Here is a 57,671-nt window from a genome sequence, read left to right on the forward strand (position 1 = left end):
GGCACGAGGCCCTTCACGACGCGGGCACCGGCCCGCTCCTCCATGGCCTGGATCTGACCACGGCGGGAGTTGATGTCGCCGATGACCTCACCCATGTAGTCCTCGGGCGTGGTGACCTCGACGGCCATCATCGGCTCAAGGAGCACGGGGGACGCCTTGCGCGCGGCCTCCTTGAAGGCCTGCGAACCGGCGATCTTGAACGCGAGCTCGGAGGAGTCGACCTCGTGGTAGCCACCGTCGATGAGCGTGACGCGGACGCCCGTCATCTCGTAGCCCGCGAGGATGCCGAACTGCATGGCCTCCTGCGCACCGGCGTCCACCGAAGGGATGTACTCCTTCGGGATACGGCCACCGGTGACCTTGTTCACGAACTCGTACGAGGCGTCGCCGCCCTCGATCGGCTCGATCGCGATCTGCACCTTGGCGAACTGGCCGGTACCACCAGTCTGCTTCTTGTGCGTGTAGTCGACGCGCTCGACGGTCTTGCGGATCGTCTCACGGTAGGCGACCTGCGGCTTGCCGACGTTGGCCTCGACCTTGAACTCACGGCGCATACGGTCGACCAGCACCTCGAGGTGCAGCTCGCCCATACCACCGATGATGGTCTGGCCGGTCTCCTCGTCCGAGTGGACCTGGAAGGACGGGTCCTCCTCGGCCAGGCGCTGGATGGCGACACCCAGCTTCTCCTGGTCGCCCTTGGACTTGGGCTCGATGGCGACCTGGATGACCGGCGCCGGGAAGTCCATGGACTCCAGGATCACCGGGTTCTTGTCGTCGGACAGCGTCTCACCGGTGGTGGTCTGCTTCAGGCCCATGACGGCGACGATGTCGCCGGCGCCCACCGAGTCGATCTCCTCACGCTTGTTCGCGTGCATGCGGTAGATCTTGCCGATGCGCTCCTTCTTGCCCTTGACGGAGTTCAGCACGGCGGTGCCGGACTCCAGGCGGCCCGAGTAGACCCGGACGAAGGTGAGCTTGCCGAGGTGCGGGTCGCTCATGATCTTGAACGCGAGCGCGGCGAGGGGCTCGTCCTCCGACGGCTTGCGCGCGATGACCTGCTCCGGGTCCTTGACGTCGTGGCCCTCGATGGCCTCGACGTCGAGCGGGGTGGGCAGGTAGCGCACGACCGCGTCGAGCAGGGGCTGAACGCCCTTGTTCTTGAACGCGGTGCCGCAGAACACGGGGGTGACGGTGGTGCCGTCGCCCTTGCCGGACGCGATCGTGATACGGCGGATCGCGGCGTAGAGCTGCTCCACGGTGGGCTCGGTGCCCTCCAGGTACAGCTCCATCAGCTCTTCGTCGTTCTCGGCGACGGCCTCGAGCAGCTTGCCGCGGTACTCCTCGGCAGCCTCGGTGTGGGTGTCCGGGATGTCGACGGTGTCGTACATCTCGCCCTTGGTCGCCTCGGCCGACCAGACCAGGGCCTTCATCGTCACGAGGTCGATGACGCCCTTGAAGTCCGCCTCGGCACCGATCGGCAGCTGCATGATCAGCGGCTGGGCGCCCAGGCGGTCCGAGATCATGTCCACGCAGCGGTGGAACTCGGCGCCGGTACGGTCCAGCTTGTTGACGAAGCAGATACGCGGCACGCCGTAACGGTCGGCCTGACGCCACACCGTCTCGGACTGCGGCTCGACACCGGCGACACCGTCGAACACCGTCACGGCACCGTCGAGCACGCGCAGGGAGCGCTCCACCTCGACGGTGAAGTCGACGTGACCCGGGGTGTCGATGATGTTGATGGTGTAGTCGTTGTCCTCGAGCGGCCAGTGACAGGTGGTCGCAGCAGACGTGATCGTGATGCCACGCTCCTGCTCCTGCTCCATCCAGTCCATGGTGGCAGCGCCGTCGTGGACCTCACCGATCTTGTACGACACGCCGGTGTAGAACAGGATCCGCTCGGTGGTGGTCGTCTTGCCCGCGTCGATGTGGGCCATGATCCCGATGTTGCGGACCTTGGCCAGGTCAAGTGAAGTGGTAGCCATAAGGCTTCAGTCTTCTCTCGGTCTCGATGTGGGTAGCGACTACCAGCGGTAGTGCGCGAAGGCCTTGTTGGACTCGGCCATCTTGTGGGTGTCCTCGCGCTTCTTCACAGCGGCACCGAGGCCGTTGGAGGCGTCGAGAAGTTCGTTGAGCAGACGCTCGGTCATGGTCTTCTCGCGACGGGCGCGGGAGTAACCGACCAGCCAGCGCAGCGCGAGCGTGTTGGCGCGACCGGGCTTGACCTCGATCGGAACCTGGTACGTCGCACCACCGACACGGCGGGACTTGACCTCGAGGGTCGGCTTGATGTTCTCCAGCGCGCGCTTCAGCGTGATGATCGGGTCGTTGCCCGTCTTCTCACGCAGACCCTCCATGGCGCCGTAGACGATGCGCTCGGCGGTGGAGCGCTTGCCGTTCAGCAGCACCTTGTTGATGAGCGACGTGACCAGAGGAGAACCGTAGACCGGGTCGATGATGACCGGGCGCTTCGGGGCGGGGCCCTTACGAGGCATTCTTACTTCTCCTTCTTGGCGCCGTAGCGGGAACGGGCCTGCTTGCGGTTCTTGACACCCTGGGTGTCGAGGGAGCCACGGATGATCTTGTAGCGAACACCCGGCAGGTCCTTCACACGGCCGCCGCGCACGAGCACGATGGAGTGCTCCTGCAGGTTGTGTCCCTCACCCGGAATGTAAGCGGTGACCTCGATCCCGCTGGTCAGACGCACACGCGCGACCTTACGCAGGGCCGAGTTCGGCTTCTTCGGGGTGGTCGTGAACACACGCGTGCAGACGCCCCGGCGCTGAGGGGAACCCTCGAGTGCGGGCGTCTTGTTCTTCTCGACCTTGTCCTGCCGGCCCTTGCGGACCAGCTGCTGGATCGTAGGCACTACTTCTCCGGTTTCTGTGTGCCGAATGGTGAAGCTAACCTGGAACATCTCCGACCCACGCGGTCGGGTGTGTCGAATCCCGCGGACTCCCGCCGCCAGGCAGAAATAAGCGCAGATTGCGATGGCCGGTGTCAGCTCGCCGTGTGGTTCATGGCACACACGCAAGCCAGGGCACACCCCAGGCACAAGGTCTGAGCGTACCTACCGCATTCGCTGCGGTCAAAACAAATGGGCACCGCCCGCATCGCCATGCGGGACATGTCAAGCCCCCGAGCCGTTGTCGATCTTCAATTCGGCGGCGAGTGTCCGATATGCATACGTTCACGATGCTACGACGGACACCACCGTGAGCAACACCAGAACGAGTGCCCAGCCTGCCGTGGACAACCACCCGAGCACCAGTCCGGTCAGCGCGAGCCCGTCCCCCAGCTCTCCCCGGCTGCGGATCTCGGCCCGGGCCACATGCCCCAGCACGACGGCCGGGATCCCGGTCAGCCCCATGGTCGGCACGCACAGCAGTCCGCACACCCCGGCCGCGACGGCCTTCCCGTTGGTCCGCGGCCGCGGCACGGGCAGGAACGTCGGCGGCACGGGCACGACCGGGGCCGACTGCGACAGCGGCCCCTGCGGCAGATCCGCGACGAGCAGCGCCAGCTCCCCCACGGTCCGCGCCGCGTACGCCCGCCCCACCCGCTCCTCGAACTCGCCCTGCTCCATCCGCCCCTCGCCGTACCCGGCTCTGAGGACATCCACGGCCCGCTCCCGATCGGCGTGCGACGCGAGCATCGACGGGGCCCCGGAGCCCTGCCAGGGCTGCCAGGACGGATAGGGCGGCTGCGACACGGAGCACCTCCCCCGGGGGGCCTGAGTCCTTCCATGATGCGCCGAAGCGGGGGTTCCGGCACAGAGGTACGGCCACGGAAGGGCACCGCGTGTCGGCCGGACGGCCGGCAGCAGCCACCGCGCCCGGGGGCGGAGATCCGCCCCCGGAACGCCGAAGGGCGGCCACCCCCGTGAGGGTGGCCGCCCTTCGGCTCAAGCGACTCGCTTACTGGTTGTACGGACCGTAGTCGTAGTCCTCCAGCGGAACGGCCTGGCCGGAGCCCGTGCCGAACGGCGAGTAGTCGATGTCGTCGTAGCCGACGGCCGAGTACATCGCGGCCTTGGCCTCCTCGGTCGGCTCGACCCGGATGTTGCGGTAGCGGGACAGACCCGTACCGGCCGGGATGAGCTTACCGATGATGACGTTCTCCTTGAGGCCGATGAGGCTGTCGGACTTGGCGTTGATCGCCGCGTCCGTCAGGACTCGGGTCGTCTCCTGGAAGGAGGCGGCCGACAGCCAGGATTCCGTCGCCAGCGAGGCCTTGGTGATACCCATGAGCTGCGGACGACCCGAGGCCGGGTGACCGCCCTCCTGGACCACACGACGGTTCTCGTGCTCGAACTTCGAGCGCTCGACCAGCTCGCCGGGCAGCAGCTCGGCGTCGCCGGACTCGATGATCGTCACGCGGCGCAGCATCTGCCGGATGATGATCTCGATGTGCTTGTCGTGGATCGACACACCCTGCGAGTTGTAGACCTTCTGGACCTCGCCGACCAGGTGGACCTGGACGGCACGCTGACCCAGGATGCGCAGCACGTCGTGCGGGTTGGTGGCACCCACGGTGAGCTTCTGGCCCACGTCGACGTGCTCGCCCTCGCTGACCAGGAGCCGGGCACGCTTCGAGATCGGGAACGCCGTCTCGTCGCTGCCGTCGTCCGGGGTGACGACGATCTTCTTGGTCTTCTCGGTCTCCTCGATCCGCACCCGGCCCTGGGCCTCGGAGATCGGGGCGACACCCTTCGGGGTACGGGCCTCGAAGAGCTCGACGACACGCGGCAGACCCTGGGTGATGTCGTCACCGGCCACACCACCGGTGTGGAAGGTACGCATCGTCAGCTGGGTACCGGGCTCACCGATGGACTGGGCGGCGATGATGCCGACCGCCTCACCGATGTCGACCAGCTTGCCGGTGGCCAGCGAACGGCCGTAGCACATCGCGCAGGTGCCGACGGCGGACTCGCAGGTCAGGACCGAGCGGGTCTTGACCTCCTCGACGCCGCGCTTGACGAGCTCCTCGATGAGGACGTCGCCCAGGTCGGTACCGGCCGGGGCCAGCACCTGCCCCTCGACCACGATGTCCTCGGCGAGGCAGCGCGCGTACACGGACGTCTCGACGTCCTCCGTCTTGATCAGCGCGCCCTCGGCGTTGCGGTCGGCGATCTTCAGACGCAGACCGCGCTCGGTGCCGCAGTCCTCCTCGCGAATGATGACGTCCTGGGAGACGTCGACCAGACGACGCGTGAGGTAACCCGAGTCGGCGGTACGCAGAGCGGTGTCCGCCAGACCCTTACGGGCACCGTGCGTGGAGATGAAGTACTCCAGCACGGACAGGCCCTCACGGAAGGAGGCCTTGATGGGACGCGGGATCGTCTCGTTCTTCGCGTTCGACACCAGACCACGCATACCGGCGATCTGACGCATCTGCATCATGTTGCCTCGTGCACCCGAGTTCACCATCATGAAGATCGGGTTGGTCTTCGGGAAGTTGTCGTTCATCGCCTCGGCGACCTCGTTGGTCGCCTTGGTCCAGATCGCGATGAGCTCCTGCGTGCGCTCGTCCTTGGTGATCAGACCGCGCTCGTACTGCTTCTGGACCTTCTCGTCCTGCGCCTCGTAACCCTTGACGATCTCCTTCTTCGCCTCGGGAACGACGACGTCGGAGATGGCCACGGTGACGCCGGAGCGGGTCGCCCAGAAGAAGCCGGCCGCCTTCAGGTTGTCGAGCGTCGCCGCCACGATGACCTTCGGGTAGCGCTCGGCGAGGTCGTTGACGATCTCGGAGAGCTGCTTCTTGCCGACCTCGTAGTCGACGAACGGGTAGTCCTCGGGCAGCAGCTCGTTGAAGAGCGCGCGGCCCAGGGTGGTGTTCAGCCGGAAGGTGTCACCCTGCTGCCACTCGGGCTCGCCCTCCTCACGCGCCGGCGGGGTCCAGCCACGCGGCGGGATGGTGCCGACCGGGAAGCGGACGTCGATCTTCGACTGGAGCGAGAGCTCGCCCGCGTCGAAGGCCATGATCGCCTCGGCGACCGAGGCGAAGGAACGGCCCTCGCCCTTGAGGTCGCGCATCTCGCCGTCGGTGGTGAGGAAGAACAGACCGAGGACCATGTCCTGGGTCGGCATCGTCACCGGGCGGCCGTCGGCCGGCTTGAGGATGTTGTTCGAGGACAGCATCAGGATGCGGGCCTCGGCCTGCGCCTCCGCGGACAGCGGCAGGTGCACGGCCATCTGGTCACCGTCGAAGTCCGCGTTGAACGCGGTGCAGACGAGCGGGTGGATCTGGATGGCCTTGCCCTCGACCAGCTGCGGCTCGAAGGCCTGGATGCCGAGGCGGTGCAGCGTGGGCGCACGGTTCAGCAGAACCGGGTGCTCCGCGATGACCTCTTCCAGCACGTCGTACACGACCGTGCGGCCGCGCTCGACCATGCGCTTGGCGCTCTTGATGTTCTGCGCGTGGTTCAGGTCGACCAGGCGCTTCATCACGAACGGCTTGAAGAGCTCCAGCGCCATCGCCTTGGGCAGACCGCACTGGTGCAGCTTCAGCTGCGGACCGACGACGATCACGGAACGCGCGGAGTAGTCGACGCGCTTACCGAGCAGGTTCTGACGGAAGCGGCCCTGCTTGCCCTTCAGCATGTCGCTGAGGGACTTCAGCGGGCGGTTACCGGGACCGGTGACCGGACGGCCACGGCGGCCGTTGTCGAACAGCGCGTCGACGGCCTCCTGGAGCATGCGCTTCTCGTTGTTCACGATGATCTCGGGCGCACCGAGGTCGAGAAGGCGCTTCAGGCGGTTGTTCCGGTTGATCACACGGCGGTACAGGTCGTTCAGGTCGGAGGTCGCGAAGCGGCCACCGTCCAGCTGCACCATCGGACGCAGGTCCGGCGGGATGACCGGCACGCAGTCGAGCACCATGCCCTTGGGGCTGTTGCTGGTCTGCAGGAACGCGGAGACGACCTTCAGGCGCTTGAGCGCACGGGTCTTCTTCTGGCCCTTGCCGGTACGGATGATCTCGCGGAGGCGCTCGGCCTCCTCGTCGAGGTCGAAGGACTCCAGGCGCTTCTGCAGCGCCGCGGCACCCATCGAGCCGTCGAAGTACGTGCCGAAGCGGTCACGCAGCTCGCGGTAGAGCAGCTCGTCGCCCTCGAGGTCCTGGACCTTGAGGTTCTTGAACCGGCTCCACACCTCGTCGAGACGGTCGATCTCGCGCTGCGCACGGTCGCGCAGCTGCTTCATCTCGCGCTCGGCACCCTCGCGCACCTTGCGGCGCACGTCGGCCTTGGCGCCCTCGGCCTCGAGCTCGGCCAGGTCGGTCTCGAGCTTCTTGGCGCGGGCCTCCAGGTCGGCGTCGCGGCGCTGCTCGATCTGCTGGCGCTCGACGGAGACGTGGGCCTCCAGCGAGGGCAGGTCGCGCGTACGGCGCTCCTCGTCGACGTACGTGATCATGTACGCCGCGAAGTAGATGACCTTCTCGAGGTCCTTGGGAGCCAGGTCGAGCAGGTAGCCCAGCCGGCTCGGGACACCCTTGAAGTACCAGATGTGCGTGACGGGCGCGGCGAGCTCGATGTGGCCCATCCGCTCACGACGCACCTTGGCGCGGGTGACCTCGACGCCACACCGCTCACAGATGATGCCCTTGAAGCGGACACGCTTGTACTTGCCGCAGTAGCACTCCCAGTCCCGGGTCGGACCGAAGATCTTCTCGCAGAAGAGTCCGTCCTTTTCGGGCTTGAGCGTGCGGTAGTTGATCGTCTCGGGCTTCTTGACCTCGCCGTGGCTCCACTGACGGATGTCGTCAGCGGTGGCCAGACCGATCCGGAGCTCGTCGAAGAAGTTGACGTCGAGCACTATGCGTCAATCCCTCTCAGGGTTGTAAGTCATGGGGTCTGATACGGGGGTCCTGGGGCCGGAGGCCTTCATGGTGAAGGCCTCCGGACTCCCGTCAGACCTCTTCGACGCTGCTCGGCTCACGCCGGGACAGGTCGATGCCAAGCTCCTCCGCAGCGCGGAAGACGTCCTCGTCGGTGTCGCGCATCTCGATGGACATGCCGTCCGAGGACAGCACCTCCACGTTGAGGCACAGGGACTGCATCTCCTTGATGAGCACCTTGAAGGACTCGGGGATGCCGGGCTCGGGAATGTTCTCGCCCTTGACGATGGCCTCGTAGACCTTCACGCGGCCGGTGACGTCGTCGGACTTGATGGTCAGCAGCTCCTGGAGGGCGTACGCGGCGCCGTAAGCCTCCAGCGCCCACACCTCCATCTCACCGAAGCGCTGGCCACCGAACTGGGCCTTACCACCCAGCGGCTGCTGGGTGATCATCGAGTACGGACCGGTCGACCGGGCGTGCAGCTTGTCGTCGACCAGGTGGTGGAGCTTCAGGATGTACATGTAGCCGACGGAGATCGGCTCCGGGAACGGCTCGCCGGAGCGGCCGTCGAACAGCGGCGCCTTACCGGTCGGGAGCACCATGCGCTCGCCGTCGCGGTTCGGGATGGTGTGGTTCAGCAGACCGGCCAGCTCGTCCTCACGCGCACCGTCGAAGACGGGGGTGGCGACGTTCGTGCCGGGGGCGACCTGGTCGGCCTCGATGGCCTGCAGGCGCTGCGCCCAGTCGTCCGCGAGGCCGGAGACGTCCCAGCCGCGGCTGGCGAGCCAGCCGAGGTGGATCTCCAGGACCTGTCCCGGGTTCATTCGGGACGGGACACCCAGCGGGTTGAGGATGATGTCGACCGGGGTGCCGTCCTCCAGGAACGGCATGTCCTCGATCGGCAGGATCTTCGAGATGACGCCCTTGTTGCCGTGACGGCCGGCGAGCTTGTCACCGTCGGTGATCTTGCGCTTCTGCGCCACGTACACGCGCACCAGCTGGTTCACACCGGGGGGAAGCTCGTCGCCCTCCTCGCGGTCGAAGACGCGGACGCCGATGACCTTGCCGATCTCGCCGTGCGGCACCTTCAGCGAGGTGTCGCGCACCTCGCGCGCCTTCTCACCGAAGATCGCGCGGAGCAGGCGCTCCTCGGGGGTCAGCTCGGTCTCACCCTTGGGCGTGACCTTGCCGACGAGGATGTCGCCGGCGACGACCTCGGCACCGATACGGATGATGCCGCGCTCGTCGAGGTCGGCGAGGACCTCCTCGGAGACGTTCGGGATGTCCCGGGTGATCTCCTCCGGGCCGAGCTTGGTGTCACGGGCGTCGACCTCGTGCTCCTCGATGTGGATCGAGGAGAGGACGTCGTCCTGCACGAGGCGCTGCGACAGGATGATCGCGTCCTCGTAGTTGTGACCCTCCCACGGCATGAACGCCACGAGCAGGTTCTTGCCCAGCGCCATCTCGCCGTTCTGGGTGGCCGGACCGTCGGCGAGGATCTGGCCCTCGATGATCCGGTCGCCCTCGTTGACGATGACCTTCTGGTTGACCGAGGTGCCCTGGTTGGAGCGGGCGAACTTGGCCAGGCGGTACGTGATGTACGTGCCGTCGTCGTTGGCGGTGGTGATGTAGTCCGCGGAGACCTCCTGGACCACACCGGGCTTCTCGGCCTTGACCACGTCGCCGGCGTCGGCCGCGGAGCGGTACTCCATGCCGGTGCCGACGAGCGGGGACTCGGACTTAATCAGCGGCACGGCCTGACGCATCATGTTCGCGCCCATGAGGGCACGGTTGGCGTCGTCGTGCTCGAGGAAGGGGATCATGGCGGTCGCGACGGACACCATCTGGCGCGGCGAGACGTCCATGTAGTCCACGTCCTCGCCACCGACGTAGTCGACCTCGCCGCCCTTGCGGCGGACCAGCACGCGGGCCTCGGCGAAGCGGAGTTCGTCGGTGAGCGGCGCGTTGGCCTGCGCGATGACGAAGCGGTCTTCCTCGTCGGCCGTGAGGTAGTCGACCTGGTCGGTGACCTGGCCCTCGAAGACCTTGCGGTACGGGGTCTCGACGAAACCGAACGCGTTGACCCGGCCGTAGGTGGCGAGCGAGCCGATCAGACCGATGTTCGGGCCTTCGGGCGTCTCGATCGGGCACATGCGGCCGTAGTGCGACGGGTGCACGTCACGGACCTCGAAGCCGGCCCGCTCACGGGACAGACCACCCGGGCCGAGCGCGGAGAGACGCCGCTTGTGCGTCAGACCCGACAGCGGGTTGTTCTGGTCCATGAACTGGGACAGCTGGCTGGTGCCGAAGAACTCCTTGATGGAGGCGACGACCGGCCGGATGTTGATCAGGGTCTGCGGCGTGATCGCCTCGACGTCCTGGGTCGTCATCCGCTCGCGGACGACACGCTCCATACGCGCCAGACCCGTACGGACCTGGTTCTGGATGAGCTCGCCGACGCTGCGCAGACGGCGGTTGCCGAAGTGGTCGATGTCGTCGGTCTCGACGACGATGTTCGTACCGCTGTCGCCGACCGTCTCGGTCTCGCCCGCGTGCAGCTTCACCAGGTACTTGATCGTCGAGATGATGTCCTCGACGGTCAGGATGCCCGCGTCCAGCGGAGCGTCCGCACCCAGCTTCTTGTTGACCTTGTAGCGGCCGACCTTGGCCAGGTCGTAGCGCTTGGGGTTGAAGTAGAGGTTCTCGAGCAGCGTCTGCGCGGCCTCACGCGTGGGGGGCTCGCCCGGACGCAGCTTGCGGTAGATGTCGAGCAGCGCGTCGTCCTGACCCTGAGTGTGGTCCTTCTCCAGGGTGGCGCGCATGGACTCGTACTCGCCGAACTCCTCGAGGATCTGCTCGGTGGTCCAGCCGAGCGCCTTGAGCAGGACGGTGACGGACTGCTTGCGCTTGCGGTCGATGCGGACACCGACCATGTCGCGCTTGTCGATCTCCATCTCCAGCCAGGCACCCCGGGACGGGATGATCTTCGCGGAGAAGATGTCCTTGTCGGACGTCTTGTCGATGGAGGAGTCGAAGTAGACACCGGGCGAACGGACGAGCTGCGACACCACGACACGCTCGGTGCCGTTGATGACGAAGGTGCCCTTGTTCGTCATGAGCGGGAAGTCGCCCATGAAGACCGTCTGGGACTTGATCTCCCCGGTCTCGTTGTTCGTGAACTCGGCGGTGACGAAGAGCGGGGCCGCGTACGTGAAGTCGCGCTCCTTGCACTCGTCGATGGAGTTCTTCGGCGGCTCGAAGCGGTGGTCGCGGAAGGTCAGCGACATCGACCCGCTGAAGTCCTCGATCGGGGAGATCTCCTCGAAGATCTCCTCGAGCCCGGACTTGGTGGGGACGTCCTGACCGTTCTCGAGAGCCTCCTCGACCCGACTCTGCCAGGCGGTGTTGCCGAGCAGCCAGTCGAAGCTCTCGGTCTGCAGCGCGAGCAGGTTCGGAACCTCGAGAGGCTCCTTGATCTTTGCAAAAGAGATGCGCAGCGGGGCAGTGCTGGCGGCGTTGTTCGTATTCGCGGTCGAGGCGTTGCGCGAGGCGGCCAAGAGGGGGTCCTTCCGAGGGCTCGGACTCACTACGCGCGTACCGGCCCCTCTCCCGTACACAGAGACAAGCTGTGTCCCTCCGGCCTTAAGGCCAGGTCAGACAGATCTTGTCGTCGATGCTCGGGCGAGGGCAGACCCCTGGTGACGGGCAGGGGACAGCTAACAGGCAGCGCAAAGGGTCAGTGTAGCCACTTGGCACACTGATGTCCAGTGCGGGTCGTGAAACCCGTGTTCACCCTCGTTGTTCCACTCCTGCGACAAGGCGCTGCCCTCAACGCACGTTAGTACTGCCCTCTTCGTCGCCGATCCATGCCTCGGATTCGGATCCTGTGACGACGCGTCCTGAGAATTGCGCGCTGCGTGCGGTTCGTCAAGGGCCCCCTGCCCGATCCGGGGCCGCCCGGAGACACGACGAAGATCACCATACCCCCCGTCACCGGGGCTTCAAGGCAACCGTGGCCGGCCCCCGAGAACGCCGAAGAGCGACCACCCGGATGGATGATCGCTCCTCGGCGCTTGCGCGTTACACGTCCAGCCGGACGTGTCGTGGATCCTGGCGGATCCGAGAGGTGTTACTTGACCTCGACGGAGGCGCCGGCGCCCTTGAGGGACTCGGCGGCCTTCTCGGCGGCGTCCTTGGCGACCTTCTCGAGAACGGGCTTCGGGGCGCCGTCCACGAGGTCCTTGGCCTCCTTCAGACCCAGGGAGGTCAGCTCACGCACGACCTTGATGACCTGGATCTTCTTGTCGCCGGCACCCGTGAGGATGACGTCGAACTCGTCCTGCTCCTCAGCGGCCTCGGCGGCGGCGCCACCAGCGGCACCACCGGCGACGACGACCGGCGCGGCAGCGGCGGCGGTGACGTCGAACTTCTCCTCGAACGCCTTCACGAACTCGGAGAGCTCGATGAGGGTCATCTCCTCGAACTGCGCGAGCAGGTCTTCCTGGCTGAGCTTCGCCATGATTGGCGGTCCTTCCACTAAATCGGCAGGTGCCGGATGTACATGTGAGGCGGGCGTACTACTGGCCCGCTACGGTCGCCGCGTTCAGGCAGCGGCGGCCGGGATGCGAGCCGAGTTACTCGGCACCGCCCTGCTCGTCCTGCTTGGCACGGAGCGCGTCCACGGTGCGGACGAGCTTCGACGGCAGCGCCTGGAAGACAGAGGCAGCCTGGGACTGCTTGCCCTTCATGGCACCGGCCAGCTTGGAGAGCAGAACCTCGCGGGACTCGAGGTCCGCAAGCTTCTTGATCTCATCGGCGGACAACACCTTGCCGTCAAGGACGCCGCCCTTGATGACGAGGTTGGGGTTGTCCTTGGCGAAGTCACGGAGACCCTTCGCCGCCTCGACCGGGTCACCGGTCACGAAGGCGACGGCCGACGAACCCGTGAAGAGGTCGTCCAGCGTCGTGATCCCGGCCTCGTTGGCCGCAATCTTGGTCAGCGTGTTCTTCGCCACACGGTACTGAGCGTTCTCACCGAGTGAACGACGCAGCTTCTGGAGCTGCGCGACGGTGAGACCGGTGTACGCGGTAACGACAGCAGCGTTGGAGTTGCGGAACTTGTCCCGCATCTCCTCGACGGCATCGACCTTGTCAGGCCTCGCCATGAGCCTCGGCCTCCTTCCGGGTGATTCGGACCGCGCGGACCCGAAGGAGGACTGGGGAAAACGAAACGCCCCGGCGCAAGCGCACGGGGCGTAGCTCGACCGGCTTCACGCACGCACGAGGCGGCGGGCTCCGGGAGCTTCTCCAGTGTCACCTGCGCGGGTCGTCCGCCGTTCAGCGGATCCTTCGGCCACCACGCCCTCTGATGAGCGCGCGGTAACGACCAGCGGTCTTTGGCTTCTGTAGGAGAGTACGGGAACGGATCGCCGTCAAGCAAATCCGCCCGTACGGCTGATCAGCGGTGGCGGCTCAGCCCTGCTCCAGCTCCTTGAACATCTCGCGACGGCCGTCGCGGGCGGCATCTCCGGCGACGGGCCCTCAGGGCGTACCGGTCTTCTTCCGCATCAGGTCCTCGAAGTCCCCGGTGTCGGACTGCGGGGGCCGCTCGGCGCGGACTGCCACGCCGTAGTCGGCGTAGTGCGCGGTCTGCGTCATCAGGCCTGTGGTCATCCGCGCCTTCTCGACCTTCTTGACCAGCAGGTTCCGCCGGTCGATCCAGATGTCGACGGTCTCGGTGGTGACACCGGCCTCGGTGAGCTGCTTCCTCAGACCGGCGTCGGCGACGTCGGCCGCCGCCACGGTGCCGGACCAGTGCGTGGCGGTCCGGCCTCGGACGGTCTCCGCACCGACCTTCCTGACGTCGCCGGAGGACAGCAGGAGCTTCACGGACTGGTTGGGCGTGGTACTGCGCATCTGGTCGCCGAGGTGGCCGCCGGAGCCGCCGCCGAGGGCTTTCAGATCGTCGTAGTCGTACCGGATCCAGTGTCTGCCGCCGGCCTGCTCGGCGAACTTCTCGCCCATGCGCGCGTAGTAGGCGTCGGGCAGGTAGCGGGCCTCCATGGAGGTGCTGCCGAGTCGGCGCATGGTGTCGGCGATGGTGCCGCCGGTGTACGTGATGGTGAGGGTGCCGGTGATGCCGTCGCTCCAGCCGAGGGCGCCGTCGGCGGTCATGGACATCAGTGAGCCCATGGTCGTCGTGGACTCGACCCGGGCGGACGCGGCGTGCTCGGTGGCGCGCTCGGCGGAGCGCAGGGCCGCGAGGGACCGGCCGCGCGCGGCGCGGTCCTCCTGGCCGGGGCCGTCGGAGGAGTCCTGGGACGTGCAGGCGGCCACCCCCGTCAGCGCGCTCGCCACCGCGAGCACCAGGCCCACGCGACGCACGGTCGTGCCCTGCATACGTCCCCCGTTCGTATCCGGTTCCCGCACGTTAACCCAGGCCACCGGCGTACGTACCGGAAAAGGGAACGGGCCCCGCACCTGTAAGAGGTGCGGGGCCCGTGACCGGTCGGGTGAGCCGTCAGGCTCAGACCGCGGCCGGGTCCTCCTCGACGAGGAGGTTGCGGGTGCGGTTCGGGTCGACCGGAATGCCGGGGCCCATCGTGGTGCTGATGGCGGCCTTCTTGATGTAGCGGCCCTTGGCGGCGGACGGCTTCAGACGGAGGATCTCCTCCAGCGCGGCGCCGTAGTTCTCCACCAGCTTGGTGTCGTCGAAGGACGACTTGCCGATGATGAAGTGCAGGTTCGCGTGCTTGTCGACACGGAACTCGATCTTGCCGCCCTTGATCTCGGTGACGGCCTTGGCGACGTCGGGGGTGACGGTGCCGGTCTTCGGGTTCGGCATCAGGCCACGCGGACCGAGCACGCGGCCGAGGCGGCCGACCTTGCCCATGAGGTCCGGGGTGGCGACGACGGCGTCGAAGTCCAGGCGGCCCTTCGAGACCTCGTCGATCAGTTCGTCGGAGCCGACGATGTCGGCGCCCGCGGCCTCCGCGGCCGCAGCACGGTCACCGGTCGCGAAGACCAGGACCCGGGCGGTCTTGCCGGTGCCGTGCGGAAGGTTCACGGTGCCACGGACCATCTGGTCGGCCTTGCGCGGGTCGACACCCAGGCGGAAGGCGACCTCGACGGTGCCGTCGAACTTGGTCGTGGAGGTGTCCTTGGCGAGACGGACGGCCTCGAGCGGGGCGTAGAGCTTCTCCCGGTCGACCTTGGCGTCCGCAGCGCGAAGGGACTTGCTGCGCTTGCTCACTACTGCTCCTGTGGATTCTTAGGAGTCGTGGTCCGGGCCGAGCAGGCCCCGCCACTTCTGCTGATGGAGGTTGGGGCTCAGCCCTCGACCGTGACGCCCATGGAACGGGCGGTGCCGGCGATGATCTTCTCGGCGGCGTCCAGGTCGTTGGCGTTGAGGTCGGGCATCTTCGTGGTGGCGATCTCGCGGACCTGGTCACGCGTGATCTTCGCGACCTTGGTCTTGTGCGGCTCGCCGGAGCCCTTCTCGATGCCCGCGGCCTTCAGGATCATCTTCGCGGCCGGCGGCGTCTTGGTGATGAAGGTGAAGGAACGGTCCTCGTAGACCGTGATCTCCACCGGGATCACCCAGCCACGCTGCGACTCGGTCGCGGCGTTGTAGGCCTTGCAGAACTCCATGATGTTCACGCCGTGCTGACCCAGCGCGGGGCCGACCGGCGGGGCCGGGTTGGCGGCACCGGCCTGGATCTGGAGCTTGATGAGCCCCGTGACCTTCTTCTTCTTGGGAGGCATAGCTCTCCGGGTCCTTTCGATTCGGGTCCTGCCTGCGTACGGGGACCACCCGGACGCAGGCATACCGCACAACGATAACGGGTATAGATGCGCGGCCAAAAACCGCGCAGGTCAGGCGGACGCTCGAGCGATCGCCTGACCTGCGCGGAAGCGGTGAGTCCGGAAGTCAGTTCTTCTGGATCTGGTCGAAGGAGAGCTCGACCGGCGTCTCGCGACCGAAGATCTCGACGAGGCCCTTGACCTTCTTCGAGTCGGGGTTGATCTCGTTGATGGTCGCCTGCAGCGTGGCGAACGGGCCGTCGGTGACGGTGACCGAGTCGCCGACCTCGAAGTCCAGCACCTGGACCTCGACCTTGCGCTGCGGAGTCGGCTTGCCCTCGGCCTCGGCGGCCTCGCGGGCGGCCTTCTCCTCGGCCTCCGGGGCGAGCATCTTGACGATCTCGTCCAGGGTCAGCGGGTACGGGTCGTAGGCGTTGCCCACGAAGCCGGTGACGCCGGGGGTGTTGCGGACGACGCCCCAGGACTCGTTCGTCAGGTCCATGCGGACGAGGACGTAGCCCGGGAGCTTGTTCTGCTTGATCGTCTTGCGGTCGCCGTTCTTGATCTGGACGACCTCTTCCTGCGGCACCTCGGCCTGGAAGATGTAGTCCTCGACGTTCAGCGAGACGGCGCGCTGCTCCAGGTTGGTCTTCACGCGGTTCTCGTAGCCGGCGTAGGTGTGGATGACGTACCACTCGCCGGGCAGGACCCGCAGTTCCTCGCGGAGCTTCTCGATCGGGTCGCGGTCGTCCTCGGGCTCTTCCTCGAGTTCTTCCGCGGCCCCTTCGGCGTCCTCGGTCTCCGCCTCGGCGGCGTCGTCCGCGACGGCGTCGGCAGCCTCGACCTCGGCGGAGGCCTCGGTGTCCTCGCTGTCCGCGCCCTCGACGGTGTCGAGCTCGTCCTCGACGGACTCGACAGGCTCGATGGCGTCGTTCACGTTCGGGTCAGACACGGTGGCTGCTTCTTCCTGGATACATAGGGGTGGAACATGCGAAAGGAGCGCCGGGTACCTCGGCGCTCTTCGCGGACTGCTCAGCCGAACACGTACTTGGCGGCGTTGCTGAGCCCATAGTCAATCACGGTGACCAGGCCGATCATGATGACCACGAAGATGATCACCACGGTCGTGTAGGTCGTCAGCTGGTTGCGGGTCGGCCAGACGACCTTGCGCAGCTCCGCCACGATCTGGCGGTAGAAGAGGGCAAGGCGCTTCAGCGGGCCCTTCTTGCCGCGCTTGCCGCCCTTGCGGGCCTTCTTGGACTCCGGCGCCTCGTCCTGGGCATCAGGCATGTCGATGGAGCCCACGGCGTCCGTCACTCGTCCTCACCTGATTCCGGGTCGTGGCCGTGCCGCGCCCGGTCTGAGCCGCACGGCGGTGCATTGCTGTACGTACATGCGCACACATCCTGGCGAAGGTGTGTGTAGCAGGGCCGGAGGGACTTGAACCCCCAACCGCTGGTTTTGGAGACCAGTGCTCTACCAATTGAGCTACGACCCTTTGTGTGTCCCCCAACGTACCGCATCCGTCCGGATGCTTGGTGTGCACCGGCCGGGCGCGGCCTGCTGAAGGCCAACGAGGTGAGAGTGTACGTGCTCTGCGGCCGGTCGTCGAACAGAAAGGGCCCACGGGAGGGCTCGTTGGCGGAAGATCGCCTCGGGAACGGGGGGCGGACTGACGTGAATCCGCTGAAGATCGCCCAGGCCGCGTGGGCGGTTCGCACTGTTGTTCAAGGGTTTGCCCGACGTTGTTCACTCTGTGAAACCCCCGTGCCGCGCGCGTTTCCGGTCTGAAACGATGGGGCCCATGAGCGCTGCAACCCCTCCCACCGAGCGCCGGGTCTCCGCCCGAGTCGGCGCGATCTCCGAGTCCGCCACCCTCGCCGTGGACGCCAAGGCCAAGGCCCTCAAGGCCGCAGGGCGGCCGGTGATCGGCTTCGGCGCCGGTGAGCCCGACTTCCCGACCCCGGACTACATCGTCGAGGCCGCGATCGAGGCCTGCAAGAACCCGAAGTTCCACCGCTACACGCCGGCCGGCGGGCTGCCCGAGCTGAAGGCCGCGATCGCCGCGAAGACGCTGCGCGACTCGGGCTACGAGGTCGACGTGTCGCAGATCCTCGTCACCAACGGTGGCAAGCAGGCCATCTACGAGGCCTTCGCCGCGATCCTCGACCCGGGCGACGAGGTCATCGTGCCCGCGCCGTACTGGACGACGTACCCCGAGTCGATCCGTCTGGCCGGGGGTGTCCCGGTGGAGGTCGTCGCGGACGAGACGACCGGCTACCGGGTGACCGTCCAGCAGCTGGAGGCCGCCCGTACGGAGAAGACGAAGGTCGTCCTCTTCGTCTCGCCGTCGAACCCGACCGGCGCGGTCTACAGCGAGCAGGAGACCGAGGCGATCGGCCACTGGGCCGTCGAGCACGGCCTGTGGGTGATGACCGACGAGATCTACGAGCACCTCGTCTACGGCGACGCCTCCGCCGTGTCGCTGCCGGCGGTGCTGCCCGAGCTGCGCGACAAGTGCGTCGTGGTCAACGGTGTCGCGAAGACGTACGCGATGACCGGCTGGCGCGTCGGGTGGATCATCGGCCCGCAGGACGTCGTGAAGGCCGCGACGAACCTGCAGTCGCACGCCACGTCCAACGTGTCCAACGTCGCCCAGGCCGCCGCGCTGGCCGCCGTCTCCGGCGACCTGGACGCCGTCGCGACGATGCGCGAGGCGTTCGACCGGCGCCGCAAGACCATCGTGCGGATGCTGAACGAGATCGACGGCGTGGTGTGCCCGGAGCCGGAGGGCGCGTTCTACGCGTACCCGTCGGTGAAGGCCCTGGTCGGCAAGGAGATCCGGGGGCGCCGGCCCAGGGACACGGTCGAGCTGGCCGCGCTGATCCTGGAGGAGGCCGAGGTCGCGGTGGTGCCGGGTGAGGCGTTCGGCACGCCCGGGTACCTGCGGCTGTCGTACGCGCTGGGTGACGAGGATCTGGTCGAGGGTGTGAGCCGGATCCAGAAGCTGCTGGCGGAGGCGCGGGACTGACGTCCGCATCGCCGGTCTCCGGCCATGGGGCACATACCGAGTTCGGTATGTGCCCCATTTGTTTGTGCGAGCAAGACCACGAAAGGGGAAACGGCTACCGGGAGGGCTGGGACGTACGGCAGGATCCTGGGATGGAGCGTGTACGTGATGTCTCTGAGCTGCCGAAAGCCCATCTGCACCTGCACTTCACCGGGTCCATGCGGCCCTCGACCGTGCTGGAGCTGGCCGACAAGCACGGGGTCCGGTTGCCCGACGCGCTGACCGAGGCGCTCGTCGGCGGGGAACCGCCGAGACTGCGGGCGACGGACGAACGGGGCTGGTTCCGCTTCCAGCGGCTGTACGACGCGGCGCGCTCGTGTCTGCGGGAGCCGGAGGACATCCAGCGGCTGGTGCGGGAGGCCGCGGAGGAGGATGTGCGGGACGGGTCGGGGTGGCTGGAGATCCAGGTCGACCCGACGTCGTACGCGCCGCGGCTCGGCGGGCTGATTCCGGCGCTGGAGATCATCCTGGACGCGGTGGAGACGACGTCGCGGGAGACCGGGCTCGGGATGCGGGTGCTGGTCGCGGCGAACCGGATGAAGCACCCTCTGGACGCGCGGACGCTGGCGCGACTGGCGGCGCGGTACGCGGACCGGGGCGTGGTCGGGTTCGGGCTGTCGAACGACGAGCGGCGGGGGATGGCGCGGGACTTCGACCGGGCGTTCGGGATCGCGCGTGAGGCCGGATTGCTGTCCGCGCCACACGGGGGTGAGCTGGCGGGGCCGTCGTCGGTGCGGGACTGTCTGGACGACCTGGGGGCGAACCGGGTGGGGCACGGGGTGCGGGCGGCTGAGGATCCGCGGCTGATGAAGCGGCTGGCGGACCGGCAGGTGACGTGCGAGGTGTGCCCGGCGTCGAACGTGGCGCTGGGGGTGTACGAGAAACCGGAGGACGTGCCGCTGCGGACGCTGTTCGAGGCGGGGGTGCCGTTGGCGCTGGGCGCGGACGATCCGTTGCTGTTCGGGTCCCGGCTGGCGGCGCAGTACGAGATCGCGCGGCGGCATCACGGGTTCACGGACGCGGAACTGGCGGAGGTGGCCCGTCAGTCGGTGCGGGGGTCGGCGGCGCCGGAGGGCGTGAAGACGAAGCTGCTGGCGGGGGTGGACGACTGGCTGGCGTCTTAGCGCCCCATCGCCGTCGAGGTCGGGGACGCGTCGGGGGGTGTCCGTCCTCGGAACGGCGCAATGGGGCCGAACGCCGGCTGACTGTCCGTTGACGCGCCACCCCCTGCGGGCGGACGCCCCCCGACACGTCCCCTTGCGTCGTGCGGCGGCTGCCGGCGCGTGGGGGCGGGCCCCCGCTTCCGCTGGGCTGCGGGCGATCGTGCCGCCAAGGGCGGCACGGGTGGGCGCAGCGGCACCCCGTTCCGCCGGGTGGCGGACCCACCCGGCCCCAGCACCGAGGCACGGTGCCTACAGGCTGACCCCGACCGTGACCGGCTCGTTGACCAGGGTGACCCCGAAGGCCTCGCGGACTCCGGCCACGACCTCACGGGCCAGCGCGAGGAGGTCCTCGGTGGTCGCACTCCCCCGGTTCGTCAGCGCCAGCGTGTGCTTCGTGGAGATGCGGGCGGGGCCGTCGCCGTACCCCTTGGTGAAGCCCGCCTTGTCGATCAGCCAGGCCGCGGAGGTCTTGGTGTGGCCGTCGGCGGCCGGGTAGGCGGGAGGCTCCACCCCGTCGCCGAGCCGCTCACGCACGCGTGCGCGGAACGTCGCGAAGTCCGTGTCCGTGAGGATGGGGTTGGTGAAGAAGGAGCCGGCCGACCAGGTGTCGTGGTCCTCGGGGTCCAGGACCATGCCCTTGCCGGCGCGCAGCTTGAGCACCGTCTCGCGGGCCTGCGCGAGGGGGACGCGATCGCCCGCTTCCACGCCGAGGGCGCGGGCCGTCTCGGCGTACCGGAGAGGGGCGGAGAGGCCGTCGGCGTCCTCCAGGGAGAAGCGGACGCGCAGGACCACGTAGCGCTCGGGGTCGGACTTGAAGCGGCTGTGGCGGTAGGAGAAGGCACAGTCCTCGTTGGCCAGAGTGACCGTTTCGCCGGTGCGGCGGTCGTGGGCCACGACCTCGGTGATCGTGGAGGAGACCTCCTGGCCGTAGGCCCCGACGTTCTGGATGGGGGTCGCGCCCGCCGAGCCGGGGATGCCGGCGAGGCATTCGATGCCGGCCAGACCCGCCTCGACCGTGCGGGCGACGGCGTCGGTCCAGACCTCGCCGGCGGCCAGCTCCAGCGTGGTGCCGTCGAGTGAGAAGCCCTTGGTGGCGATCACCAGGGCGGTGCCTTCGAAGCCCTTGTCGCCGATCACCAGGTTCGAGCCGCCGCCGATGAGCAGCAGCGGGGTGCCCGCCTCGTCGGCCTCGCGGACGGCGGCGATCACCTCGTCGTCCGTCGTGGCGGTGATCAGCCGGGTCGCGGGGCCGCCCAGCCGGAAAGTCGTCAGCGGGGCGAGGGGGGCGTCGTGGAGTTCCTGCACGGGCTCAAGAGTACGAGACGGCACTGACGGCGCCGGGCACGTGTGGGTGCGGCCCCTTTCCCGGGGAAAGGGGCCGCACGCGCGCGTGGTGGCTGTCAGGGCAGCCGGCGCAGCGCCTCGGACCAGGGCAGCGGGAGTTCGTCGCTGCTCACCTGCCATGTGGTGAAGGCCGAGTCCCTCATCTGCGGGGCGAGGCCCCGTGCGGCCGGGCCGTGGGCTCCCGCGCGCACGAAGGCGTGGAGCGCGTCCTTGGACTCCCAGGCCGACAGGGTCCAGAAGGTCCGTTTGAGGGGCTTCGCCCTCAGGGTCGCTCCGTAGGCGCCGGGGCTCCGGCGCACCTGCCGCCAGACGGCGGGCGTCCCGGCGAGGAACTTCAGGGCTCCCCACAGCGTGCGGGTCTCGAAGCGGGAGGCGAAGACGTACACCTCGGTGTCGCGGGGCGGGGTGGGCGGAGTGTTCGGGACGGTCCAGGGAAGGGTGGGCATGCCGCTTCTCCTTGTCGAGTTGCTGCGGGGTCAGTGGGCGGCCGTCTCCAGAACCGGCGGCGGTTCGGCCGGGGCCGCCTGTCGCTCGGTGTGCCGCCGGGTCGGTATCAGTAGGGCGGCGATGCCTGCGAGGGCCACCACAGCGGAGCCCGTCACCAGGGCCGGCCGCATGCCGTCGACGAAGGTCTGGCCGGTCTCGTAGCCGCCCTGGGCCGCGAAGATCGACCCCATGACGGCGATGCCGAGCGCTCCGCCCACCTCGCGCAGGGCGTTGTTCGCGCCGGAGGCGATGCCCTGCTCGTGGCGCCGGACGCTGGACATCACCAGGTGTGCGGCGGGGGCGAAGAACAGGGCCATGCCGGTGCCGCTGATGATCAGGGCGGGCAGCTGGGCGCTGTAGGAGGCGTCCGCCGTGGCCACGACCGCCATGTAGCCGAGGCCCAGTGCCTGCAGGAAGAGGCCCGCCGCGACGACCGGGCGGCCGCCGACGCGGTCGGCCAGGATGCCGGCGATCGGGGCGACCAGCATCGGCATGCCCGTCCAGGGCAGCATCCTGAGTCCCGCCTCGGTGGGCGAGTAGCCGAGGACGCCCTGCATGTACTGGCTGAGCAGGAAGATCGAGCCGAACATGCCGAGGAACATCAGCAGGCTCGCCGCGTTGATGCCGGCGAAGGCACGGGAGCGGAAGAGCCGCATCGGGAGCATGGGGTTCTTGGCGCGGGTGCTGTAGAGGATGAAGCCGGCGAGCAGCGCGGAGCCCGCGAACAGGCCCGTCAGGACGAATGGGCCGGTCCAGCCGTCGGCCGGGCCGCGTACCAGGCCGTAGACGATGCCGAAGAGGCCGCCGCTGGCGAGCAGGGTGCCCGGGATGTCGAGCGGGGCTCCGGTGCCGTGGGACTCGGCGAGGCGGAGGCGGGCGAGGGGCAGGAGGGCCAGGCCCAGCGGGACGTTCAGCCAGAAGATCCACTGCCAGGAGATGTGTTCGGTGAGGGTGCCGCCGACGAGCGGTCCGGAGGCGACGGCGAGTCCGTTGACGGCGCCCCAGATGCCGTACGCCATGCCGCGCTTGGCGGCGGGCACGGCGGCGGTCAGCAGGGTGAGCGTCAGCGGCATCATCACGGCAGCGCCGACGCCCTGGACGGCGCGGGCGGCGATGAGGGAGTCGATGCCGGGCGCCAGGGCCGCGGCGGCGGAGGCGCCGGTGAAGACGGACAACCCGGCGATGAACAGCCGGCGCCGGCCGAAGCGGTCGCCGAGGGCCGCGCCGAACATCAGCAGGACGGCGAAGGTGAGCGTGTAGGCGCTCACGGTCCATTCCAGGTCGTGGAGTTCTCCGCCGAGATCCTCGCGGATGGAGGGCAGGGCGGTGGTGACGACGAGGTTGTCGAGGGCCGCCATGAATCCGGCGACGCTGGTGATGACGAGGGCCCAGGCGGCTCCCCCGCGACGTGCGGTCTGCTGTGACATCGCTCCCCCAAGGAGAGAATCAAATCTGCGATGATCGATTAGTTATTGATTACTAACTTTCGCGGTCATGAAGACGCGCGGAAAACCGCACCCTTCCCCGTCAGTGCTCCAGCCGGCCGTCGCTGCGCGCCGAGGGGTACATCCCCTCCCAGACACGGTGCCCGGGCGGGAAACCCATGGCCGTCAGGCAGTTGATGAGCATCCCGTACGCCATGAAGGTCGTCGTCTCCTTGGCGTCGGCCCCGAGCGGCAGGTGGACGGTGTCCCACAACCGCATCCATCCGCTGCGCACCGACTCACCGAACTCGTGGTCGCCCTCCTCCTCGGCGGCCTTCACGGCCACGTACATCTGCATCTGCATCATGAGCCGCTCGGGCCGCTCTTCGATGACCTCGGTGTACGCGTTGCCCATGGCATGCAGGGCCTCTTCCCCGTGGAGCCCTTCGGAGGCCTCCGCGAAGGTGCGGATACTGTCCTCCACGCAGCGCTCGGCCGCGGCCAGGAAGATGGCTTTCTTGCTCGGGAAGAGCCGGAAGAGGTACGGCTGCGAGACACCGACCCGGCGGGCGATCGCCTCGGTCGAGGTGCCGTGGTAGCCACCGCGGGCGAACTCCGTCGTCGCCGCGCGGATGACGCTCTCACGCCGCTCTTCCGCACTCATCCTGACCATGCATGCGAAGTTAGTGCTCAATCACTAACCATGTCAACCGGTGGTCTGCACGCACCCATGTGTAAGGGGCGCGCCCCAGTGGAGAGCGCCCCTTACGTCGTGTCGCGGCCGTCTCAGGCCAGGCGTACAACCGCCCTCGACATGCCCAGCACCTTCTGCCCGGCGCTGGTCGCCGTCAGGTCCACGCGGACCGTGTTGCCGTCGAGCTTGGCGGCGACCTTGCCGGCCACCTCGATCACGGCACCCTGGTCGTCGTTCGGGACGACGACGGGCTTGGTGAAGCGGACGCCGTACTCGAGGACCGCGCCCGGATCGCCGGCCCAGTCGGTGACCACGCGGATCGCCTCGGCCATGGTGAACATGCCGTGCGCGATGACGTCCGGCAGGCCGACCTCCTGGGCGAACTTCTCGTTCCAGTGGATCGGGTTGAAGTCGCCGGAGGCGCCCGCGTACCGGACGAGGGTCTCGCGGGTCACGGGGAAGGTCTGCGCCGGCAGTTCGGTGCCGACCTCGACGTCGGAGTAGGAGATCTTCGCGGTCATGGGGTCGCTCACGCCTCCTCGGCCGCGCGGGCCACGAGCTTGGTCCAGGCGGTCACGACGTGCTCGCCCGCCTCGTCGTGCACCTCGCCTCGGATGTCCACGATGTCGTTGCCCGCGAGGGACTTGACGGCCTCGATGGTGGAGGTGACCGTGAGCCGGTCGCCGGCGCGGACCGGGCGGCGGTAGGCGAACTTCTGGTCGCCGTGCACCACGCGGCTGTAGTCCAGGCCGAGCTGCGGGTCCTGCACGACCTGGCCGGCAGCCTTGAAGGTGATCGCGAAGACGAAGGTCGGCGGGGCGATCACGTCGGAGTGCCCGAGCGCCTTGGCGGCCTCCGCGTCCGTGTACGCCGGATTGGCGTCCCCGACCGCCTCGGCGAACTCACGGATCTTCTCCCGGCCCACCTCGTAGGGCGCGGTGGGCGGGTACGTCCGCCCCACGAAGGACTGGTCGAGCGCCATGGCTCGGTACCTCCTGGTAGCTCTACTGACCGGTACGGGTCCCTCAACGACGCGAGGCCGCCCCCGATCACTCGGGAACGGCCTCGTGTACGAGCCTGTTTTTATCGCGTTTCGCGGTGCGCGGTGTGCGCATTGCAACGCGGGCAGTGCTTCTTCATCTCAAGACGATCCGGGTTGTTACGCCGGTTCTTCTTGGTGATGTAGTTCCGCTCCTTGCACTCCACGCAGGCCAGCGTGATCTTCGGGCGGACGTCGGTGGCAGCCACGTGAGTGCTCCTAAGACGAACGGATGGACATTTAACGCAAGAAGAGTAGCCGATCGAAGGACCGACCCCGCAATCGGCTACTGAGAGTAGCGGTGACCGGACTTGAACCGGTGACACAGCGATTATGAGCCGCTTGCTCTACCGACTGAGCTACACCGCTTTGATGTGATCCGGTCCCGCCTCGCGACGGAACCAGTCACACCAGAGCCCCAAAACGGAATCGAACCGTTGACCTTCTCCTTACCATGGAGACGCTCTGCCGACTGAGCTATTGGGGCGAGCGATGAAGACATTACACGCTCGGCAGCCGTTCACCCAAATCCGTTTCGAGGCACCCGGCCCGGGCACCGGGACCGTCCTCCCGGCTGCCTCGTGGGTGCCTCCCGTGCCATGAGCGGACCACGCCGGTACGACTATTGCGCTCCTCCCCGCCGCGGGCCAACGGCCGTCCTAGGCTCGTCTCACTCTGCGTGATCATGCGTCCTCCGAGCACAGCCCGAGCCCCTGGAGTGCGATGCCCGACAGCCGGCCGCAGCCACCACCGCCCCCGTCGTCCTCCCCGGGTCCGGCCGACCCGTCGTCGCTGCTGCTGTGCGGGGCACGGCTCACGGACGGCCGGACCGTGGACGTACGGCTGGACGGCGGGCGCATCGAGGCGGTCGGCACGGCCGGGAGTCTGCGGGCCGGCGGCACCCGCGCGTGCGGGGCGCGCGTGGACCTCAGCGGCTATCTCCTGCTACCCGCCCCGGCCGAGCCGCACGCCCACGCCGACACGGCCCTGTCGGCCGACGCCGAGGGCCCGGTCCCGTACGAGCCGCAGGACGTGCAGCGGCGGGCGACGGAGGCCGCGCTGCTCCAGCTCGGGCACGGGGCGACCGCACTGCGCGCGCACGTACGCGTGGGGGACGTCCAGGGGCTGGGCGCGCTGGCGGCCGTGCTGCAGGCGCGGCGGGCGCTGCGCGGGCTGGCGGAGCTGACGACGGTGGCGATGCCCCGGGTGCTGACCGGGGTGGCCGGCGCGGACGGGCTGGCGATGCTGCGGGACGCGGTGAAGATGGGCGCCTCGGTCGTGGGTGGCCGGCCGGACCTCGACCCTGATCCGACGGGGTACGTGGAGGCGGTCCTGGAGATGGCCTCCGAGCACGGCTGCCCCGTCGACCTGCACACGGACGCCGGGGACCCGGCCCGGCTGGCCCGGCTCGCGGCGATGGCCGGCGGACTGCGCCCCGGGGTGACCCTCAGCCCGTGCGGGGACCTCGGCCGACTGCCCTCCGAGGTGGCCTCGCGGACCGCCGACCAACTCGCGGCGGCCGGGGTGGCGGTGGTGTGCCTGCCGCAGGGCGGGTGCGGCGGTGTCGACCGGCGCGGGGCGGCCCCCGTACGGCTGTTGCGCGCGGCCGGGGTCCGAGTGGCCGCCGGGAGCGGGGCGCTGCGGGACGTGTCCAACCCGGTGGGGCGTGGCGACCCGCTGGAGGCGGCCTTCCTGCTGGCCTCGCGCTACGGAGTGTCGCCCGAGGAGGCGTACGACGCGGTGAGCTCCTCGGCGCGGGCGGTGCTGGGGCTGCCCGAGGTGCGCGTGGAGGCGGGATTCCCTGCCGAGCTGCTCGCGGTGCGCGGGGACCGGCTCGCGGCGGTGCTGTCACTGGCGTACAGCCGGATCGTCGTGCATCAGGGGCGCGTGGTGGCGCGGACCAGCGCGGTGCGGGAGTACTGCAGTTCGGCGGCCTCGGTGGAACTGGGGCTGCCGCGTCAGGGTCGGGGCGAAGCGCCGTAAGGCCTGCGGCGGGGTGTGGCCGGAGTCGTGCGGCGGGGTGGGGCCGTAGTGCGGCAGGGTGTGGCCGTAGTCGTGCGGCAGAGGGGCCCGAGTCGTACGGCAGGCTGGAGTCCGAGTCGTGCGGCAGGCTGGGCCCGAGTCGTACGGCAGGCTGGGCCCGAGTCGTGCGGCGAACGGTGCTGGCCAGGCGTACGGTCGAAGGCATGCGCATTGTCATCGCTGGTGGTCATGGTCAGATCGCGTTGCGGCTGGAGCGGCTGCTCGCCGCGCGCGGGGACGAGGTGGCGGGACTCATCCGCAAGGCCGAACAGGCCGACGATCTGCGGCAGGCCGGCGCCGAACCGGTCGTGCTCGACCTGGAGTCGGCGTCCGTGGACGAGGTCGCGGAGCGGCTCAGGGGTGCCGACGCCGCGATCTTCGCGGCGGGCGCGGGCCCGGGCAGCGGGGTGGCCCGCAAGGACACGGTGGACAAGGCCGCGGCGGTCCTCTTCGCGGACGCGGCGGTCAAGGCGGGCGTACGGCGCTTCGTCATCGTGTCGTCCATGGGCGCCGACCCGCGCCACCAGGGCGACGAGATCTTCGACGTGTACCTGCGTGCCAAGGGCGAGGCGGACGCGTACGTGCGCCGACTGGACGGCCTGGACTGGACGATCCTGCGCCCCGGCCAGCTCACCGACGACGCGGGCACCGGTCTCGTACGCCTGGAGGCGCACACGGGCCGCGGCCCGATCCCCCGCGACGACGTGGCCGCCGTGCTGGCGGAGCTGGTGGACACCTCCGCGACGGCCGGTCTCACCCTGGAGCTGATCAGCGGGCCGGCTCCGGTGTCGGTGGCGGTGAAGTCGGTGGCGGGGAACTGAGGTTCGACGCCGACCGCATGGCGGAGCCGCTCAGAACAGGGGCAGCTGGCCGGGGAATTCCGGGACCGTGTAGCCGTCCAGGGACGGTTGCTCCGGACCCGGCCGGGCCTGGCGGCGAGAGCCCGGGCAGGAGGTGAGTTCGCCGTGCTCGCGGGCGCCGGGTGGATCGTGGCGCGCGTACCGCCCTGCGACGACGGCGATCTCTCGGCGGCACTCGGGGCAGACTCTGCGGCGGGAGGACATGGGGTCAGTGTGCCGCCCGGCGCACAGGGGCGGGGCACGGTACGCGGAGGGTGCGCGCCGCCCAGCGGCGCGCGGGTCGCGCTGGTGGACATGGCGGGCAACGTGGCCGCCACGACGCGGACCGGCCTCGACTGGGCGTACGCCTCCTCCGACCTGGACACCGGCGCGCACACGGTCATCGCGACCGGTGACCCGCCCCGGGCGGCACCGCTGCGCCGGCGGCCCCGGGCGCCGGCGCGGACGACCACGGCATCGAACTCGCCGACGCCGGCGCCGAGCAGGGCGCCGAGGGGGTGGGGCATGCCGGTCGAGCGCGCCCACATGCCCCACCCCCGGCCCCACGAGCGCGCCCGGCATCCCCCACCCCCCGACCCACACCAAGCACTCTCAGCCGGATGCCGCTCCGAACCACCTCGGCAGTCGGTCGAGCAGTTCCCGTTGGTCCTCGCCGGCCCAGACCACGTGGCCGTCCGGTCGTAGCAGCACCGCAGGAACGTCGAGTTCCGCGCTGACGTCCACGACGTGGTCGACCCGGTCCGACCAGCCCGCCACCGACAGCCGGCCGCCGGTCTGGTCGAGCAGCAGACCGCGCCCGCCGCGCATCTGCTCGTAGAGGCGGCCTCGCTTCAACCGCACGTCCCGCAGCCGCCGGCCGAGCAGTTCATGGCCCTCGCCGAGGTCGTAGCGGACGGCGATCGCGGTGATCTTCTCGATCAGGTACCGGTTCACCTCCTCGAAGTCCATCAGCTCCGCCAGCAGCCGGCGCACGGCCTGCGCCCCCGGCTCGGGTGCCAGGAGGTGCATCTGCGCACGGGTGTTGTCCAGCACGGCGGCGGCCACCGGGTGGCGTTCGGTGTGGTAGCTGTCCAGCAGCCCCTCCGGTGCCCAGCCGCGCAGTTCGGCGGCCAGCTTCCAGCCGAGGTTGAACGCGTCCTGGAGGCCGAGGTTGAGCCCCTGCCCGCCGGTCGGCGGGTGGATGTGCGCGGCGTCGCCGGCCAGCAGGACCCGGTCGACGCGATAGCGCTCGGCCTGCCGGGTCGCATCGCCGAAACGGGAGAGCCAACGTGGCGCGTGCACACCGAAGTCGGTGCCGGCGAACTTCCGCAGCTGCTGCTTGAACTCCTCGAAGCTCGGCGGGACCGTACGCTCCTCGGCGACCCCCTCGGCGGGCACGATGACGCGGTGCACCCCGTCCTTCATCGGCATGGCGCCGAACCGGAAGTGCGTCTTGCGGACCTCGGCCGTCACAGCCGCCAGTTCCTCCGGCGACGCGGCCACTTCCATCTCGCCCAGCAGCGTTTCGACCCTGGAGGGCTCACCGGGAAACCCGACGCCGAGCAGCTTGCGGACCGTGCTGCGGCCACCGTCGCAGCCGACCAGGTAGCGGGAGCGCAGCCGCCTGCCGTCGGCCAGCTCAACGGTCACGCCGTCACTGTCCTGGCTCAGCCCGACCAGTTCACAGCCACGCCGGATCTCGGCGCCGAGCTCGGCGGCGTGCTCGGCCAGGAGACGGTCGGTGAGGGGCTGCGGGATGCCGAGGACATACCCGTGTGCGGTGTCCAGCCGGTCAGGCGACGAACCGGCGAGGCCGGCGAAGAAGCCGCCGACCGGGTGCTTCCTGCCCTCGGCGAGAAAACGCTCCAGCAGACCGCGCTGGTCCAGCACCTCGATGCTGCGCACGTGCAGACCGAGCGCACGCACGTACGGGGTCGGCTTCGCCTCCCTCTCCAGCACGAGCACCTGCACGCCGTGCAGCCGCAGTTCCCCGGCCAGCATCATTCCGGTCGGGCCACCGCCGGCAATGATCACCTCAAGCAAGGCAGACCCCCATTTTCGCCCGTTCCTGGCTTCAGGTCGAAGATTCTGCGACGTAAGGGGGGCCTTGCCGCAAGGCCCCCCTTACGCTATATGTTGAGAGTGGCGAGGAGCGGATGACTCCTTGCCTTTCTTTTTGCACTCCTGCCCCCTATGGCTTTTCTTCATGGAGTGAGCGGACGGCAGCGGTATGCGATGTACCGGGGAAAGGGCGCATCCGGCTCAGTGGCCGGTGGCCAGGTCCAGCGTCCACCAGGGTCCCCCGTCGCCGGTCGCGACGCCGACCCCCGCATGGGTGTAACGGCAGGTCAGGACGATGGCCCGGTGCTCGGGGCTGTCGATCCAGGTACGGACGGCGGAGGCGGGTGTGCCAGGACCGGCGGCGATGTTCTCAGCGATGTGGCCGGGGTGGTAGCCGGCGTCCCGCATTCGCGTGGCCGGGCTGCTGCCGTCGCTTCCTGTGTGGCTGAGACGCTGCCTGCGGGCCATGTCGGCGCTGTGCCTCTGGGCGGCGCGGCTGAGGGAGGCCCGCAGCCGCACGGATCTGCAACCGGCCTGGGCGCGCTGCCGGTTGACGGCGCCGACGACCCCGGCCGCCACATCGTCACGGACCTGGCCCATGTGAGCGTGGGCGGCACTGTCCCGGGGCTGGACCGGCCCGGGCACCGGCAGGGATCACAAAGGCGCCTCGTGATACGGCGGCGGCATCGGCGCGGGCGGCCCTGCCCCGGCCCCGGCCCCGGCCCCGGCCCCGGCCCCGGCCCCGGCGAAAAGGGTGGCTCCCAGGGCAAGCGTGGTCCTGCGCATCCCGGTCATCTTCTCCCTCTTCTTTTTCTGCGTCCGGCATTCCGTGTTTCGCATTTCGCGTTGCACGTTCCATGTGCCGTGTCCGTGTCCGTGTCCGTGTTCCGTGTTCCGTGTTCCGTGTTCCGTGTTCCGTGTTCCGCGAATCGCACTGAACACCGTAGCGATATCCATATCCGCTGCAGAGCCCAGCCGTTCATTCGAGGGAACGAGGTATTACGCGCACCGGTCCGAAGCGTTCCGTTCCCTTCCGTCGGGCCTCGGGCCTCGGAGGATCCCCTGGCCGCTCGGGGTTCGCCGGGCATGTCAGGAGGTGAGCGTCATCTGCGCCCCGGCCGTAGTGGTGGCCTCCGGCCGGTGCGCTGACGTAGACACCCAGGGGCTGCGTCTATGGGTGAGACACCTCACGCTGCCCGCGGCAGGGCCCAACGACCCCCAGAAACGAAAGACCCCCTCTCATCCACGTCTCCGCGGATGAGAGGGGGTCTTCCCCAGTGTGGCGGCGCCAGGATTCGAACCTGGGAAGGCTGAGCCGGCAGATTTACAGTCTGCGCGACGCAACCAGCTTGAGCTGGGCCTTTCCCTCTCTCGGGGGCACCAACCCCACATCGGCCCCACCGCCACTTAGGTGCGGTCTCCAAACCAGTTCAGGATCCCTCGGGCGTCCGTGATCACGTTCGTGGACGCCCCGCTCTGCCCATCGTCGTCCTGATACTCGTAGTCCTGGCGGATGCCGACGTCGTCGGTGAACGTGTCGGTGAACGTCTCGCGACGTGTGTATTTCCCGTCGGAGCTCCAGCCGACACGGCTCGTGGTGCGGGTCTCCGTGCGACCCTTGTAGGTCGCGTCGTACTCGTCGAGGAAGTCGCTGAGGAACCTCGCCTCGTCGTCCGTCAAGCGCGTCCTGGAGACGTCCAGATGCTCGCCGATGTAGTCGCGGAGCCGCTTCTTCTCGTGTCGATCCACGCGTCCCTCCCTGTTCCCGTCCGGTGGTCCGGAGGGCTATCCAGAACGATGTTGATCAAGCCGGGCTCCAGGTCAGGTAGAGCTCGAGTTGGGTGACATTCTCCAAGCTCTCGGGGAGGACCGTCAGCGGTCCGCGGTAGCGGACGCTGAGAATCTTCCAGACGAGCACCAGGTCCGCCGCTTCACCTTGTGGTCACGCTGGGTCACCTCGCCCACGCCTTCCTCGCGGTCGTCCGTGCCGACGAGCACACCCGCCGTCCCGCCCCAGTCGGGCCGATCGCACTCACCTGCAACGAGATCCAGCGCCTGTTCACGACAGCCGAGGTCCGGCCCATGCGTGATGCGGCCCTTCGGCTCGCCTACCACCGCTCCCTGTGCGGCAGGGACCAGGGATAACCGCGCGCCCCGCACCCCCTCCGGACGGCCAACAGGCGGTAGCGCAGCAGCTTTACAGACCGCGGGCACTACAGCGCCTGACCATGGCTTACTTCTGGACCACCGCCCGGTACACCACAAGTGCCCCGCGGGAAGCAGTCCCTGTGGCACGTGCGGCCTCCCCCATCCGAGGCAAGAACACTCGCCGCGAGGGCGGCGGGTGGGGCGCCGCGCTGCACCTCGCTGACACGCCCCCTCCCGCCGGCTCGATCATCGGCAGCAGACGCGATTCGCCAGTAATGGAGAGAGATGCTTCGGGCCGTCGCAACTTAACGGGTGGTCCAGTAGCGCCGCCCCTGGTTCAAGGGTGGCGAATGTTGGCGAACAGACGCGTCTACTGCCGAACTTTTGACGCCCCGGACGCAGAGCAGGCAGCCAACCCGCGCGCCTTCCCAAGTAGAATGCTGCGCCGAACGTTGCCGCACAATGCGCCAGCGCTTGACGATGGGTGCGCCGGATGCAAAGATCTTCGTATCCGGCGCCTCGCAAGGGGGCACCGGCAGGGGAGGAATGAATAAATTGACCACCGCTGTACGCAGGACGTCCCTGGTGAAGGTCGCCGAGTTCGTGGCTTCCAAGGGGGTGGGCGGCAAGTTCAGCAAGCTGGAGCTGTTCGAGGCAGTCCCGGACGTCTCACAGGCCGACCGCCGCATGCGGGACCTCCGGCCGATGGGCTGGAAGATCGACAACTACAAGGTCAACCCGAACCTCAAGCCGGACGAGTACCTGGTCCGCGAGATGGGAACGCGGGTCGACCTCGGCGAAACGCCGCCGAAGACCATCCGCAAGAACATCACCGGACCCAAGCGCCGGCGCATCCTGGAGCGCGACGGCCACATGTGCCAGGTCTGCGGAATCCGCGCCGGACAGGAGTTCCCGGACGCCCCCGGCCGCACCGCTGTCATGACCATCGGCCACATTGTCCCGGTCAACCGCGGTGGCCAGAACGTCGATGACAACCTCCGCGCCGAGTGCCAGCGCTGTGGCGACGAGTCCCGCGACATCACCGTGGACCCGCCCACGGGCCAGCAGGTCCTTGCCCACGCCACCCGCGGAAGCCTGAAGGACAAGCGCACCCTCTACGGCTGGATGCAGGCCGGACGGCGTACCCCCTCTGACATCGAGAAGGTGTTCCAGGAGTGGTCCCGGCTGCCCGGAGCCGAACGCGTGCAGGTCATGACCGCACTGGCCGAGCAGGTCATCAAGGAACTCGAAAGCTAATAGCCGCCCCGCCTGGCAGGCAGTTGAGCAGTACGGCCGCCTGCCAGGCGGGGCCGCAAGGCGCAGTCACTCCGGCCCGCGGGAGCCTGCCCCGAGAAGCAGGCGGTCTTGTCAGTCCCCTGCGGCACACTGGCCATATGCGTGCACCCAGAGCCCAATGTCCTATATGCGGCCGCTCAGTGGCCCTCATGCCGACACGACGGCCCGGATACGGGACCATTCATGATCACAAGAAAGACCGCCGCTCACTCATTCTGTGCGCAGGCAGCATGCAGCACATGGCCCTGTCCGAGGCGCTTGTCTGGCAAGACGCCCTGCCCGGGACCAGCGAGGAACACGAACCGGCCCCAACACTCTTCTGACGGCACACAGGACGGCTACTGCTGTGGACGCTCTGTCTGTCCACCCCCCGGCAGGGGATAGCGGTAGGCGGTAGCCACAAGCTCCTCACGTCTCGGCATCCAGTCCGCCCACATGCGCCAACGCCCGCCATGACAGCGGTGGTTGTCGTCGAGATCGATCTGATCTATCACTATGAGATGGGTGCTGACACCTTCGGCGTGACGGACCTCGCCTTCGGTGAGGTCAATTGCCTCGCGGCTGGTGGTACTGCCCTTCACCTCTATGTGCGTCTCCGTTCCGCCTCTTCGGACGGTGATGTCCCATGGCGAGCGATCACCCACGTCCTCGACCTCGTAGCCCAGCGAGCGATAGTGATCGAGCACCAGATCCATCGCGTACCGTTCCACGGCCCGTCGCCGCCGGGCGTCTTGCTGGCGGCCGTACCCGGTGGATCCCGCCGGCTTGGGCCGGGAAGCGGATGGACGGTCAGGTACTTCCGGTTCGTGGGGTTCAGAGATCGCGGTCTGGCGCAGTTCCAGAAGCTCAGGAAGGTGTTCCACCAAGGCCCGGGGAAGTTTGGTGAGGTAGCCCTGTGCTGCCCGAAGGGGCCGAGTCTCAGACAGGGCGAAGGGGAAGTAGACCGGGCCGTCGACTGACTCTGCGAGGTGGTCCCGCAGGGACCGGATGCGCGATTCGATCTCACGCAGACGTGCCTGTGTGACCGGCTGCTTCAACTGCCGGTACCCGCCGAGCGGTGCCTGCCAGGCTGCCTCTGGTCCTGACGCATTCCGTTGCCGGCCATAGGTGCCCCGGCTCTGCCAGGTGATGGTGGATGCGAAAGGCTCGCCCAGCACGTGGGAGTAGCCAACCACGCCCGGCCCATGGTTCTTGTCCCAGTGCAGGACGAGGTCACCTGGCCGCACCTCACGGACGAGGGCGTACGACCAGTACTCCACGCCCTGGTCGTTGACCTGCGGTGCAAGCAGATTGGTGCCGATGTCGTCGCGGTTTGTGATCTCCAGCCAATAGCGTTCGCTCGGATCTCGTCTCCACCACCGATTTACAGGCATGCCCCCACCCTGGTTAACGACTCGGCTCATTGCCGATCATGCCAGGCACAACCGATGCCGCGAAGCCGAACGCAGCCGCGGATGCGGCTGAACGCCGCCTTCCTGCCCGGAAGACTGCGCCTACACGACGCTTCCGTACGGGTCGGCCTCACGGTCTCGTCGCGATGGTTGTTCCCCTTGCGGATGCGGCGGGATCAGGCAGCTCATAGATCTACAGACGCGCGACAGTCAGCGCGTGAGCTGGTTTTCGGCTACTTGATGTGCCGGTGCCCCACAGAAGCCCCAGGGGGCACCGACTGCAATCCCTTGGCTGGCGCCGTACCCGAACTGGCGACGGCCCGCCCGCCCTTACCCATTAAGCCCGATGCTGGGCACCCGCAGTGCGGCCACGGCGACCAACACCAGCGTCACGGCCGACAGCATTGAGCGACCTTGTGCACACCAACAGTTCAGGATGTGCGCAGGCGCTCGATAATCTGCATGGGGCTCTTCTCCAATGTGAACCAATCCGCGACGATGACCCGCCCCGCGTCCTGGGTGTGCTTCAAGGCGGCATCCAATGATGACTGCAGATCTGCGCTGACCAGGTCTTGTTCGCAAGCATGCAGAGGGTGCTTGGCTACGACAGCATGAGGCCGCCCCCTGACGTTGAAGGTCAGCCCGGGCATGTCTGCATCCAGGTAGTCGCCTTTGTACAGACTCTTGAGTGTTGTCAGAGATCTGCGAGCACGGCCTGTAGAGGGGGCGAAGCGTTCACCGGACAGGACAGTGAGCAGGTCCCCTGCGAGACGCCAGTCGAGCAGAGGGTGGTAGGCCATATTCGAGTAGTCGCGCAGACAGCGCGGGCACGAAGAGGTACAGACGCCTGCATGTTCCTCTTCCTGCAATTTCTTCAAATATGTGCCGACAGTCCCCATGTAGTCGTCGACGATTCTCGGGTCCCCGAGGTGCGTGCTGAACCCGGCACCATTCTCCAGCGCGTCGGCGAGAAAGGCGTACACGACGTGGCCGTCGGGATGTGCTCCAGGGTGGATGCCGGCGAGGAGCTCCTGGCGGCCGACGTCGAGGTAGACGGCCGCTGAACTGCGGAGAAGGAAGGCTAGTGAATACCAGGCCGCCCTGCGGCCCTCGCTGATGTCGGCCCCATAGGCAGGGGCACTGCTGGTGAGATTCAGGCGGTAGCGGTTCCGCTGGTCAATGCTCGCGGCAGGACCTAGAAAGAGGAAATCAGTGGGTAGTACAGCTCCGAGGGCGACGTGGAGTGGGTCGCCGTAGCTGCCGCCCGAGGCGCCTGCGGCCAGGTACCCGCCCCATGAGCCTGAGGCCCTGCGGAGGGAGAACAGCTCTCCGTTGTTGTCATTGACGACGTACCGCTTTCCAGGGCCCGCAAGCACATGGGCACCCTTCCATGGCGTGAAACCAAGGGCGGAGAGGTTGGTGGCTGCCCGTGAGGAAATGGTGTAGGGCGACCAAGCGAACACTCCGTCAAAGTCCCGGGATTCGCTGGAGCGGAATCCTGCCGGCTCGCGCAGGTCGACGACGCTGTATTCCGCAGCACGGCATACCGGGCAGGGGCCCTGGGGTGAGGGGTGCTCCTCGACGTGATTGCAGACTCGGCACAGTCCCACTGTGCGCGGATTCTCCAGTGGTTCTGCAACTGGCCTAGGGCCGCGGGGCAAGGGCTCGAACTCTGTAACCCCGGTGACGGTGAACACTTGGCCGTCCTTGACGATCTCGCCACCGAGCGCAAACTGCGAGACCGCCATAGCGATATCACGGTCAATCGCCGCGTCGGGCGGCCACGGGTAGCGGTTCTCCGGAACCTCTAGGTAGAGCTGCCGGACTCTGGTTGGGAATCCGAACATGGGCAGGATTCCTGCATGTGCCAACCGCTCTGCCAGCTGTTGGGCTCCAGTCGGAGATGCCGCGACTTCTGTGACGCTCTGGAGTACCTCCTCCATCCATGAGCTGTCGAGAATTTCGTCCGGTTGCAGCGGTGTGTAGGCGGTGAGGGCTTGTGCGGTCCGGGTCAGAACCTTGGTTTCCTGGCCGATCCATCCACGGACATCGGCGAGAGCGGCAGCCCAGTCCTGGGCCAGGCCGAACTCTCCGTGCACGCTTCCTGTCCCCCCATGGTGTTCGAGGTCCCGGAAGGCAAGCCTCAGGATCTCGGCGGCCATAGCTCGTTTCAGGATTTCTGGACGCTTGAGGGCAAGGTATGGCGCGGGTGTGGGGTCGTTCGTGATGGCTGACGGGTTGGCGAAGTAGTGCTCGTCATGGCTTCGCCCACGGCAGACGGTCAGTGCAACCGCAACCGGTGAGGAACGTCGTCCGGCTCGTCCAACACGTTGCTGGTAGTTGAATCGACTGGGAGGCATGTTGGCCATGAGGACAGCGGAGAGCGGTCCGATATCGACTCCGGCCTCCATGGTGGTGGTAACCGACAGTAGGTCGATCTCGTGCACGAGGGGAATTTCGGGTGGATCACTGAGGAAGACATGCTGGAAGCGTGCTTGGCGGGACTGGGCTTCGATCCGGCCGGTCTGCCCTGTGAGTTCGGCACAGTTCAGACGGAATGCTGACCGGTTGCCAGCGGCCTTCCAAGCGTAGTAGTCGCTATCTTCCGGAGTGCCGTTCTGCGACGGTTGTGCGGGCAGCTCGCTGCGGCACCGGGTGCAAGTTCCGGCGCTTTTTGTGAGGTGTCGGCGTCCGCAGGTGGGGCAAAGCCAGACCTGCCCAGTTGCAGCCCGTACGGCTACCTTGCGAGGGTCAATGAGAAATGAAGATGAGACGGCGTCGCCCCACGCGGATTCGGCCTCTCGTTGGACGTCGTCGTAGTCCACACCCCAGTGTGTGGCTACGCTCCGCCAGAATTCCTTAAGTCGGGGCGGCGGTGTGACCCGGTCGTCGTTTCGGAGGTAGAAGAATCGGCGTAGCTCGGCGAGTATTCTCATACTCGCCTGTCCGATTCCTTGAGGATCCAGTGCGGGCTTTGCCGGAACGATTGCACCCATTCCGAGGGATTCTACGTCGCGGCCAGCACCAGAGAAGAGAGCCTCGATTGTATTTTCGAGGAGTTCATCTTCTGAAGAGAGTGCTGCCTGTTGGGCGGCTGATGTGCCAGCTTTGAGGACAGGGGGAGTTTGAGCCCAGTCAAAAAGATCGTGCCATTGAAGTGTGCCGGCGGTCTGCACGCTCGGTTTTGTGCCAGCGGGATTGACACCCAGGGAGAGCAGCCGTGCGTTCACGTGCACTTTTGCGAGGGACTCCAGGGTTGGTGGTGATGATAGACGCTCGACGACAGCATTTGCGGTGTCTTCGTCGCCATCCATAAGGGCGCCGCGCAGCATATTTAGATCTTGCTTACTGCGTTTACGCAGCCGCTCGACGGAAGCGTCAATCGCGTCAGATCTCTGACCGTTCACCTGCGCCCGGATGGCGTCAAGATCCTGAGGGGAGACAGCGGATGCTCGCAGTTCGTCGAGGACTAGGAGGCGGACGAGGTCCTGGTAGTGGCGCAGTGCCATTCCGGCCGAGAGTTTCGCTGCGTCTTGCCGACTGTCTGTAAAGACAATCAGTTTTCGCTCTCGGGCGTCGGAGAACTGCTCTGCCAGTTCATCCGAGAGTACCTGGTTGATTTTCTCGAAACCGGTACGCATAGTCCGTACCGGCGAAGTCAAGCGAGCAGGGTCCGTGATTGGGCGGGTTCTGCTTTCTTTGGTATATCGGCGCTCCCAATTCGCCCCGCAGCATGGACTGCGGGTTGGGAAGGGAGGGAGCAGCGAAACATCAAATTTCGGGACGCCTGTCTTCTTGTCGACGGGGCTGGTGACGTGGAAGCTCCAACCGGTCGCACCAGAATCCTGGTTTTGGAGGTGACCGCTCGCAGGATCGTAGAGGCTGCGGTGGAAGGTGAAATGGATGCTGCTGTTCTCGGCAGTCCACCGGGCGTTGTCGTCGGCCCGCTGAGGTTTCGTGGATGGCCAGTAAACGACGTAGTTGGCTGCGGTGCGATCCCGGCCTGACTGGTCAGGGACACGGGAGAGGTCTGGGCTGTCCGGCAGGAGGATGGACTTGAAGCGCTTTGCGCGGACCGCACGGCGTGGGGCGTAGCCGCCCAGCATCGCTTCACCACAGGACTGGCAGTAGAGCAGTTCCAGGACCCGTGCCCCGCAGTCACAGGAGGTGCGGGGGACGGAGAAGATCTTGCCGATCGCGCGGTCGGCGTGCTGGAAGCCGTGCGGAACCTCGGAGCAGGCGGGGTCAGTGCAGGCCCACATGCCGGCGACGTTACGGAAGAAGAGGTGGATGCGGATTCTGGGCAGACCGGCGGGTTCTGCTGTTGCTGCGGCCCGGATGGCTGCTGCTGTTCCTCGGAGAGCCAGGTCGGCTTCCTCTCGGCTGCTAGCGGGGAAGAGTCTCCGAGCCAGGAGGGAGGCCGCCATGGAGGGTGCGGATGGTGCGTTCGTCCCCGCGGTGAGGATGTCGGTCATTGCTCGCGCGGCGCCTGTAGCGGCTAGCAGTTGTGCGGCCTCGGGTGCGTCCGGAAGCGCCTTGTAGGCCTTCGCTAGCCTGGGGGCTGTAGCGGCGATGTCTCCAGGCCCCTTATCGCGAGGCGCTGCTTCGCCTGGGATGAAGTGGAAGGAGGCCTGATCGCGGGCGAAGAAGTCCTGGAGGAAGCGGCGATCCGAATCGCGTGTCTCGTCGAGAGAAGCCGATGCCGCGAGGATGCGGACTTTGTCGGGACGGCTGGTCAGCCCGAGCCTGTGGATGAGGTTGCGGATCAGATAGGCGATCTCTGTGCCTTGCGTGCCGCGGTACATATGAAGTTCGTCTAGCACCAAGGTGAACCGGGCGTCGTCGTATGAGTCGAGCCACTGCTTGGTGCTGAGGAAGAAGTCTTCGTCCCGGCTGCGCTGCAGCATGACGTTCAGCATGGAGTAGTTGGTGATGAGGATGTCGGGGGGCGTGTCGTACATGTCCCACCGGCTGCGCATCTCCGCACCGTCCAGGCGTGGGGCGAAGTAGCGAAGATTGTTGTCTTGGCGCTCTTCCGCTGCCTGCCTGGCGCGCAGGCCGCGCTTGCCAGTGTCGTTCAGGTAGGCGCGCAGCTCATCGACGGCAAACTGCTGGTGGGGGCTACCGGTAACAGGAGTGCTGCCGGTGAAGCGGCCGAAATAGAAGCGGTGACCGGACCGATGATCGTCAAGCCAGGTGCGAACTTCATCGCCGTCCAATGCACGCCTGAGCCGTACCAGCTGGTCGTCGACCAATGCGTTCATAGGGTAAAGGATCATGGCTCGGACTGCGGTGGGCCGCCCGTGCTCGCCCTGCCTCTGAGGCTGGAAGTCTGCCGAAGCGCGTTCCCACCAAGGCTGGTGCGGAGCGCGACTGCCTTTCCAGTCACGCGACTCGCGTAGCAGATCAGCCAGAATTGGCAGAAGGAATGCTTCAGTTTTGCCGGACCCGGTGCCAGCAGTGACGACTGCGTTCTGCCCGCTCTGCATGGTGCACGCGAGTGCTCGCTCCTGATGCGTGTAGAGCTGCATGTCAGGCTCGAAGAGGCCACGTTCCGCAAATGCAGCCAATTCCGCTCGGGCACCTACGAGTTCGGCCGACTGGGCCAAGGTCCGCCCAGTGAGGGCGTACTCCGGGCGCAATTCGATGAAGGGATCAGCGAAGACGCCGCCGGGGCGGTCTAGTAGGGCGCGGCGCTCAGCCTGGAGCGTCTCGTCGCGCAGGCGGAAGGCGGTGTCGTAGTAGCGCCGGTACGCCTCGCGCAGCGCATCGTGGGTCCTGAAGGCGTCCAGGCCGGGCGGGGGCGTGCTCATGAGGTCTCCAAGCGGCGGTGCAGGGAATGAGCGATGCGGTCAGCTATACGGAAGGGGACGCCGTCGTAGCGTTCCCCGTCCGTGGTGCGAAGGGCGGCGAGTCCGGTGCACGAGACAGCGACGCGTTCCTGTGCAAGTGGAAGCGGGGCTGTCCAGCTGGCAGTGAGGCGCCCCAGGGTTGCCGGGCTGACGGGACCCGCCTTTGAATAAGGCCTCCACTGCAGCGGAAACGCCGTTGGCGGGAGAACATGATGGATCCCCGCTCGCCGGTCAACTTGGTGCCACGTCTCTTGCGCAGGAACAGCGGGGTCATGCTGGTGGTGTCTTGTTTGCCGGGATGGCTGGCGCAGCAGGGCGTAACGATGCAGACGCCCAAACAGTGCATATCTGTACAGGCCGGGCAACGGTCTTTGTCTTGTCAGATCGGCAGTCGTGAAACGCCCCGTGACGGGATCAAACTTTTCCACGGAGCCGCTGCGTGCCGGAGGGTCGCTGCTAGGTCCAGGGTCGAAAGGGGCAAGAGACCGGGTAAGGACGTCAGCTGCACATGCCCCCACGTTCGCGCCGGTGGCCGCTGCGAAGTCACGCACCTGGGACGGCTCGGTGTACTGCAGCCATACCGTGGCAGGCAGGGGGAGCTGGAGGCCCTCCGGCGGAGGCTGCTCAACCACTGCTCCCAGGTGATCATAGAAGGCGGGACTCGCAGGGCGAGCACCCGTGAGGAGGGCCGTCTGGGTCCCTCCAGGCAGGTCAGTGATCTCGCAAGGATTTGAGGTCCACTGGGCCCTACGCCAGTCGACGGTCACCACCCCGAGAGCCTGCAGACGGCGGATCCATCTGTTGACGCTCTGGCGGTCCCCACCGCTGGCCCAAGCGACGTCGCGCACGAGTGATGACAAAGTGCCGGTGTGCTGTTTCGCCATCCAGGCGACAAGAAGATCAGGGTCAAACATGGCCGAACCTCACTTGCTGAGACCGGCTGAAAACAGCTTGCCGATAGCGCCGCCAGAGTGCGGCGTGCGGGCGTCCTGCCTGGTCGAGCAGCATGATCTGACTCCAGAAGTCCTTGGCTGCCCGGCTCAGTACACCGATTTCCGGTTCTTCGTGCCGTAGCAGAGTCACGGAGGGCACTCCAGATTCAGGAATGACTACCAGCCAGACTGCTGTCGGCGGGATCGGTACCCGAGCGGTTCCCCCACCGCACAAGCCAGGAGCGCGCTCTTGCCACCACTGTGGCTCCTGAGGCCTGGGGATGTGGAGGTAGCGGCCTTGAGCTGTAAGGAAGCGCGCATCGCCGGACAGCGGCACGGCCACGGCCGCAGAGGACCCCTCAGGACTGCGGGGAACCGGATCCACCGGCTGAGGGGGGATGAGCTCCTCAAGGTAAAAGGAGAGCTCGGCACCGTCAGCCGCGAGCACATGGCGGCCAGGCGTCAATCCCATTCCGCGCAGAGAGGCAACGCCCTCGGCAGGGACACTCAGGGGACAGTCGTCCAGCGTCACCGACCCAGGTTCCCGCAAATCCTCTGGCACCATAACGTCTGGCTCGCCGCCCGCGAGGTAGTGCGAACGTCCGCCCCATTCCCGCCGCACATGCAGCCCATTGCGCAGCCCCAGACGGCGCGCGGCAACGTAGCGGAGATTCCGAATGCCGACATGGGCCAGAGCCGCAGTGAGTGCTGACTTGTCCTTGAACTCCAGGTCAGGCGTGAGCTGCCAGCCTGGAATCGGTGCTTCCTCGGGCTGATACCAGCGCAGACCGGCAGCAGTCAGGAACGACCGGATCAGGTCCGTGCCGGCTGGGCTGACGAGGAAAACGTAGGGCTCGAAGACCGTCAGCACGTCGGTCTCCGTCCAACCGCCGGCGACCGGATCTTCCTGCAGGGCGAGAAAGCTCCGGCCGCTTTCGACGCGTACCGCAGCCCTCGCACCCCTTGCAGTGAGCCCGAACTTGAGTACGTCCGCCGGATCAGGCACCGCTCCGGTGAGTGCGTACGCCTGATCCCCTGCTTCCGACACAAGCCCAAATTCTCCACCGGGATGCTTCAGCACATCCCGTTCCACGCCGGGCACCGTATCCGCGTGCCAGCGGAGTTCCCACCCTGTGAATCCGTCGTCGAGTACCAATCGCAAGGGCACTTGGCGGAGACCATCAACAAACCCTGGCGAAATCTTCCCGTCCCAGCCCTCAACAAGAGCAGCCAGCAGCGGCTCTAGCAGAGGCCTGTCGGTATCAGAAGCCAGCGCCCGAAGCAGCTCCCGAGACAAGCCCTGCCTGTGACGGTCACTCCACGCGGCGAGGTCTCGCAACAGCCTCGCACTATCAACTGGCTGATTCGGTGTCAAACCGACTGCATGAAAGAACCGTGTCAAAGCAGCGTGATCGTAAGCCCGAATCAGCGCCTGCGACTGGGCATATCCGATCAACCTGCGCGACGGGTTCTTCTTGATCGTGCTGACACCGTGCGCCCCGGCCTTCTCCCGAAGCCAGTCGTCCAAATCGTCCCACAGGAAAGCGACATCTTCGTAATAGCGCCGAAGCCGCTGCTCGTGCTGGTCGCCACCCCATGAGGGCTGAAGCACTTCGGCGAGGCGCTCGTAGTATCCGGGAGCCCCTGGTCCCGGAACAGTCCGGCGCATGTTGGCCGCCGCCAAGACCGCTGCGCCCAGCAGAGGCAGGGAAGGAGGAGGGTCCTCCCGCTCACCTCGCTTCCATGCACGGCAGCGTTCAACGACGGGTGCATACGGGTCGTCATGCCAGGCAAGTACGGAGCTGACTACAACCCCGAGATCCTTCACGTCCTCGCCGTCACGAAGAGCCAGCAGCTCCGGCTCGTCAACGTAGAAGAGGACCGGTGTGCCTGCGCGATCCTCCCCGAAGAACTCCTGTGCCAGGCGAGACTGCCACCACCCGTAGTCCTGCCACGCGCTTCCTTGGCGAAGGCCATGTTCCGCGCTCATTGACTCACTCCGCCGCCGGAGCTGTTGCCTCTGGCCCGGAGCCCCTCCCCGTACAGGCCAGCGGACGAACAACATGTACCTGCATAGCAGCCCCCCAGGCTCACAGAAAGTGCTGGTCAACAGACAGCACGTCACAGATCTACCACTTGGCATCGGCCGTCGATACCCACATGCCTCATTTTGACGCAGGTCAGGCGCGCCAGCCACCGAGCTCCGCACCTCAGTCACTGGGCCGAAGTTCCCTCCTGGCTGCGCCCTGGTTCGCCGGTGGCTTTTTCTGGTGGACTCCTCGGAGGACGAGGACCCGGGCGAAGCCGCAGCCTGAGCACCCGAGCGAAGGGGCACCGCGGCTTCTCATTCCTATGCGGTGCCGACACAGCCGCTTCAGAACGTCTCTGCTACCGCTCACCTGCGGAAATGCAACCTGCGGGGCGGGGGCGGCACGGGCGCCCCCGCCGACCCTGGAACCGTGGCAGACTCCGAGCTGATGCAGCCGAGCCACGACGCAAATCAATAGATCGCGGGCGAGGACCCCTGACAGGCGCAGCCGCTACAGCACTCCACCATCTCGCGCGGGCAGCTACGAAGCAGTACTGATCCAGGTCTTCCTGACGACTGCCGGTGGTACGGCGACAAGCTCGACATCGCCAAGCAGATCGGCAATGCCGTACCGGCCGGGCTCGGTTCCGCACTCGCCGGTGCCATCTGCAAATATCTGGCAGCCGCGGGCTACCCCGGGGCTGCCCGAGCGTTGCTTCCGGCGCGATGAGGCCTGGCCAACGCCCGGAGGTGGTTTTGAGTGTCGGAGTCGGTTGAGTAGAGGCGCGTGCCTCGGGTTCCGCGCGTGGCGAGGACGCGGTAGGTGTTCAGCGCGTAGCGCAGGTACTGCCGTGGCGACAGTCCCTGAAGGGCGGGATCACGGCTCTTCTTGGGTCTGGCCTGCCATCCGGTGGGGGTCCAGGTGATGTCGTCGCCGAGAATGACGGCGCTGTAGTCGTATTCCATGCCCTGGGCGGTGTAGACGCAGCCGATCTGCTGGTGGCCGCCCTGGTCGGTGGCCCAGAAGGCCCGTCCCGGGGTGTCGGTGCCTGCGAGGATGCCGCCCGCGCCGGAGTTCCAGGGCCGTTGCCACAGATGGTCGCCAGTCTCGTCGGTCCAGGGGATGGAGACTTCTGGCGTGAGGGGCGGGGTGAGGGGTGATTTCCAGGGCCAGCAGAAGCCGGCGGTGATGCGTGCACTGCGGCCCGCATGGTGGTGGGTGGTGACCCAGTCTTCGAGTTCGGCAGGGGTGGCGGCGATGGCGAGGTCGTAGTCGGTGCCCTGCCATGCGGGTGCCTGGCCGTCTTCGGTGAGCAGGGCATCGATCCAGTCGAGATAGGTTCGCGAGCCCCCGCACCGGAACTGGGTGGTCAGGTCGATGTGGGCGAAGGTGTAGCCGCGGGCGCGGGCCAGGCGGCGGAGTTCGTCGAGGGTGGTGCCTTCGCTGGGGCGGACGATCTGGCGTTCGTCGAGGAAGAGGACGAGTGCCGCGCAGTCGCGGATGAGCCGGGTGAAGAGGTCGGGGAACTCACTGTTCCGCCGCAGCGGGTCGGTGCGTGCCCGGTGGGCCTCGTCCAGCAGGACGATGCTGCTGTCTCTGCTCAGGCCGCGGGGCAGCGTGGTGGTCAGGGTGGTGATGAGGCCCTTGGCTGTGTCCCCGACGGCGCGGGTGAGCTGCTGGGTGAGTGTTCCGGACGGGGACAGGAGCCTGGGGTTGGCGTCCTCTCTGAGGCAGAGGTCGCCCAGGACGCGGGCGGCGATCGCGGTCTTGCCTGTGCCCGGTCCGCCTGTGACGGCCACGATGTGGCCGGGCGTTCCCCGCTCAATGGCCTCGATCGCGCGATGGATGGTCTGGCGGGCCTTGTCTTGGTCGCCGATGAGCCGGAAGCCGTCGAGGCCTTCGATGGTGCCGGCGACCCTGGCCAGCAGGGATGCGGAGGGACGGTGCTGGGCCAGCAGGAAGTCGCTGACTGCTTGCCGATCCGCGGGCTCTACGTCTGCGCACTGCAGCCGTCCGGCCAGCAGCGAGGCTTCGGCGTCCTTGGGAAGGTCGTCGGCTCCCAGCAGCGGGAAAGCGGCGCTGGGGCCGCCAGCGGCGAGTGCGCTCAGGTGCCCGGTCAGCTCTGCGGATGCGTTGTGCAGGAAGGCCAGGCCGCGCACCTCGAGGTCCAGTTCGGCGGGAACCCAGTCGTTGAGGTAGGCGACGTATCCGCCGACCTGGCGTCCGGGGTGCAGAACCTCGCGGTCCCCCACCATGAGCATCCCCGCTCCCACCGGATGCGGTGCGGCGAACGTCCACTGCTTGAGTTCGATCACGACAGCCACGAGGCGGCCCGCACGTTGGCCAAGGAGGAGAGCATCGATCCTCTGGCTGGAGCCGGGCAGCTCGTACTCCAGCAGCAGATGCAGATCCTGCAGCCCGGCAGCAACCAGCACACGCACCAGCGCCGGCCAGCTCTCCGACCAGCTCGTCAACTCCCCCTCCCCCGGCGGTCGGCCGTGCACGGCGGCGTACCGCTTGGCGCACTGCGCGACGAAGCCCGGATCGGCAAGCCGGACCGAGGCTTCCTCCACGGTTCCCTCGAAGACATGCATGCACGATCTATAGCAGCTGCAACTGACGGTGCCCGCACGCAAGTTCGTCGCCAGTCGGCACGGCTGTCAGAGGCGCCTGGTAGGGATAGAGGCATGACGATCCGAGATCTCCAGGAAGAGCTGGCGCAGTTCGCCCGCGAACGCGACTGGGAGCAGTTCCATACACCGAAGAACCTCGTCATGGCGCTCGCTGGCGAGGCCGGAGAACTGGCCGAGATCTTCCAGTGGCTCACCCTGGAGCAGTCGCAGGCCATCATGACCACGCCCGGCCAGGCCCAGGCGGTGCGCCAGGAGATGGCCGACGTCCTGGCCTACCTGCTGCGGCTGGCGGACGTCACAGGCATCGACCTGGAAGAGGCGCTGGCCGAAAAGATCGAGCTGAACGGACAGCGTTACCCGGTCGGCCTCGCCTACGGCCGCGCCGACAAGTACACGAATTTGGGGGCCTAGCAAGCATGCGGATCCTTGCACAGCCGGCGAGACGCTCGGACAAGACCGTCGAGAAGCACTACCAGGACACCATCGCCAGCCCCGTCGCCTTCGACCAGCACGCCGACCTGCTGGATACGGCCACCCTGGACGTGCTCAAGCAACTCTTCCCGGACGGCGCCGCCCCGATGTGGGGCGTCATGCCCGGCAAGAACGGGGCCAACCTCCCCGAGATCCGCAAAATGGAACCCGGATCCTGGGTCTTCTTCAGCGGCGACAAGCACCTCTACCTCGGCGGCACGGTCGCCCTGACCTGGCGCAACCCAGAACTTGCGGCACGCCTGTGGGACACCGACGACGCCGGCGAGACCTGGGAGTACATGTACGCCCTCTCCGGAACCCGCGGCTTCGACATCCCCATCGAGGAAGTCCGCGACCTGCTCGACTGGAAGCCGACCCGCAACATCATGCGCTTCCAAGCCTTCAAAGACACCGAAGCCGACCTCCTCCAGAGCCTCCTGACACTTGAGCCCGCCCAGGCCGTCCAGCCCGAGGACGAGGAAACCGCAGCCCAGCAGGCCATCGCCGACTACACCGGCCCCCTGGAGCGCAGTGCGGAACGCGCCCACCGAGGAGAACAAGCGCACCTCAAGCGCGCCCTGCTCCCCGGCCCCACAGGCGAGTGCGCCCTGTGCGGGCGCACCCTGCCGGCCGCCTTCCTCATCGCCGCCCACATCAAAAAGCGAGCCGCCTGCACCGACGACGAGAAACGCGATCTGCAGAACGTCGCAATGCTCGCCTGCCTGCTGGGCTGCGACGGCCTCTACGAACGCGGCTTCATCACCGTCGCAGACGGCGGACAGATCCAGGTCAGCCCACTCGCTGCCTCAGCACCAGCAGTCGCCCAACACATCCAAGACCACCTAGTCGACCGCACAACCGCATGGTGGACGCCAGAACGTGAGCAGTACTTCGCCTGGCACCGCGCACACACTTTCCGAAGCGCCCCTGCGCCTTGAGCCCGCAGATTTACAGCGGGCTCGGTTCACCGCCTACGACCTGTGGCTTCTCGTGAGCCACCTACTTGTGGGGAATGCCTGGGGGAGGCAGAGGTCAGCCGAAAGGTCTGCGCAGGGGTCCATGGCCGGCAGTGACCACCGCTTTAAGGAGCGAGGTGGGGGTACCTGCTCTGTGACCTGCGGGCTCACTGCTGCAAGCCGTACAGGGCTCCGCCCCGCTTCGTTCCGCTGTTCCCCGTGACGCCCCGCCTGTTATGGCACGCGAGTGGCACGTCCCTACGGCACCGTGCGCCCCGGATGCCCTCTTGCGCGCCTCACCCCAATACACCAGCCGGGAACTCGCGACCACCGCCGACCGAATGGGCATACGCCTGTCGGTCGGACGGACCGGAGTCTGCTGGGGAAACGCTCTCGCGGAGTCCTTCTTCGTTACCCTCAAGCGCGAACTCGTCCCGGCCGACGGCCACATGTGGACCAGCAAAGCCGCCGCTTGTGCCGCGATCTTCGAGTACGTCGAAGGCTGGTACAGCGTCTGCACAGCAGCCTGGGCTATCGCAGCCCCACCGACTACGAAACCGCCCTCGCGGCCTGACCGACGCAACCACCGTGTCCGTCAAAGCAGAGCAAGCTCACCTGACACGCCTCACGGCATCTGATGACTCACCGGTCGTCGATGTCTACCTCAGCGGGACCCCTGCGGCGTGACTAGCTTGGTGGGGTGGGGGGCACGTCCGGACGGCCGAGGTGAGGGTCCGGGACTGTCAGATGGACGGTTTACAGTACGCCATAACGTCGTTCAAGGCTCGCGCATGTGAAATATTCGCGCGTTGCAAGAATTCCATAAGGGGTGGGAGTGAGTCGCAGCAGCGACACCCGTGTCGCCATTTGCACAGCAAGCGGACTCGGCTGGCGATGCAGTCGCCCAGTCAAATATATATCAAGCGCACTCTGCGGGGCGCATTACCAGCAGGCAAATGCCGGTAAGCTGCTCACGCCAGCTAGAGAAATCTACAATGATCCCACCTGCGCAGCGAGCAGTGATCACCCTTCCGCCGGTGAAGGATTCGGCAAGTGGCAATGCCCCCGGCCGCGCCAGGCCAGGGAATGGTGCAGCGGTCATTACGGACAACTACGCGGCACAAACCGCATCGGCTACCTTCGCCCAATTCGCGACTACAGTCAATACCGCTCAGACGGGGCGCGCAAGCGCTGCGTGAGCTGCGAAGAAGTGAAGCCGGTCTCCGGATTCTACCCGTTCTCAAAAGCGGCAGACGGACTCAAAAGAGAATGCATCGAATGTAACTGGGTTTACAACATAAAAATAAGATTCAACATAACGGCGGAACAGTACGAGCGCATCCTCGCGTCGCAGGGGGGTGGTTGCGCTATTTGCGAAAAAGATGCCGCTCTAAACCCAAACGGAAACCGCCTCGCCATTGATCACTTGCATTCTTGCTGCCCCAAGGATAAGTACACCTGCGGCAAATGTGTCCGCGGCCTCCTCTGTACGAGCTGCAATACAATGCTCGGCAAGTACGAATCGCTACCAGTTCGATTTCAGGATTCTGCCCATTTGAACGCATACCTGTCTGATCCGCCAGCTAGCAAGGTTCTGCTTGAAGGGGCCTGAACCCGCCACTCACCTCGGCTCCCATCCCGTCTGCCGTCGACCCACACACCGTGGAGCAAGCGCGGTGCCTGGCGTCCAGGTGGAGCGCGCCACTGTACGAACGACCTGGACGCCAGGTGCCGTGTCTGCTTGGCTCTGCCTGGGTGGACGGCAGGCGGGATGGGAGCTCCCCGCGCCCGCCACCTTCGGCCGGCACTCGCCCGCGGCGCCCCCCCGCACCCCGGAGCCTGAGCGCCCCCGCCGGAGGCATGTCCTTCACCACGGCACCATGCGTGCGGCGCTCGCCTATCGCCTCGGCCCTGCTCCTTCCGTGGGCGCGCGTCGGCGTAGCGTGCGCGGAGCGGGCCGGAGGCAGGAGCGTAGCGCGACGCGGAGCCGGGAGCGCGCCCGGCGGAGCGGAGCGCAGCCGGGCTTGATGAAGTGGAGAAAGTTGTACCGCGCTGGCGGCGCGGCGGTTCAAACGTCCTCGCTCAAGAGATGGCAAATGGCCTGCTCTGACCAGTGACCAGCGGCACCGGGGCATGCCGCGACGTATGAGGCCACCGCCTCTACGTCCCATGCGCCGGCGGTCAGTAGTCCTGAAGCCAAGAAACACACGTAGGCGGCGGAAGGGGGAACCCATTCAACGTCCTGCACGCCCCACGGGGCGGTGAAGGTCAGGACCGGCAATCCATCGACCTGACCAGCGCACACAAGGGTCTCGTAGCGGCCCTCACCTAGCACTGCGCGGCCCTGTGCTAGCACGTCCACCAGATCAAGGCCTGCGCCCGGTTGCCTATACATCTCTTGAGCAGCGATGTCATAAAACTGATCGGTAGTCACCAGGTGAGCCCTGGCCAGCACTCGCCCACTCACCTGGGGGTCGTAGAAGGCCCTCCCCCCTCCCCACACAGGTGACTCGGTGGCGAAGTACATTGCGCCGGTCAGTTCAACTGGGATGGATTGGGTGGGCATTGCCGGGTTTCGGCACCCTGGGTACTCCCTCGCCGCGCCGGGCGGGCGACCGCCTTGGATGTACGCGGCGAGTCGATCGAGATGCATGTTCGAGCCGTAGGACGTGTACCAGACCCGTTCCGGGTATTGGTCGGTCGGCAACGCCGGATCGATGCTGTGTAGGGCCTTCACTCTTACCTGCTCCTGGGGGACGCGCTCAGTCTGCCGAAACGTCGTACCTGATGACATGACGGTCTCCCGGAAGGATCGTGATCATTACTCGTAGGGGCCGGTTGTTCTCGTCGTAGCCGGTGCGCATGTGCACAGCGACAGGGGTCGCGGAGGGCAGAGACAGCTTTTCGACCTCAGCACGAGTCGGCATCCGCACAGTGATCTCGTCCCGATAGCGAGCTTGGACAAGGCCGACGCTGGCCAGCACGCCACCCGGCGCTGACACGTCCTCGGGCAGCATCAACGGCGTGCCTCGGACTAGCTCTTCCGGGAAGTAGGAGTCAGCTAGGGCATACGGGTCGTGATCCACTATGCGCACTCGTTCCCGGACGACAGTCAGCGCGGTCTCAGGATCCAGCTCCAGACGTTCCGCCACTTCGGCTGGTGGGCGCCGGATGGATACACGAACTTCCTGGCGAGGCTGGCGACCACTTTCGGCCACGATGCTGGCCCACTGGTCACCGCGATCGTTGGACTGGTGCCGGGTCCGTGACTCCAACACGGACCAGTCCCAGACGGCCGGTGTCAGGCTGCGGCGAACGAAGCTACCCCGCCCCTGACCAGCGATGATGAGCCCTTCTTCAGTCAGACGTCGTAGAGCAAGGCGGACCGTGTTGCGACTCGCTTCGTATCGCTCGACCAACTCGAACTCCGTTGGGAGCTGTTGACCCGGTTCCAGCTCTCCCCGCTCGATCTGTCCTCGCAGGTCATCCGCGATTCGGTGATACCTGGGGCGCTGCTCCCGCACGGTGCCTCCCTGCTAGTTGGCTGACTTGTGCCAACAACATACGCCCTCTGCCTTGACGGTCGTAGCGACTTGAGGCAACACTCAGGGCACCAGTTGTTGGTACAACACCACCAACACCGTTGAGTCAGTCTTTATGCCGGACAGGGTTACTGCGGTTCGCCGTAAGTCCCTGAACTGGATGTTCCTTGACAACTGCATGGGGATCATGCCGCCTCTCCTCGGCCAAGTAGGCGGCCACGCGGAATTTCCGCGTGACGAACAGCGCGATACGACCTCTCCGCAGCCCTGAGCGGCTGCGGGCCGGTTGCCTCCCCCGTCCGTCCGGCTCCGCACCTGGTGCGCGTGCCGTACGGGCGGGGTGTGGGGAGCCGCGAGGGCTTCACCCTTCATCAGTCGAGAGGACTGTTCATGGACCGCCTGAAGGCACAGGCCTCGAAGAACCGTGAGGCGGCGCAGGTGCTGCGTAGCCGTGGCAAGGACGCTGCCGCGAAGCAGATGGAGGACCGGGCCGACGAGCTGGAGTCGGGCCGGGTCACCGACTGCACCGACGCCGTCAGTGGCCTCATCTCCTGGGCCTTTCGCCGCTGACTTTCACCCCGCTACTTCCTAAAACGGCGCGCCCCCGGAGCAGGCACTCCGGGGGCGCTGTCGGGCCGTACACCTGTGAGAGGACACGACCCAATGAAGATCATCGTTACTGTTCAGGACGCTGTTACCGCGTTCGCTCCGTTCATGGAGCCGACGGATGCGGAGCTGGATGCCATCGAGCGTGAGGCTCCGCTGATTGAGGCGGAGCTGGAGCTGCTGGACGTGCAGATTGGGCTGCTGGACCGGCCGGCGTCCGCGCTCGGTGCGCGGCGGCTGCGCCGGGCGGCGAACAAGGTGCTGGCCGAACGGGCGGCGCTCGCCAACCGCGCCACCGGCCCCGCTGAGGCCGCTGGGGAGGTGGCTGACGGTGCTGTCCTGGCTTCCTGAACTCCCCTCCGGCCCCTGGCTATGGCTGGCGGGCTCGGTCACCGCGCTCGCCCTGGCGATGTGGGGTGTGGGGCAGCTACGCAAGTCATCATGGCTGTCCGGCATCGGCCCGCAAGCGATCGTCGCGCTGGGGGGTGTGGCGGTCAGCGTGCACGGCCTGTGGGGCTTCGCCACCGACACCTGCAACCTGCCGGTACCGCTGGCGGTGGCGTTCATCGCGGTGTTCGATGCCGCGGAGATGACGCTGCTGGTCATGATGTACCGCGCGGCCGACCCCGAGCAGGGGTGGACGCGTGAGCTGCGGCTGATGCACCGCACCGCGTGGATGCTGGTTGCCTTCTCGGCAGCCATGAACGCGGTACACGCACCGAACTGGTGGGCCCGTCCCGTGCTGGCCGCGGTGCCGGCGCTGGCCGCGTGGCTGATCGAACTCCAGCTGCGCAGCAAGCTGCACCACATCCGCCCCGGCCACGACGACGACACTGCTCGTCCGGGCCCGGCCCGGATGGTGGCGCTGCTGTGGCAGCACGCTTGGGCTGAGCTGTTCGCCCTGCTCGGACTGGATGCCCGCACGTCCTCGTCGGCGATCGCGCGGGCTGCATTGGCGCAGCGGGCCGCGCTGCGCGTCTACCGGCTGCGCCTGGCCCTGCAAGGCGGCAAGGCACGGAAGGTGCGCCGCTGGCGCCGCAAGGCACAGAAGGCGCTGGATCGGGCCGACGTGGCCGTCGACCGCGAGCAGGCGCTCGCGCTGGCGCGCAGGCTGGCCTGTCTGACGGGCGCGGACGCGTTCGCCGCTCTCGATTACCGGCAGCCGGCCACCATCCTGGCCCTGATCGAGGATCTCGCGATCACCCCGGCCGTGGAGCGTGAGCAGGTCTCCACACTGGCGGAGCAGGCGGAGGATGCGCGGCAGCGCGCGGAAGCCGCGCGGCAGGAGGCCGAGAGCGCGCGGCAGCGCGCGGCCGAGGAACTGGCCGCCGCGCGCAATGAGCTGGAAGACGTTCGCCGGCAGCAGGCAAGTCTGCTGGAGCAGGGCGACGATGTGGCCGGTCGCGCGGAAGCTGCGCGGCAAGAGGAGCAGGCCGCGCGGCAGCGCGCGGAAGACGCGCGGCTGGACGAACAGCACGCGCGGCAGCGCGCTCAGGAGGTCATCAACGAGGCGCAGCAGAAGGTCGACGCCAAGCGGCAGACCCTCGATGCGCTTAACGCTCAGGCCGAGCAGGCTCAGGCCAACTACCAGGCCCGGGTGCGCGCGGTGCAGGCGCTGGACGGACAGATCAACGAGGCCAGGGCCCTGTATGAGCGACTGTGCGGCGACCTGGCCGCCCTGAACCCGCAAGGCCCGGACGGGTCCATGGTGGGCGGGGAGACGGCGTGGAAGTCGCCCGCCAAGCAGAACGGCTGGGTGTACTACCTGAACGCCCTCAGCGGCCCCGACCCTGTTGAGCCGACGGCTGCGGAGCTGGCGGAGCGGTTCGGGGTGGACCCCGGAAACGCGCGGAACTGGCTGCGGGACTTCCGTGCCGCGCGCGCCGCGCAGCTTGCCGCGCAGCCGCGCGCGCTGAGCACCGCCTGACGCCATGGCGAGCATCCCCACCTACCCGTGGCGTCTGGCCCCGGAAGGACTAGCGACCCTGCGGCAGCTCCGGGCGCGGGGCTTGCGGCCCGGCGGGCAGGACGTTGCCGCGCAGATCGAACGCCCGCGACGGCGCCGCGCACCGCTGGTCGCCTACCTCTACCGCATCGACTCCGCCAAGCCCGTCCGGCCGATGACGCCCGCGAAGTGGGCGGCGCTGGCCAAGGCGAACGCTGCGCGCCGCACATGCCCCGAGTGCCGGCGGGATGCCGGATACGTCGTCGCGCCCTCGCTCGGCATGTGCGCCACCTGCGCCTACCCCGACGAACAGCGCGCCGCATAAACCCAGTTGCCAGGCCCGGCCGATCGCCTCCTACAGCCCCGGCCGGGCCCTACTCCCTTAAGGAGTGCTCTCAGCATGACGGAACTCAGCACTGAGCCGGTAGCCGTCGAGGCTCCCGCACCCGCACCGCCCCCGCCCCCACCTGCACCAACGGAGCCAGCTCCGGCCCCGGTTGTGGCCGAGGTGGAGCACACGCCCGGCGGCTGGCCGGTCGTCCCGCTCGCCCTGTCCGGGGCGAACAGCACCGTGGGCATGGTTGCCACAGCGGCCCTGGCCGGCGGCCCGGTCGCTGCGATGGTGGCCGCGACCGGCGCCGTCGTTCTCGGCACTGTCGCCGCCACTCGCAGCCGCCAGGCCACCCCCCGCAAGGAGGCCCGCCGGGCCGCCGCCCGTAGCGCGGGCCTGCGCCGCAGCGGTGCAGGAGCCCTCGGTAGCCGCACCGGGGGGCGTTCGTCTGCCTCTCGTGCCGGTTCCGGTGGCCGGCCGGGCAGCGTGCTCGGCCAGCAGCGCCGCGGATCCGGCTCGTCTGCCCGGCACGGCAGTACCGCCGCGGCCGGGAAGACCCGCTCCAAGGCCGGTCAGGGTGCGTCCAGGCGCGCGTCCGGCGCCCTGGGTAAGGCTGCGGGCCAGGCGGGTCAGGTCAAGGCTCTGCGGTCGGCGCAGCAGGCTGCGGCCGGATCCCGTGCCGGACAGCGGGCGCAGATCACCGCCGCGCGCCGCGCGGTCGCGGACGCTCGCCGCAACGCCAAGGCCCGCACCGCAGGTGGCGCCGGGGTCACGTCTCGGGCAGGGCGCCGGGCCGGCGGCCTGGCAGGCCGGATGCTCAGCAGCGCCGCCCGCAAGGCCCGCGCCGCGCGGGACGGGGCGATCGCCAAGACCCGCGCCCAGCGGGACGCCAAGGCGGTCGGCACGGTCGCGGCCAAGCGCGCCGCGGTGCGCTTGGCCCCGGCCCGCCGTGCGGCCCGGCAGGCGTTGCGCCGGTCTGCAGCCCGCTTCCACGGCCGTCGCCTGCTCGCCGCCCTGCTCGCCCTCCCGGCCGGCCTGCTTGGGCTGATCACCAGCCCGATCGGCCGCAAGCTCAACCTGCCGTGGCTGATCCACCCCGGCCGTCGCCTGTACCGGCGGCTGGCCGGTGTCGCTGCCGAGCAGCGGGCCGCGCGGGATGAGGCGATCCGCCAGGAGCAGGCCGAGCAGGAAGCCGCCGCCGATGCGGAGGCGGTCAAGGACGGCACCGGCGGCATCGCGGACGGCGTCGAGCGCCCCGCATCCACCGTTCCCACCAGCACGAATGACCCGTTGATTGAGGGAGAGCACGTGTCCGGTTTCCGGTTCGAAGAGGCCGCCGCCGAGATGGAGCAGGCCGCCACCTCCTATGACCCCGACGGCTGCATGGAGATCCTGGCGATGGTCGAGAGCCTGCCCTCCGCACTGGCCAGCGTGGCGAACGTGATGAAGATCCTCGCCGAGCGCTCCGACAGTGAGTTCCCGCTGGAGAAGCAGATCGCCGACAACTTCAACGACATCTTCGGCGCCCTGATGAGCGCCGTCGCCGTGGCCGAGGACATGGGCCCGGTGTTCCGTCAGGTCCACGCCCAGGACATCGCCCGGCACGAGGACCCCCGCAACGGCACCGAGGCCGAGAAGGGCTGGAACGTCTGATCATGTCCACCACCGCCACGAAGCAACAGCAGCCGAGTGGCCCGGTGCTGGACTGGGCGGCCGGTCACGGACCCGTGACCGGCGCCCTGTCCGCCACCACCGGAGCCTTCGCCGTCGCCACCACCGGCGCCGCCACCTCCATGCCCCCGGGCTGGGCCCTGGCCGTAGGTGCGGCCGGCGCCCTCGGCCACACCGTGGTCGGATTGCGGGTCCGCAACGCCGGCCGCACCCTGGCCACCCGCGCCGCCTCTTGGCTCGTCGGGGCCGGATGGACCACCTGGGCCATGACGAACGGTCCCCTGACCTGGGCCGCCCTCGGCTCCCTGGCCACGATGGGTGTCGGCATCGGTGCCGCCGCCCGATCCAGTGCCCTGTTCGAGGAGGCCCGCGAGGAGGAGGCCCTCGCCGCCGAGCAACGGCAGATCGCTGCCGAGCTATCCGCGGATCGCCGGGCCATCGCCGCGGAATGGGTCGACCGCATCCAGCGGGTCTGCTCGATCACCGTGCGCGTGGTCGGAGTCGAGCAGTGGGAGACAGGCGCCGGATACTCCATCGACGCCGAACTCCCGCCCGGCGGCGCCACCTGGAACAGGGTCGCCGCCCAATCGCCAGCGCTGTCCGCGGACGCGGGCCTGCCACACGGCTGCACCGCCACCGCCTCCCCCGGCATCCACCAGGGCCGCGTCATCATCGACGTGACCACCGTCAACGTCCTGGAGCAGGAGCGCACCTACCCCAGCGACTACGGCCCTCTGTCGGTACACACGGGCATCCCGTGGGGGTATCGGACCAACGCCGAGCAGATCCTCACCTACCTGCGCGAGCAGTGCGCCCTGATCGTCGGTCCGACCGGATCGGGCAAGACCAACATGATCCACTCGATCCTCGCCGGGTTCGCCCGGGCCGACGACATCCTGACCTGGGTGATCGACCTCAACGCCGGATCCGCGGGCCTGCCCTGGGTACTTCCCGCGCTCAACGGCGAGATCAAGGCCGAGGACGGCAGGCCCGTCCGCCCTGGCATTGACTGGCTCGCCGGGACGTACGACGAGGCCATGACCATGCTGGACACCGCCGTACGCGTGGCCAAGCACCGCAAGATGGGCTACCAGGACCTGCTGGCCAAGGCCAACACCGACCTGCTCCCCATCAACGCGAAAATCCCGCAGATCATGCTGGTCATCGACGAAGGCGCCGAGATCCTCTCCAGCCCGGACCGGCAGGTGCGCAAGCTCGGAGAGAAGATCCTGGAAGTGATCCGGATCGCCCGCGCCATGGGCATCCGCACCGTCCTCACCGCCCTCGGCGCCACCGGCAGCGTGCTGAGCAACCTCATGATCCGCCGGGAGGCCAAGGTCAGGGTTGCCCTGACCGGTGGTGAGACCGAGGGCATGGACCTGTCCAAGATGTTCCCCGGCTCCCGCGGCCTGCGCGTCGACCAGGCACCCCACAAGGGCGCCGGGTTCATGGGCACCCCGGAGTCGCCGGCCGCGCTGTTCAAGGCCTGGCGCATCCTGCCCAACCAGATCCGGGAGATCATCGCCGCCACCTCCGACCGGCACCCCACCCTCGACGCCGTGTCCGCCAAGGCCGCCGGGCCCGCCTACGCCCGACGCTGGGACAGCGACCGCACCGCCTGGATGCGCGAGCAGGCCTCCAGTGACGCCGACACCAACACCACCGGCACGGTGGCCGCGGGGTTGAACCTGTCCGCCCTGAACGGCCCGGAGCAGGCTCCGGGTTCGCCGGAAGACGAGATGCTGCGTCGCTTCCGCGAGCAGATCGACGCACAGTTCGGCACCGCCCCCGAACCGCAGCCCCCCGCGGGAAGCGACCGGCCACCGGCCGCGGGCGGGCTGAACCTGTCAGCACTGCGGGGCGAGCAGGACAACCCCGCGCAACAGGCCGCCCTGGCGCTGCTGCTCGCCGCCGGCCGTGACGGCACCGGAGCCTCCGCGATCGCCCGGGCGCTCGCCGACGAGCACGGCACGTCCCGTCAGACGGTCGTCGGCTGGCTGCGTGACTGGGTGAAGGACGGCACCGCCGTCCGCGTCGGAGAGGGCACCAAAGCCCGCTACGTCCACCGACACCACGCCCCCG

At 67.7% G+C, this 57,671-nt stretch carries 45 protein-coding genes and 4 tRNA genes (2 of these 49 only partly in view); 15 read left to right on the plus strand and 34 right to left on the minus strand.

The features are described from left to right. From fusA to ACFU3E_RS02760, 14 genes are all read right to left on the minus strand, one after another. Positions 1–1,985 carry the 5' portion of an elongation factor G gene (fusA, locus tag ACFU3E_RS02695; RefSeq protein ID WP_384150890.1) on the minus strand. Its footprint begins 142 nt before the window's first position, so only the first 1,985 of its 2,127 coding nucleotides appear in the window; the start codon lies at positions 1,983–1,985; the stop codon falls past the left edge of the window. Between the two features lie 39 nt (positions 1,986–2,024). After that, positions 2,025–2,495: a 30S ribosomal protein S7 gene (gene rpsG, locus ACFU3E_RS02700; RefSeq protein ID WP_003992340.1), complete on the minus strand. Its 471-nt coding sequence runs from the start codon at positions 2,493–2,495 to the stop codon at positions 2,025–2,027. Positions 2,496–2,497: 2 nt separating this feature from the next. Beyond that, positions 2,498–2,869 (minus strand): 30S ribosomal protein S12, encoded by a 372-nt coding sequence (gene rpsL / locus ACFU3E_RS02705; protein ID WP_003948652.1) that lies wholly within the window; start codon positions 2,867–2,869, stop codon positions 2,498–2,500. Positions 2,870–3,190: 321 nt separating this feature from the next. Next, positions 3,191–3,712: a DUF1707 and DUF4190 domain-containing protein gene (locus tag ACFU3E_RS02710; RefSeq protein WP_384150894.1), complete on the minus strand. Its 522-nt coding sequence runs from the start codon at positions 3,710–3,712 to the stop codon at positions 3,191–3,193. Between the two features lie 205 nt (positions 3,713–3,917). Further along, the gene (locus ACFU3E_RS02715; protein WP_384150897.1) at positions 3,918–7,817 is read right to left on the minus strand and encodes a DNA-directed RNA polymerase subunit beta'; all 3,900 of its coding nucleotides are present in this window, start codon (positions 7,815–7,817) and stop codon (positions 3,918–3,920) included. A 94-nt stretch (positions 7,818–7,911) separates the two neighbouring features. Beyond that, positions 7,912–11,397 (minus strand): DNA-directed RNA polymerase subunit beta, encoded by a 3,486-nt coding sequence (rpoB, locus tag ACFU3E_RS02720; protein ID WP_384150900.1) that lies wholly within the window; start codon positions 11,395–11,397, stop codon positions 7,912–7,914. 572 nt (positions 11,398–11,969) lie between these two features. After that, positions 11,970–12,359 carry a 50S ribosomal protein L7/L12 gene (gene rplL / locus ACFU3E_RS02725; protein WP_033308983.1) on the minus strand — a complete coding sequence of 130 codons (390 nt, stop codon included), beginning with the start codon at positions 12,357–12,359 and terminating at the stop codon, positions 11,970–11,972. A 115-nt stretch (positions 12,360–12,474) separates the two neighbouring features. Then, positions 12,475–13,005, minus strand: coding sequence for a 50S ribosomal protein L10 (gene rplJ, locus ACFU3E_RS02730; RefSeq protein WP_384150903.1), 531 nt, complete (start codon positions 13,003–13,005; stop codon positions 12,475–12,477). A gap of 376 nt (positions 13,006–13,381) precedes the next feature. Next, positions 13,382–14,239: a hypothetical protein gene (locus ACFU3E_RS02735; protein WP_384150905.1), complete on the minus strand. Its 858-nt coding sequence runs from the start codon at positions 14,237–14,239 to the stop codon at positions 13,382–13,384. Positions 14,240–14,366: 127 nt separating this feature from the next. Beyond that, positions 14,367–15,092 carry a 50S ribosomal protein L1 gene (gene rplA, locus ACFU3E_RS02740; RefSeq protein WP_366710377.1) on the minus strand — a complete coding sequence of 242 codons (726 nt, stop codon included), beginning with the start codon at positions 15,090–15,092 and terminating at the stop codon, positions 14,367–14,369. 77 nt (positions 15,093–15,169) lie between these two features. Continuing rightward, a complete protein-coding gene (rplK, locus tag ACFU3E_RS02745) occupies positions 15,170–15,604 on the minus strand; it encodes a 50S ribosomal protein L11 (protein WP_003992325.1) in 435 nt (144 codons plus the stop codon). A 166-nt stretch (positions 15,605–15,770) separates the two neighbouring features. Continuing rightward, positions 15,771–16,595: a transcription termination/antitermination protein NusG gene (gene nusG / locus ACFU3E_RS02750; protein WP_384150910.1), complete on the minus strand. Its 825-nt coding sequence runs from the start codon at positions 16,593–16,595 to the stop codon at positions 15,771–15,773. Positions 16,596–16,675: 80 nt separating this feature from the next. Then, entirely contained in the window at positions 16,676–16,960 is a 285-nt protein-coding gene (secE, locus tag ACFU3E_RS02755) for a preprotein translocase subunit SecE (protein ID WP_104785540.1), read from the minus strand. A 108-nt stretch (positions 16,961–17,068) separates the two neighbouring features. Continuing rightward, a tRNA-Trp gene (locus ACFU3E_RS02760) sits at positions 17,069–17,141 on the minus strand. A 306-nt stretch (positions 17,142–17,447) separates the two neighbouring features. Between ACFU3E_RS02760 and ACFU3E_RS02765 the strand changes: the two genes are divergently transcribed. Both ACFU3E_RS02765 and ACFU3E_RS02770 read left to right on the plus strand, forming a co-directional pair. Further along, positions 17,448–18,674, plus strand: a complete 1,227-nt coding sequence (locus ACFU3E_RS02765; protein ID WP_384150914.1) for a pyridoxal phosphate-dependent aminotransferase — start codon at positions 17,448–17,450, stop codon at positions 18,672–18,674. Between the two features lie 131 nt (positions 18,675–18,805). After that, positions 18,806–19,837, plus strand: coding sequence for an adenosine deaminase (locus ACFU3E_RS02770; protein ID WP_384150917.1), 1,032 nt, complete (start codon positions 18,806–18,808; stop codon positions 19,835–19,837). A gap of 288 nt (positions 19,838–20,125) precedes the next feature. Here ACFU3E_RS02770 and ACFU3E_RS02775 read toward each other — a convergent pair whose 3' ends face one another. The 9 genes from ACFU3E_RS02775 to ACFU3E_RS02815 all read right to left on the minus strand — a co-directional run bounded on the left by ACFU3E_RS02775 (position 20,126) and on the right by ACFU3E_RS02815 (position 25,350). Then, entirely contained in the window at positions 20,126–21,181 is a 1,056-nt protein-coding gene (locus tag ACFU3E_RS02775) for a UDP-N-acetylmuramate dehydrogenase (protein ID WP_384150920.1), read from the minus strand. A gap of 95 nt (positions 21,182–21,276) precedes the next feature. Next, a complete protein-coding gene (locus ACFU3E_RS02780; protein WP_384150923.1) occupies positions 21,277–21,666 on the minus strand; it encodes a DUF3291 domain-containing protein in 390 nt (129 codons plus the stop codon). A 30-nt stretch (positions 21,667–21,696) separates the two neighbouring features. Continuing rightward, positions 21,697–23,133, minus strand: a complete 1,437-nt coding sequence (locus ACFU3E_RS02785) for an MFS transporter (protein ID WP_384150926.1) — start codon at positions 23,131–23,133, stop codon at positions 21,697–21,699. A gap of 100 nt (positions 23,134–23,233) precedes the next feature. Further along, complete coding sequence (locus ACFU3E_RS02790; protein WP_384150929.1) at positions 23,234–23,803, minus strand: TetR/AcrR family transcriptional regulator; 570 nt, start codon at positions 23,801–23,803, stop codon at positions 23,234–23,236. 113 nt (positions 23,804–23,916) lie between these two features. Next, positions 23,917–24,345: a MaoC family dehydratase gene (locus ACFU3E_RS02795; protein ID WP_384151590.1), complete on the minus strand. Its 429-nt coding sequence runs from the start codon at positions 24,343–24,345 to the stop codon at positions 23,917–23,919. 8 nt (positions 24,346–24,353) lie between these two features. After that, positions 24,354–24,806 carry a MaoC family dehydratase N-terminal domain-containing protein gene (locus ACFU3E_RS02800; protein ID WP_384150932.1) on the minus strand — a complete coding sequence of 151 codons (453 nt, stop codon included), beginning with the start codon at positions 24,804–24,806 and terminating at the stop codon, positions 24,354–24,356. 101 nt (positions 24,807–24,907) lie between these two features. Then, positions 24,908–25,072 carry a 50S ribosomal protein L33 gene (rpmG, locus tag ACFU3E_RS02805; protein WP_003948671.1) on the minus strand — a complete coding sequence of 55 codons (165 nt, stop codon included), beginning with the start codon at positions 25,070–25,072 and terminating at the stop codon, positions 24,908–24,910. An 87-nt stretch (positions 25,073–25,159) separates the two neighbouring features. Further along, positions 25,160–25,232, minus strand: a tRNA-Met gene (locus ACFU3E_RS02810). A 45-nt stretch (positions 25,233–25,277) separates the two neighbouring features. Continuing rightward, positions 25,278–25,350 (minus strand) — tRNA-Thr (locus ACFU3E_RS02815). 236 nt (positions 25,351–25,586) lie between these two features. Between ACFU3E_RS02815 and ACFU3E_RS02820 the strand changes: the two genes are divergently transcribed. Continuing rightward, the gene (locus ACFU3E_RS02820) at positions 25,587–26,846 is read left to right on the plus strand and encodes an amidohydrolase family protein (protein WP_384150935.1); all 1,260 of its coding nucleotides are present in this window, start codon (positions 25,587–25,589) and stop codon (positions 26,844–26,846) included. A gap of 203 nt (positions 26,847–27,049) precedes the next feature. Next, positions 27,050–27,706 carry an SDR family oxidoreductase gene (locus ACFU3E_RS02825; RefSeq protein WP_384150939.1) on the plus strand — a complete coding sequence of 219 codons (657 nt, stop codon included), beginning with the start codon at positions 27,050–27,052 and terminating at the stop codon, positions 27,704–27,706. Between the two features lie 30 nt (positions 27,707–27,736). On the opposite strand, the gene ACFU3E_RS02830 is transcribed toward ACFU3E_RS02825, so the two are convergent. The 5 genes from ACFU3E_RS02830 to ACFU3E_RS02850 all read right to left on the minus strand — a co-directional run bounded on the left by ACFU3E_RS02830 (position 27,737) and on the right by ACFU3E_RS02850 (position 31,534). After that, positions 27,737–27,949 carry a hypothetical protein gene (locus tag ACFU3E_RS02830; RefSeq protein WP_384150942.1) on the minus strand — a complete coding sequence of 71 codons (213 nt, stop codon included), beginning with the start codon at positions 27,947–27,949 and terminating at the stop codon, positions 27,737–27,739. Between the two features lie 387 nt (positions 27,950–28,336). Continuing rightward, on the minus strand, positions 28,337–29,767 hold the full coding sequence (gene rox / locus ACFU3E_RS02835; RefSeq protein ID WP_384150945.1) for a rifampin monooxygenase: 1,431 nt from the start codon (positions 29,765–29,767) through the stop codon (positions 28,337–28,339). Between the two features lie 219 nt (positions 29,768–29,986). After that, on the minus strand, positions 29,987–30,385 hold the full coding sequence (locus tag ACFU3E_RS02840) for a CAP domain-containing protein (RefSeq protein ID WP_384150949.1): 399 nt from the start codon (positions 30,383–30,385) through the stop codon (positions 29,987–29,989). A gap of 680 nt (positions 30,386–31,065) precedes the next feature. Then, positions 31,066–31,146: transfer RNA gene (locus ACFU3E_RS02845), tRNA-Tyr, on the minus strand. A gap of 46 nt (positions 31,147–31,192) precedes the next feature. Then, on the minus strand, positions 31,193–31,534 hold the full coding sequence (locus tag ACFU3E_RS02850) for a hypothetical protein (protein ID WP_384150953.1): 342 nt from the start codon (positions 31,532–31,534) through the stop codon (positions 31,193–31,195). A gap of 189 nt (positions 31,535–31,723) precedes the next feature. Here ACFU3E_RS02850 and ACFU3E_RS02855 point away from each other — a divergent pair, with 189 nt between their 5' ends. Both ACFU3E_RS02855 and ACFU3E_RS02860 read left to right on the plus strand, forming a co-directional pair. Next, the gene (locus ACFU3E_RS02855; protein WP_384150956.1) at positions 31,724–31,930 is read left to right on the plus strand and encodes a hypothetical protein; all 207 of its coding nucleotides are present in this window, start codon (positions 31,724–31,726) and stop codon (positions 31,928–31,930) included. A 558-nt stretch (positions 31,931–32,488) separates the two neighbouring features. Further along, complete coding sequence (locus ACFU3E_RS02860) at positions 32,489–33,190, plus strand: HNH endonuclease (RefSeq protein ID WP_384150959.1); 702 nt, start codon at positions 32,489–32,491, stop codon at positions 33,188–33,190. A gap of 377 nt (positions 33,191–33,567) precedes the next feature. On the opposite strand, the gene ACFU3E_RS02865 is transcribed toward ACFU3E_RS02860, so the two are convergent. The 4 genes from ACFU3E_RS02865 to ACFU3E_RS02880 form a co-directional block, all read right to left on the minus strand. Next, positions 33,568–34,602 (minus strand): protein NO VEIN domain-containing protein, encoded by a 1,035-nt coding sequence (locus ACFU3E_RS02865; RefSeq protein WP_384150962.1) that lies wholly within the window; start codon positions 34,600–34,602, stop codon positions 33,568–33,570. Between the two features lie 449 nt (positions 34,603–35,051). Beyond that, on the minus strand, positions 35,052–40,433 hold the full coding sequence (locus ACFU3E_RS02870) for a DEAD/DEAH box helicase (RefSeq protein WP_384150964.1): 5,382 nt from the start codon (positions 40,431–40,433) through the stop codon (positions 35,052–35,054). Positions 40,434–41,378: 945 nt separating this feature from the next. Continuing rightward, positions 41,379–43,394, minus strand: a complete 2,016-nt coding sequence (locus ACFU3E_RS02875) for a hypothetical protein (protein ID WP_384150967.1) — start codon at positions 43,392–43,394, stop codon at positions 41,379–41,381. A 729-nt stretch (positions 43,395–44,123) separates the two neighbouring features. Continuing rightward, positions 44,124–46,028, minus strand: coding sequence for a DNA/RNA helicase domain-containing protein (locus ACFU3E_RS02880; protein WP_384150970.1), 1,905 nt, complete (start codon positions 46,026–46,028; stop codon positions 44,124–44,126). Between the two features lie 93 nt (positions 46,029–46,121). Between ACFU3E_RS02880 and ACFU3E_RS02885 the strand changes: the two genes are divergently transcribed. The 3 genes from ACFU3E_RS02885 to ACFU3E_RS02895 all read left to right on the plus strand — a co-directional run bounded on the left by ACFU3E_RS02885 (position 46,122) and on the right by ACFU3E_RS02895 (position 49,106). After that, positions 46,122–46,478: a nucleotide pyrophosphohydrolase gene (locus ACFU3E_RS02885; RefSeq protein ID WP_384150973.1), complete on the plus strand. Its 357-nt coding sequence runs from the start codon at positions 46,122–46,124 to the stop codon at positions 46,476–46,478. Positions 46,479–46,483: 5 nt separating this feature from the next. After that, positions 46,484–47,476, plus strand: a complete 993-nt coding sequence (locus tag ACFU3E_RS02890; RefSeq protein WP_384150976.1) for a hypothetical protein — start codon at positions 46,484–46,486, stop codon at positions 47,474–47,476. Positions 47,477–48,329: 853 nt separating this feature from the next. Then, a complete protein-coding gene (locus ACFU3E_RS02895; protein WP_384150979.1) occupies positions 48,330–49,106 on the plus strand; it encodes an endonuclease VII domain-containing protein in 777 nt (258 codons plus the stop codon). A gap of 456 nt (positions 49,107–49,562) precedes the next feature. Here ACFU3E_RS02895 and ACFU3E_RS02900 read toward each other — a convergent pair whose 3' ends face one another. Together ACFU3E_RS02900 and ACFU3E_RS02905 are read right to left on the minus strand one after the other, a co-directional pair. Next, a complete protein-coding gene (locus tag ACFU3E_RS02900; RefSeq protein WP_384150982.1) occupies positions 49,563–50,231 on the minus strand; it encodes a histone deacetylase in 669 nt (222 codons plus the stop codon). A 25-nt stretch (positions 50,232–50,256) separates the two neighbouring features. Further along, positions 50,257–51,018 (minus strand): GntR family transcriptional regulator, encoded by a 762-nt coding sequence (locus ACFU3E_RS02905; RefSeq protein ID WP_279540573.1) that lies wholly within the window; start codon positions 51,016–51,018, stop codon positions 50,257–50,259. A 408-nt stretch (positions 51,019–51,426) separates the two neighbouring features. Between ACFU3E_RS02905 and ACFU3E_RS02910 the strand changes: the two genes are divergently transcribed. The 6 genes from ACFU3E_RS02910 to ACFU3E_RS02935 form a co-directional block, all read left to right on the plus strand. After that, positions 51,427–51,606 (plus strand): hypothetical protein, encoded by a 180-nt coding sequence (locus ACFU3E_RS02910; RefSeq protein ID WP_384150986.1) that lies wholly within the window; start codon positions 51,427–51,429, stop codon positions 51,604–51,606. Positions 51,607–51,699: 93 nt separating this feature from the next. Next, a complete protein-coding gene (locus ACFU3E_RS02915; RefSeq protein ID WP_384150989.1) occupies positions 51,700–51,993 on the plus strand; it encodes a DUF6284 family protein in 294 nt (97 codons plus the stop codon). After that, positions 51,974–53,569: a hypothetical protein gene (locus tag ACFU3E_RS02920; protein ID WP_384150992.1), complete on the plus strand. Its 1,596-nt coding sequence runs from the start codon at positions 51,974–51,976 to the stop codon at positions 53,567–53,569. The genes ACFU3E_RS02915 and ACFU3E_RS02920 overlap by 20 nt, the downstream gene beginning before the upstream one ends. Positions 53,570–53,573: 4 nt before the next feature. Then, positions 53,574–53,912 carry an RRQRL motif-containing zinc-binding protein gene (locus ACFU3E_RS02925; RefSeq protein ID WP_384150995.1) on the plus strand — a complete coding sequence of 113 codons (339 nt, stop codon included), beginning with the start codon at positions 53,574–53,576 and terminating at the stop codon, positions 53,910–53,912. 183 nt (positions 53,913–54,095) lie between these two features. After that, a complete protein-coding gene (locus ACFU3E_RS02930; protein ID WP_384150998.1) occupies positions 54,096–55,571 on the plus strand; it encodes a hypothetical protein in 1,476 nt (491 codons plus the stop codon). Positions 55,572–55,573: 2 nt separating this feature from the next. Then, positions 55,574–57,671, plus strand: the 5' portion of a protein-coding gene (locus tag ACFU3E_RS02935; RefSeq protein WP_384151001.1) for a hypothetical protein. 20 nt of this gene lie beyond the right edge of the window; only the first 2,098 of its 2,118 coding nucleotides appear in the window; it begins with the start codon at positions 55,574–55,576; the stop codon falls past the right edge of the window.

It is taken from the genome of Streptomyces sp. NPDC057424 (assembly GCF_042803315.1).
GTDB lineage: Bacteria > Actinomycetota > Actinomycetes > Streptomycetales > Streptomycetaceae > Streptomyces.

Bases quoted from the DNA above. Each gene is read 5' to 3' on its own strand.
- ACFU3E_RS02785 (WP_384150926.1), bottom strand. From the start codon at position 23,133: ATGTCACAGCAGACCGCACGTCGCGGGGGAGCCGCCTGGGCCCTCGTC.
- ACFU3E_RS02820 (WP_384150935.1), top strand. From the start codon at position 25,587: ATGCCCGACAGCCGGCCGCAGCCACCACCGCCCCCGTCGTCCTCCCCG.
- ACFU3E_RS02790 (WP_384150929.1), bottom strand. From the start codon at position 23,803: ATGGTCAGGATGAGTGCGGAAGAGCGGCGTGAGAGCGTCATCCGCGCG.
- ACFU3E_RS02795 (WP_384151590.1), bottom strand. From the start codon at position 24,345: ATGACCGCGAAGATCTCCTACTCCGACGTCGAGGTCGGCACCGAACTG.
- ACFU3E_RS02875 (WP_384150967.1), bottom strand. From the start codon at position 43,394: ATGAGCGCGGAACATGGCCTTCGCCAAGGAAGCGCGTGGCAGGACTAC.
- ACFU3E_RS02825 (WP_384150939.1), top strand. From the start codon at position 27,050: ATGCGCATTGTCATCGCTGGTGGTCATGGTCAGATCGCGTTGCGGCTG.
- ACFU3E_RS02780 (WP_384150923.1), bottom strand. From the start codon at position 21,666: ATGCCCACCCTTCCCTGGACCGTCCCGAACACTCCGCCCACCCCGCCC.
- ACFU3E_RS02735 (WP_384150905.1), bottom strand. From the start codon at position 14,239: ATGCAGGGCACGACCGTGCGTCGCGTGGGCCTGGTGCTCGCGGTGGCG.
- ACFU3E_RS02870 (WP_384150964.1), bottom strand. From the start codon at position 40,433: ATGAGCACGCCCCCGCCCGGCCTGGACGCCTTCAGGACCCACGATGCG.
- ACFU3E_RS02915 (WP_384150989.1), top strand. From the start codon at position 51,700: ATGAAGATCATCGTTACTGTTCAGGACGCTGTTACCGCGTTCGCTCCG.
- ACFU3E_RS02890 (WP_384150976.1), top strand. From the start codon at position 46,484: ATGCGGATCCTTGCACAGCCGGCGAGACGCTCGGACAAGACCGTCGAG.
- rplJ (WP_384150903.1), bottom strand. From the start codon at position 13,005: ATGGCGAGGCCTGACAAGGTCGATGCCGTCGAGGAGATGCGGGACAAG.
- ACFU3E_RS02840 (WP_384150949.1), bottom strand. From the start codon at position 30,385: ATGGGCCAGGTCCGTGACGATGTGGCGGCCGGGGTCGTCGGCGCCGTC.
- ACFU3E_RS02865 (WP_384150962.1), bottom strand. From the start codon at position 34,602: ATGCCTGTAAATCGGTGGTGGAGACGAGATCCGAGCGAACGCTATTGG.
- rplL (WP_033308983.1), bottom strand. From the start codon at position 12,359: ATGGCGAAGCTCAGCCAGGAAGACCTGCTCGCGCAGTTCGAGGAGATG.
- ACFU3E_RS02800 (WP_384150932.1), bottom strand. From the start codon at position 24,806: ATGGCGCTCGACCAGTCCTTCGTGGGGCGGACGTACCCGCCCACCGCG.
- ACFU3E_RS02830 (WP_384150942.1), bottom strand. From the start codon at position 27,949: ATGTCCTCCCGCCGCAGAGTCTGCCCCGAGTGCCGCCGAGAGATCGCC.
- rpsG (WP_003992340.1), bottom strand. From the start codon at position 2,495: ATGCCTCGTAAGGGCCCCGCCCCGAAGCGCCCGGTCATCATCGACCCG.
- ACFU3E_RS02925 (WP_384150995.1), top strand. From the start codon at position 53,574: ATGGCGAGCATCCCCACCTACCCGTGGCGTCTGGCCCCGGAAGGACTA.
- ACFU3E_RS02880 (WP_384150970.1), bottom strand. From the start codon at position 46,028: ATGCATGTCTTCGAGGGAACCGTGGAGGAAGCCTCGGTCCGGCTTGCC.
- rplK (WP_003992325.1), bottom strand. From the start codon at position 15,604: ATGCCTCCCAAGAAGAAGAAGGTCACGGGGCTCATCAAGCTCCAGATC.
- ACFU3E_RS02770 (WP_384150917.1), top strand. From the start codon at position 18,806: ATGGAGCGTGTACGTGATGTCTCTGAGCTGCCGAAAGCCCATCTGCAC.
- ACFU3E_RS02910 (WP_384150986.1), top strand. From the start codon at position 51,427: ATGGACCGCCTGAAGGCACAGGCCTCGAAGAACCGTGAGGCGGCGCAG.
- ACFU3E_RS02765 (WP_384150914.1), top strand. From the start codon at position 17,448: ATGAGCGCTGCAACCCCTCCCACCGAGCGCCGGGTCTCCGCCCGAGTC.
- ACFU3E_RS02885 (WP_384150973.1), top strand. From the start codon at position 46,122: ATGACGATCCGAGATCTCCAGGAAGAGCTGGCGCAGTTCGCCCGCGAA.